The organism is Nonomuraea sp. NPDC049141 (assembly GCF_040648415.1).
Lineage (GTDB): Bacteria > Actinomycetota > Actinomycetes > Streptosporangiales > Streptosporangiaceae > Nonomuraea.
The window spans coordinates 110,910-167,009 of sequence record NZ_JBEZDR010000005.1 but is presented as its reverse complement, the minus strand read 5'-3'; the positions used below and the strand labels follow the sequence as shown (position 1 = coordinate 167,009).

The 56,100-nt window shown below is 69.8% G+C and carries 51 protein-coding genes and 2 pseudogenes (2 of these 53 running past the window's edge); 17 read left to right on the top strand and 36 right to left on the bottom strand.

Translation table 11 applies throughout. The features are described from left to right. Positions 1-183, top strand: the 3' portion of a protein-coding gene (locus AB0B91_RS16805) for a sugar phosphate isomerase/epimerase (protein WP_358319652.1). The gene continues 714 nt to the left of window position 1, outside the view; 183 of the gene's 897 nt are visible here — the last part of the coding sequence; its start codon lies beyond the left edge, outside the window; the stop codon is at positions 181-183. A 49-nt stretch (positions 184-232) separates the two neighbouring features. Here AB0B91_RS16805 and AB0B91_RS16800 read toward each other — a convergent pair whose 3' ends face one another. Next, on the bottom strand, positions 233-1,027 hold the full coding sequence (locus tag AB0B91_RS16800) for a maleylpyruvate isomerase N-terminal domain-containing protein (protein ID WP_358319649.1): 795 nt from the start codon (positions 1,025-1,027) through the stop codon (positions 233-235). Positions 1,028-1,115: 88 nt separating this feature from the next. After that, positions 1,116-1,682: a carboxymuconolactone decarboxylase family protein gene (locus AB0B91_RS16795; RefSeq protein ID WP_358319647.1), complete on the bottom strand. Its 567-nt coding sequence runs from the start codon at positions 1,680-1,682 to the stop codon at positions 1,116-1,118. A gap of 92 nt (positions 1,683-1,774) precedes the next feature. Here AB0B91_RS16795 and AB0B91_RS16790 point away from each other — a divergent pair, with 92 nt between their 5' ends. Next, on the top strand, positions 1,775-2,083 hold the full coding sequence (locus tag AB0B91_RS16790; RefSeq protein ID WP_358319644.1) for a hypothetical protein: 309 nt from the start codon (positions 1,775-1,777) through the stop codon (positions 2,081-2,083). 4 nt (positions 2,084-2,087) lie between these two features. Here AB0B91_RS16790 and AB0B91_RS16785 read toward each other — a convergent pair whose 3' ends face one another. Beyond that, positions 2,088-2,687: a hypothetical protein gene (locus tag AB0B91_RS16785; protein WP_358319642.1), complete on the bottom strand. Its 600-nt coding sequence runs from the start codon at positions 2,685-2,687 to the stop codon at positions 2,088-2,090. Further along, a complete protein-coding gene (locus AB0B91_RS16780; RefSeq protein ID WP_358319640.1) occupies positions 2,684-3,649 on the bottom strand; it encodes a PASTA domain-containing protein in 966 nt (321 codons plus the stop codon). Before AB0B91_RS16780 ends, AB0B91_RS16785 begins: the two co-directional genes overlap by 4 nt. 4 nt (positions 3,650-3,653) lie before the next feature. On the opposite strand from AB0B91_RS16780, the gene AB0B91_RS16775 reads away from it, so the two are divergent. After that, the gene (locus AB0B91_RS16775; RefSeq protein WP_358319637.1) at positions 3,654-3,899 is read left to right on the top strand and encodes a hypothetical protein; all 246 of its coding nucleotides are present in this window, start codon (positions 3,654-3,656) and stop codon (positions 3,897-3,899) included. 129 nt (positions 3,900-4,028) lie between these two features. On the opposite strand, the gene AB0B91_RS16770 is transcribed toward AB0B91_RS16775, so the two are convergent. Beyond that, positions 4,029-4,427, bottom strand: coding sequence for a hypothetical protein (locus AB0B91_RS16770; RefSeq protein WP_358319635.1), 399 nt, complete (start codon positions 4,425-4,427; stop codon positions 4,029-4,031). Then, positions 4,424-5,002, bottom strand: coding sequence for an AAA family ATPase (locus AB0B91_RS16765; RefSeq protein WP_358319632.1), 579 nt, complete (start codon positions 5,000-5,002; stop codon positions 4,424-4,426). The genes AB0B91_RS16770 and AB0B91_RS16765 overlap by 4 nt, the downstream gene beginning before the upstream one ends. 71 nt (positions 5,003-5,073) lie before the next feature. Here AB0B91_RS16765 and AB0B91_RS16760 point away from each other — a divergent pair, with 71 nt between their 5' ends. After that, entirely contained in the window at positions 5,074-5,682 is a 609-nt protein-coding gene (locus tag AB0B91_RS16760) for a flavin reductase family protein (protein WP_358319629.1), read from the top strand. A 4-nt stretch (positions 5,683-5,686) separates the two neighbouring features. On the opposite strand, the gene AB0B91_RS16755 is transcribed toward AB0B91_RS16760, so the two are convergent. Further along, positions 5,687-7,102, bottom strand: a complete 1,416-nt coding sequence (locus AB0B91_RS16755) for a non-reducing end alpha-L-arabinofuranosidase family hydrolase (protein ID WP_358319626.1) — start codon at positions 7,100-7,102, stop codon at positions 5,687-5,689. A gap of 201 nt (positions 7,103-7,303) precedes the next feature. On the opposite strand from AB0B91_RS16755, the gene AB0B91_RS16750 reads away from it, so the two are divergent. Beyond that, on the top strand, positions 7,304-8,248 hold the full coding sequence (locus AB0B91_RS16750) for an acyltransferase domain-containing protein (RefSeq protein ID WP_358319623.1): 945 nt from the start codon (positions 7,304-7,306) through the stop codon (positions 8,246-8,248). 22 nt (positions 8,249-8,270) lie between these two features. Here the strand turns inward: AB0B91_RS16750 and AB0B91_RS16745 are convergent, their stop codons facing one another. The 3 genes from AB0B91_RS16745 to AB0B91_RS16735 all read right to left on the bottom strand — a co-directional run bounded on the left by AB0B91_RS16745 (position 8,271) and on the right by AB0B91_RS16735 (position 10,868). Beyond that, complete coding sequence (locus AB0B91_RS16745) at positions 8,271-8,795, bottom strand: hypothetical protein (protein WP_358319620.1); 525 nt, start codon at positions 8,793-8,795, stop codon at positions 8,271-8,273. 94 nt (positions 8,796-8,889) lie between these two features. Continuing rightward, positions 8,890-9,615 (bottom strand): helix-turn-helix transcriptional regulator, encoded by a 726-nt coding sequence (locus AB0B91_RS16740; RefSeq protein WP_358319618.1) that lies wholly within the window; start codon positions 9,613-9,615, stop codon positions 8,890-8,892. A 95-nt stretch (positions 9,616-9,710) separates the two neighbouring features. After that, on the bottom strand, positions 9,711-10,868 hold the full coding sequence (locus AB0B91_RS16735; RefSeq protein WP_358319616.1) for a serine hydrolase domain-containing protein: 1,158 nt from the start codon (positions 10,866-10,868) through the stop codon (positions 9,711-9,713). 148 nt (positions 10,869-11,016) lie between these two features. Between AB0B91_RS16735 and AB0B91_RS16730 the strand changes: the two genes are divergently transcribed. Further along, entirely contained in the window at positions 11,017-11,454 is a 438-nt protein-coding gene (locus AB0B91_RS16730; protein WP_358319613.1) for a MarR family winged helix-turn-helix transcriptional regulator, read from the top strand. 117 nt (positions 11,455-11,571) lie between these two features. Beyond that, positions 11,572-12,045 carry a hypothetical protein gene (locus AB0B91_RS16725; RefSeq protein WP_358319610.1) on the top strand — a complete coding sequence of 158 codons (474 nt, stop codon included), beginning with the start codon at positions 11,572-11,574 and terminating at the stop codon, positions 12,043-12,045. Positions 12,046-12,047: 2 nt separating this feature from the next. Here AB0B91_RS16725 and AB0B91_RS16720 read toward each other — a convergent pair. The 8 genes and pseudogenes from AB0B91_RS16720 to AB0B91_RS16685 all read right to left on the bottom strand — a co-directional run. Continuing rightward, positions 12,048-12,206: pseudogene (locus tag AB0B91_RS16720) on the bottom strand (short-chain dehydrogenase); the annotation flags it as partial. 78 nt (positions 12,207-12,284) lie between these two features. Beyond that, positions 12,285-14,405, bottom strand: coding sequence for a carbon starvation CstA family protein (locus AB0B91_RS16715; protein ID WP_358319607.1), 2,121 nt, complete (start codon positions 14,403-14,405; stop codon positions 12,285-12,287). Beyond that, the gene (locus AB0B91_RS16710; RefSeq protein ID WP_358319604.1) at positions 14,402-14,734 is read right to left on the bottom strand and encodes a hypothetical protein; all 333 of its coding nucleotides are present in this window, start codon (positions 14,732-14,734) and stop codon (positions 14,402-14,404) included. Before AB0B91_RS16710 ends, AB0B91_RS16715 begins: the two co-directional genes overlap by 4 nt. Before the next feature lie 191 nt (positions 14,735-14,925). Further along, positions 14,926-15,837 carry a LysR family transcriptional regulator gene (locus AB0B91_RS16705; protein ID WP_358319601.1) on the bottom strand — a complete coding sequence of 304 codons (912 nt, stop codon included), beginning with the start codon at positions 15,835-15,837 and terminating at the stop codon, positions 14,926-14,928. 30 nt (positions 15,838-15,867) lie between these two features. Then, positions 15,868-16,251, bottom strand: a complete 384-nt coding sequence (locus tag AB0B91_RS16700; protein ID WP_358319598.1) for an OB-fold domain-containing protein — start codon at positions 16,249-16,251, stop codon at positions 15,868-15,870. 10 nt (positions 16,252-16,261) lie between these two features. Further along, complete coding sequence (locus AB0B91_RS16695; protein WP_358319595.1) at positions 16,262-17,422, bottom strand: thiolase family protein; 1,161 nt, start codon at positions 17,420-17,422, stop codon at positions 16,262-16,264. Continuing rightward, on the bottom strand, positions 17,419-18,207 hold the full coding sequence (locus AB0B91_RS16690; protein ID WP_358319593.1) for a crotonase/enoyl-CoA hydratase family protein: 789 nt from the start codon (positions 18,205-18,207) through the stop codon (positions 17,419-17,421). The genes AB0B91_RS16695 and AB0B91_RS16690 overlap by 4 nt, the downstream gene beginning before the upstream one ends. A gap of 2 nt (positions 18,208-18,209) precedes the next feature. After that, a complete protein-coding gene (locus tag AB0B91_RS16685) occupies positions 18,210-20,627 on the bottom strand; it encodes a CoA transferase (protein WP_358319590.1) in 2,418 nt (805 codons plus the stop codon). 302 nt (positions 20,628-20,929) lie between these two features. On the opposite strand from AB0B91_RS16685, the gene AB0B91_RS16680 reads away from it, so the two are divergent. After that, positions 20,930-21,847: a LysR family transcriptional regulator gene (locus AB0B91_RS16680; protein ID WP_358319587.1), complete on the top strand. Its 918-nt coding sequence runs from the start codon at positions 20,930-20,932 to the stop codon at positions 21,845-21,847. 198 nt (positions 21,848-22,045) lie between these two features. Beyond that, positions 22,046-23,428, top strand: a complete 1,383-nt coding sequence (locus AB0B91_RS16675) for an MFS transporter (RefSeq protein WP_358319584.1) — start codon at positions 22,046-22,048, stop codon at positions 23,426-23,428. An 875-nt stretch (positions 23,429-24,303) separates the two neighbouring features. Here AB0B91_RS16675 and AB0B91_RS16670 read toward each other — a convergent pair. The 3 genes and pseudogenes from AB0B91_RS16670 to AB0B91_RS16660 all read right to left on the bottom strand — a co-directional run. Next, a pseudogene (locus tag AB0B91_RS16670) lies at positions 24,304-24,483 on the bottom strand (three-helix bundle dimerization domain-containing protein); the annotation flags it as partial. 243 nt (positions 24,484-24,726) lie between these two features. Beyond that, positions 24,727-25,431, bottom strand: coding sequence for an alpha/beta hydrolase family protein (locus AB0B91_RS16665; protein WP_358319581.1), 705 nt, complete (start codon positions 25,429-25,431; stop codon positions 24,727-24,729). Between the two features lie 223 nt (positions 25,432-25,654). Continuing rightward, the gene (locus tag AB0B91_RS16660) at positions 25,655-26,323 is read right to left on the bottom strand and encodes a class I SAM-dependent methyltransferase (protein WP_358319578.1); all 669 of its coding nucleotides are present in this window, start codon (positions 26,321-26,323) and stop codon (positions 25,655-25,657) included. Positions 26,324-26,384: 61 nt separating this feature from the next. On the opposite strand from AB0B91_RS16660, the gene AB0B91_RS16655 reads away from it, so the two are divergent. Then, entirely contained in the window at positions 26,385-27,023 is a 639-nt protein-coding gene (locus AB0B91_RS16655; RefSeq protein WP_358319576.1) for a helix-turn-helix domain-containing protein, read from the top strand. A gap of 489 nt (positions 27,024-27,512) precedes the next feature. Here AB0B91_RS16655 and AB0B91_RS16650 read toward each other — a convergent pair whose 3' ends face one another. Further along, positions 27,513-27,980, bottom strand: coding sequence for an ATP-binding protein (locus tag AB0B91_RS16650; protein WP_358319573.1), 468 nt, complete (start codon positions 27,978-27,980; stop codon positions 27,513-27,515). A 145-nt stretch (positions 27,981-28,125) separates the two neighbouring features. Here AB0B91_RS16650 and AB0B91_RS16645 point away from each other — a divergent pair, with 145 nt between their 5' ends. Further along, positions 28,126-28,329 (top strand): DUF397 domain-containing protein, encoded by a 204-nt coding sequence (locus AB0B91_RS16645; protein ID WP_358319570.1) that lies wholly within the window; start codon positions 28,126-28,128, stop codon positions 28,327-28,329. A 64-nt stretch (positions 28,330-28,393) separates the two neighbouring features. Here the strand turns inward: AB0B91_RS16645 and AB0B91_RS16640 are convergent, their stop codons facing one another. The 3 genes from AB0B91_RS16640 to AB0B91_RS16630 are packed head-to-tail and all read right to left on the bottom strand — an operon-like array spanning position 28,394 to position 31,601. Further along, positions 28,394-29,767 carry an extracellular solute-binding protein gene (locus AB0B91_RS16640; protein ID WP_358319567.1) on the bottom strand — a complete coding sequence of 458 codons (1,374 nt, stop codon included), beginning with the start codon at positions 29,765-29,767 and terminating at the stop codon, positions 28,394-28,396. Positions 29,768-29,799: 32 nt separating this feature from the next. Beyond that, complete coding sequence (locus tag AB0B91_RS16635) at positions 29,800-30,693, bottom strand: carbohydrate ABC transporter permease (protein ID WP_358319564.1); 894 nt, start codon at positions 30,691-30,693, stop codon at positions 29,800-29,802. Continuing rightward, a complete protein-coding gene (locus tag AB0B91_RS16630) occupies positions 30,690-31,601 on the bottom strand; it encodes a sugar ABC transporter permease (RefSeq protein WP_358319561.1) in 912 nt (303 codons plus the stop codon). The genes AB0B91_RS16635 and AB0B91_RS16630 overlap by 4 nt, the downstream gene beginning before the upstream one ends. Before the next feature lie 394 nt (positions 31,602-31,995). On the opposite strand from AB0B91_RS16630, the gene AB0B91_RS16625 reads away from it, so the two are divergent. Further along, a complete protein-coding gene (locus AB0B91_RS16625; protein ID WP_358319558.1) occupies positions 31,996-32,985 on the top strand; it encodes a LacI family DNA-binding transcriptional regulator in 990 nt (329 codons plus the stop codon). Positions 32,986-33,030: 45 nt separating this feature from the next. Then, on the top strand, positions 33,031-35,118 hold the full coding sequence (locus tag AB0B91_RS16620) for a beta-galactosidase (RefSeq protein ID WP_358319555.1): 2,088 nt from the start codon (positions 33,031-33,033) through the stop codon (positions 35,116-35,118). Between the two features lie 13 nt (positions 35,119-35,131). On the opposite strand, the gene AB0B91_RS16615 is transcribed toward AB0B91_RS16620, so the two are convergent. Beyond that, on the bottom strand, positions 35,132-38,632 hold the full coding sequence (locus AB0B91_RS16615; protein ID WP_358319553.1) for a hypothetical protein: 3,501 nt from the start codon (positions 38,630-38,632) through the stop codon (positions 35,132-35,134). Positions 38,633-38,727: 95 nt separating this feature from the next. Here AB0B91_RS16615 and AB0B91_RS16610 point away from each other — a divergent pair, with 95 nt between their 5' ends. Continuing rightward, positions 38,728-39,708, top strand: a complete 981-nt coding sequence (locus tag AB0B91_RS16610) for a S66 peptidase family protein (protein WP_358320804.1) — start codon at positions 38,728-38,730, stop codon at positions 39,706-39,708. A gap of 177 nt (positions 39,709-39,885) precedes the next feature. On the opposite strand, the gene AB0B91_RS16605 is transcribed toward AB0B91_RS16610, so the two are convergent. The 6 genes from AB0B91_RS16605 to AB0B91_RS16580 form a co-directional block, all read right to left on the bottom strand. Continuing rightward, a complete protein-coding gene (locus AB0B91_RS16605; protein ID WP_358319551.1) occupies positions 39,886-40,809 on the bottom strand; it encodes an alpha/beta hydrolase in 924 nt (307 codons plus the stop codon). Positions 40,810-41,334: 525 nt separating this feature from the next. Next, entirely contained in the window at positions 41,335-45,225 is a 3,891-nt protein-coding gene (locus AB0B91_RS16600) for a beta-ketoacyl synthase N-terminal-like domain-containing protein (RefSeq protein ID WP_358319548.1), read from the bottom strand. Then, complete coding sequence (locus tag AB0B91_RS16595; RefSeq protein ID WP_358319545.1) at positions 45,225-46,283, bottom strand: ketoacyl-ACP synthase III family protein; 1,059 nt, start codon at positions 46,281-46,283, stop codon at positions 45,225-45,227. Before AB0B91_RS16595 ends, AB0B91_RS16600 begins: the two co-directional genes overlap by 1 nt. Positions 46,284-46,321: 38 nt before the next feature. After that, positions 46,322-47,371, bottom strand: a complete 1,050-nt coding sequence (locus tag AB0B91_RS16590; RefSeq protein ID WP_358319542.1) for a ketoacyl-ACP synthase III family protein — start codon at positions 47,369-47,371, stop codon at positions 46,322-46,324. Positions 47,372-47,431: 60 nt separating this feature from the next. Next, positions 47,432-48,301 (bottom strand): phytanoyl-CoA dioxygenase family protein, encoded by an 870-nt coding sequence (locus tag AB0B91_RS16585; RefSeq protein WP_358319539.1) that lies wholly within the window; start codon positions 48,299-48,301, stop codon positions 47,432-47,434. Further along, complete coding sequence (locus tag AB0B91_RS16580) at positions 48,298-49,845, bottom strand: FAD-dependent monooxygenase (RefSeq protein ID WP_358319536.1); 1,548 nt, start codon at positions 49,843-49,845, stop codon at positions 48,298-48,300. Before AB0B91_RS16580 ends, AB0B91_RS16585 begins: the two co-directional genes overlap by 4 nt. Before the next feature lie 261 nt (positions 49,846-50,106). Here AB0B91_RS16580 and AB0B91_RS16575 point away from each other — a divergent pair, with 261 nt between their 5' ends. Both AB0B91_RS16575 and AB0B91_RS16570 read left to right on the top strand, forming a co-directional pair. Continuing rightward, on the top strand, positions 50,107-51,315 hold the full coding sequence (locus AB0B91_RS16575; protein WP_358319533.1) for a cytochrome P450: 1,209 nt from the start codon (positions 50,107-50,109) through the stop codon (positions 51,313-51,315). 9 nt (positions 51,316-51,324) lie between these two features. Continuing rightward, the gene (locus tag AB0B91_RS16570) at positions 51,325-52,278 is read left to right on the top strand and encodes an aldo/keto reductase (RefSeq protein ID WP_358319524.1); all 954 of its coding nucleotides are present in this window, start codon (positions 51,325-51,327) and stop codon (positions 52,276-52,278) included. A gap of 27 nt (positions 52,279-52,305) precedes the next feature. Here the strand turns inward: AB0B91_RS16570 and AB0B91_RS16565 are convergent, their stop codons facing one another. The 3 genes from AB0B91_RS16565 to AB0B91_RS16555 form a co-directional block, all read right to left on the bottom strand. Further along, entirely contained in the window at positions 52,306-52,986 is a 681-nt protein-coding gene (locus AB0B91_RS16565) for a response regulator transcription factor (protein ID WP_358319521.1), read from the bottom strand. Beyond that, complete coding sequence (locus AB0B91_RS16560; RefSeq protein WP_358319518.1) at positions 52,983-54,218, bottom strand: sensor histidine kinase; 1,236 nt, start codon at positions 54,216-54,218, stop codon at positions 52,983-52,985. Before AB0B91_RS16560 ends, AB0B91_RS16565 begins: the two co-directional genes overlap by 4 nt. Positions 54,219-54,329: 111 nt before the next feature. Next, positions 54,330-55,517, bottom strand: coding sequence for a hypothetical protein (locus tag AB0B91_RS16555; protein WP_358319515.1), 1,188 nt, complete (start codon positions 55,515-55,517; stop codon positions 54,330-54,332). Between the two features lie 15 nt (positions 55,518-55,532). Here AB0B91_RS16555 and AB0B91_RS16550 point away from each other — a divergent pair, with 15 nt between their 5' ends. Continuing rightward, on the top strand, positions 55,533-55,769 hold the full coding sequence (locus AB0B91_RS16550) for a sensor histidine kinase (protein ID WP_358319512.1): 237 nt from the start codon (positions 55,533-55,535) through the stop codon (positions 55,767-55,769). 7 nt (positions 55,770-55,776) lie between these two features. On the opposite strand, the gene AB0B91_RS16545 is transcribed toward AB0B91_RS16550, so the two are convergent. Continuing rightward, positions 55,777-56,100, bottom strand: partial view of an MBL fold metallo-hydrolase gene (locus AB0B91_RS16545; protein ID WP_358319509.1) — the 3' end only. It continues 501 nt past the right edge of the window; only the last 324 of its 825 coding nucleotides appear in the window; its start codon lies off the right edge, out of view; it ends in the stop codon at positions 55,777-55,779.

Below are 56,100 nucleotides of genomic sequence, written 5' to 3'. Positions count from 1 at the left end.
CACGTCAAGGACCGGGACCTCAACGGTGACATGGCCGACCTCGGCACCGGGACCATCGACTTCCGGCGGATCTTCGACGCGCACCGGGTGAAGGAGTACATCGTGGAGAACGACACCCCGGACGTGACTCCCCGGCGTACCGCGGAGGTCGGCTACCGCTACCTGCGGAAGGTGCGCTTCTAGGGACCACGCCACCGAGCCCGGCGTTTGGGCCGGGCTCGGCGGGCCGGTCTCAGAAGCCGGGGAAGACCCGGCGCAGGTCGTCCAGGGTGAGGGTCTGGCTCGTGAGTGTCACGACGTCCGGCGTGTGCTCGGGGGAGTGACGGCCGGTGGTGAGCCGCAGCCACCACTCGGCCGGCGCGCTGAGAACGGCGTCGGGCTGGGCGGGCTCGTCGATGAGGCTGACCTTGTCAGCCACGTCGAGCCCGAAGGAGCGCTCGGGAGAGGTGGTTCGGATGGCCAGGCTGCCCCGGCGGCCGCCAAGGCCGTCGGCCTTGCCGATGAAGTGGATGAGCAGGCCCACCTGGTCGAGGAGCAGTTCGGTCGCGGCCGGGGCCAGGGCCGCCGCCGGGTCGAAGGCGACCTCGACGTCCCACGAGTGGTGGGCGAACTCGCTGAGCCGCAGGCCCGCCGCGGTCGCGACGTCCACGGGGACGGGCAGGAAGCCGAGCTTGATCCGCAGGTCCTGTCTCGTCTGCGCGTCGAGGCTCTCGTAGCGGCTGACCAGCGCCTCGCTGGCGGCCAGAAAGCCCTCGGCCCGCTCGGCCGGGGACATCGCGTCCCAGCGGGCCCAGACCGTCTTGTTGAAGTCCCCGTCCGGGGCGGCGGTGCCGCTCAGCGAGGCCTCCAGGTTGGCCAGGTTGATCTCCGAGCCGCTGCCCAGGTGGCTGAGCACCTGTGACACGTCCCATTCCGCCGCTCCGGACGGCCGGGTGAGGTCGTCGGGCGCGAGGCCGCGTACGAGAGCGGCCAGGTGATCGTGTCCGCTGCGCAGAGCGTCGATGATCTGGTCGGCGCGATCGGTCATGTTCGGCTCCAAAGGGAGGGTAAGAGGTGCCGTGCCGGAGATGTCGACAAGCTCAGCCGGTCGAGCCCGCCGATAATTCCCGGTCCGTTCACGCGGACGCGTCCCTGGGCTGAAGGGAGTCGAACACGGTCATTCCCGAGGCCGGGTCGAGGTCGGTCTCCGTCGCCTCGGTCAGGCGGGCCATGGTCATGTAGAAGCCGATCGCCAGGATCGCCTCGACGATCTGCCGCTCGGAGAAGTGCCCCCGAACCGCCGTGAACACGCTCTCCTCGACCCGGACGGTCTCGATCACCTGCCTGCCGAACGCGAGCAGCGCACGCTCGGCGTCGTCGAAGGCGTCGCTACCGAGATCCAGCCGTTCGATCGCGTCGATCTGCGCCTGCGGCACGCCGACTCCCAGGGCGATCGGCACATGCTGCCGCCACTCGTAGGCGCCGCCCTCGACCTGGGCCACGAGCAGGATCAGCAGTTCACGAAGCCGGTGCCCGAGGTCAAGGCTGCTGAGGATGGCCTGGCCCAGTCGAACCTGCGGGACCACGCACGACTCCGCGTGCGCCAGCATGCGGAAGATGTTGAGCTTGACCGGCAGGGCCGCGAGCGTCTTGGCCGCGTCGCCGGTCGCGTCGTCAGGGTTGATGAGGCTGAGTCTCGCCATTGGTGCCTCCGGCTGGGTGATTGGTAAGCGTCACGAAATGATCGATGAACCGGGAACAGAAGCCAAGGTCCCGACCCGATGTAACGAAAAAGGTGGATTCGGCGTACGGCGGCTACCAGATGGCGGTACGTGACCGCGTCCTGTCGATGATCTTCACGAAGACCGGTCCCCGCCAGGGCGTCGCCGCGCTGGCCGTCGACGGCCGTCCCGCCGGCGGCAAGGAGCCGATCACGACCGCGCGATACCTGATCGGCTGGCAGGGCCTGGTGCTGGGCCGTGACGCCCTGTCGCCGGTGAGCTGGGACTACCCGCGTGGCTTCCCCTTCACCGGGACGATCGATCGGGTGCGCGTCGAACTGGACGACGACATCCCGGACACCACCCACGAGACCTTCGACTGACCGGTCAGCTCGCCATCCGCGCCTCGGGGAGCAGGGGAAAACCCTCTCCGAGGTCGCGGTTGATCGGCAGTGTGACCAGTTCGAAGTCCTTTCTGGCCACCTCGACGCCGTGGATCTTGCAGGCGATGGCGGCCGTGCAGGCGCCCCCGGTCAGGCGCATCAGCCGACCGGCCCGGACACTCGCGGTCACCATCGTCAGATGCAGGATCAGGTCTATCCCGAACGTCACCCGCCCCACGGGCTGGCCGTTGACCTGCACCTCGACATAGGGCTCGTGGTGCGAGACGATCTCATGCTCGGCCAGCGGCACCATGAGCCCCATGCCCGGGTTGTCCAAGGTCTTGCGGGCCGCGGCGCGCAGACTGCGGTATTTCGCCCAGCCGCCCAGCAGCACCGAGCCCACGTCGATGCCGCCCAGCAGTGTGGCGCCCGCCTCCGCGGCCTTGTGCAGCAGCTCGCCGGGCGGCGCCTGGGCCTGCCGGGTGATCTCGTCGAGTACCCGGTGGGCGTCCACGGCCTGCGACAGCTCCTGGGCCGCTTGTCGCGGATCGGCGTAGAGCAGCAGGTCGGCGGTGCTGGGGTGGGTGGTGAAGGTAACGGTCACCGTACGATCTCCCTGATCTCCTGGCGGCCCTGGTCGTGATGGCAGACGAAGTCGAGGCTGAGCGAGGGGGCCACCAGCTCGCGGAGCTCCAGGTGGGGCGAGAGGTCGGCGTACGGCACGCAGACGACTGAGGGCGCCGGCGGTGTCGCGGACGTTGACGGCATGACGGTGGTCGCGGTCATGTCCGTCATCGCGGATGCTGCGGCCATCGCGGGCGTCCCCCGCCCGCGGCGGGCGCGGCGTAGCGCCCAGACCAGGACGGCCGCCGCCACGAGCACGACCACCAGCAAGCCGGGCAGTGGCGTGCTCGACGAGCCCGTCTTGTCGGTGTCGATGGCGCCTGCCTCCGGCGACTCGTCGGTGTCGGTCGGGGTGACCTCTGGGCTCGCGGGGTCGGTCGGCCCGGTGACCGGTGTCAGGGTGACGGTGACGGAGCTACCCCGTTCGACGCGGCTGCCCGCGGCCGGCTCCTGCTCGCTCACGTTGCCGGAGTCGCCGCTGCCGATGACGAGCGTGAGCCCTCGCTCCTGGACCCGCCGTCTCGCCGCGCTCGCGCTGAGCCCGCTCAGGTCGGGGACCGTGACTTGTTCGGGAGTCGGGGACACCGGCGTGGGGGGACGCAGGCGCAGCGTTACGGTGCTGCCTTTCGGCACCCGCGTCCCGGCGGCGGGATCCTGGGAGTCCACCACGCGCGGTTCGGCGGCCTCTCCCTGGGCCACGGAGGAGACGAGCCCTTGGTCCCGTACCTCCTGTTCCGCTTGATCGAGCGGGTCGCCGACGACGTCCGGGACCTCCACGGTCGGCGCTTCCAGGTCGATGGTCACGGTGGAGCCGCAGTTCGCGAGCTCCTCGCTCGTGGGGGTCTGGTCGGTCACCGTCCAGTCGGCCGCCGCGTCGGAAGGCGTCGCCTCCGTGTCGAAACCGGCCTGCGCCAGGGTGGCTTTCGCGTTCTCCCGCGTCATTCCCATGACGTTCGGCACGGATGCCGCGTGGGTGCCGTCATGCGTCTCGCTGTTCCACTCGTCGAGCGTCGGGCAGGACGATGAGGCCGTCGGCGTCACCGACCCGCCTACCACCGGCTCGCCTGACGGCGCCGCGGCTCCGGCCACCGCCGGGCTCGTCGGCCTGATCAGGCTCGTGGCCGTCGCCGGGCTCACCAGCCCGATCAGGATCGCGGCCATCAGCACCATCACGCTCACGGCAACCGCGTAGGCCCGCATCGCCACCTCCCTGACATCAGCCTCGACGCTAGGCACGCCGTCCGGCCAGGACATGAGTAGGTCACTACTCAATTCGGAAGAGTGACGATTTCGTTACAGGTGGTGATGGCGGCTCATTGGCTTACGGCAGAACTATAGATAAGCCCATCAGGGTCGCCTGCAGAATAATGATGCCCATGGCAGTGCGGAGCACCGCCAGTTTCCAGTCCAGTGCTTGCATCACCCGCTGCGCAACCAGTCGTTCAGGGTTTTCACGTTCGTCAAGGATCGGACTGAGCAGAGACAGTCGCGCATCCGGCCGCCGCCAGAGTCCCGCGATCAACAGGACCGCAGCGCCTACAGCGCAAGCCTGCGAGATCAGGCCCGTTGCAGTTGACAGGTAGCCGCCTGCTGCCGTGTGGCGGCTGGCCAGAAATAAAACCCCGGTTCCAATGAGCAGGATCGCGGAAACTGAATCCGCCCAGAGAATCCGACGTCGATTACGAGCAGCAGCCGAATTTGACAGGATCGACTCCGTCACACTTGGGACCGTAGCACGCGTTGCGTGCCTCTTGAGTGCCAGGCGGTCACCACGGACCGGGTGAGCGCGGTTGAAATCCCGTCACTGGTATCCACCTCGTAGTCATAGGGGCCGAACGTGTGTATGCCGTCGGTCTCCACGTGAGAGCGGCCCTCGCCGATGCGGCGGTCGCCGCGTTCGCGTTCTCTCCGGTCGATCTCCGCAAGGTCGCAATGCACGCCGACGAGGAACACGTCGAAGTCCGCCAACAGGCGAGAAAGAGATTCACGCCAGGCCCGGAATTCGATGACGTGCTCCACGATCAGGTCGTTGCCCGCGCCGGCCAGGGCGGGCAGGCATTGGTGAAAGCCCTTGAAGAAACGTGGCCGCATCTCGTTCCACCAGGAGAAGGGGCCTTCTTCGTCGCGCCGGTCGGGGAGCATTCCGCTCGCCACGAACTGGTCGGACGAGACGTACAGGAACGGCTCGTCAAGCGCCTGCCGCAGTGCTTTGGCCAGGGTCGATTTCCCGGAGCTCGATGCTCCGTTGAGGATGATGACGCGTCCGGAGCCTCTTACCGGCGGGATCGGTTCCATGTCCACACGATGACACGGCTGTGCCGCGTGGCGGTCACTACACAGCGTGAGCGGAATGGATACTGAACGGCATGCGCGTTGACTTCGACCCCGAGGCTCTGGGTGGGCCGGGTTTCTACCGGTTCATGACCTCGGTCGTCGTTCCGCGCCCGATCGCGTGGGTCTCCACCGTCACACCCGACGGAGCGGTGGACAATCTCGCGCCGCACTCCTTCTTCAGCATCGCCAGCACCGATCCGCCGATCGTGCAGTTCACCTCGATCGGTCGCAAGGACTCTCTGCGCAATGTCGAGGACACCGGAGAGTTCGTCATCAACTTCTGCTCCGAACCGAATCTGCACCTGATCCGCGACACCGCCACCGATTTCCCGCGGATCGTCAGCGAATTCGGCACCGCGGGAATCGAACGCGAACCCAGCCGTCACGTGCGCCCGCCCCGGGTGGCCAGCGCTCCCGTTGTCCTGGAGTGCCGTTCGCACACCACTCTGCGCATGGGCAACTCCACCATGGTTTTCGGCAGGATCTTCCTCGCGGCGGTGCACGAGGAGTACCTCGTCAACGGGCGCCCTGACGCCGAACTGCTGCGCCCGTTGACCAAGCTCGGCGGCGACGAGTGGGGGACGCTGGGCCAGATCATGCACCTGAGCCGCATCCCCTACGAGGAGCCGCGGGGCGAATGACTTCTCAGCAGGTCGAGTTGGTCTGGGTGAGCAGGGCCAGTCTCCAGGGCAGCGAGTTGTAGTCGCCGCCGGCGTTCGGGTCCAGGCCCTGGTACAGGTAGCGGAGTTGGCACGGGCTGATGGTCAGGGTCTGGTCGTAGCCGTCGCGGATCATCTCGCCGTGGCTGATGTCCTTGGTCCAGGCGGTGGAGTCGAAGGTGACGTTCGTACTGCGGGCGAACGGGTTGCTCTCGGTCGCGGCGAGTTGGCTCCACGGGCCGGTGATGGCGGTCGAGGTCCAGGAGCGGAAGTAGCGCCGGCCGTCGCTGCCGATGGCCTCCACCAGCAGCAGGTACTGGTTCGTGCCCTTGATCTTGTAGACGTTGGAGGCCTCGAAGAGGTTGTTCCTGTTGCTGTCCTGCATGGCGATGACGGTGTTGGTGAAGCCGTTGGGGAAGTTCGCCACGGTGGTCTGGGAGCGGTAGAGGTGGCCGTTGTCGTCGGAGGAGAACAGGTAGCAGTTGACCGTGTCGCAGATGACCCACATGTCGACCCAGTAGCCGTTGCCGATGTTCTGGCGGATGATGTCCGGCATGCTGGCGTAGAAGTTCTGCGGCGCGCTCCACGACCTCGGGTTGCTGATGTCGGTGGTGGTCGAGTACGAGGCGTTGCCGGTCTGGTAGACCAGATACCACTTGTTCTGCGGCGCGAAGTAGAACACCTGGGGCGCCGCCCGGTAGCCGGTGCCGATCGCGCTCTGGTCGAGATACGTGTGCGTGGCGGCGCCCGCCTGTGCCCAGTCGGTGAAGTTCAGGTAGACCATGTTGTAGCCGCTCGCGTTCGCGGTGCTGGCGAAGACGTGCCAGCGGCCGTTGTAGTAGACGACCGACGGGTCCTTGACGGCGGCGATGTTGTGGCTCGCGTCCGGTTTGGGGGCGATCAGCGCGGGGCTGGAGCGCCAGCGGAAGCTGCTGGGCAGCGTGCCGGTGCCGCCGGTGGGTGTGACCGTCGGGGTGGGCGTCGGGGTCGGCGTGCTGCCGGTGCAGGTGGTGCCGTTGAGCGCGAAGTCGGTCGGCGCCGGGTTGGCGGAGTTGTTCCAGGAGGCGTTGAAGCCGAACGACGTGCTGGCGCCGGTGGCCAGAGAGCCGTTGTAGGCGGCGTTGATGACGGTGACCTGGGCGGCGGACTGGGTGTAGGTGCCGTTCCAGAGCTGGGTGATGGCCTGGCCGGCGGTGAACGACCAGGTCAGATTCCAGCTGGTGAGCGGATCACCCAGATTGGTAACGCTAACACTGGCGCCATAACCGCTCTGCCATTGGCTGGTCACCGTATAGGTGATGCGGCAGCCCGGGGCGGCCTGGGCGGTGGGGGTGATGAGTGCGGCGGCGATCGCGGCCAAGGCCGCCGCGATGGCCCAGAACCGGGTGCGGTTGAGGTGCACTGCGTCCTCCGTGGGGGCGGGGCCGACGATGGCTGAGCGTCTCAGAAAGATTTCAGACCATCAAGCGAAACTTTCGAGGCGCGGCCATTCCCGCACGGTGGGGCCGTTGTGACGCTGAAACTTTCACCTCTCGGATGAGGCGTTCGCCGGTGTCCCGTCTCACTTCTGCGGGGAATTGCCGGTGATCGTAGGATCGTCCGCGTGGATCTGGACGACACCGCCGCCCGGCTCGGGGTACCCGTTGAGGATGTCGACCGTGTGCACCGGCTCGCCGGCGACCGGCCGTCGGCTCCGCTGCCCACCAAGGCCGACGCGCCCGCGATCCTCGACCGGCTCGCGGTGCGGCCGGACGACGCCGCCGAGATCATGGCGGGTTGGCCCGACCCCGACTCTCCACTGTGGACTCCGGAGCTGCGCTGGCTGCTCGACCGCTCGATCGCCCTGGTCCGCGCCGATCTCGGGGGCCACGGCTGGCTGTCGCCCGGTCCGGAGCTGCCGCGCGAACGAGGCCCCGCCTGGCGGCATCTCTACGTGTACGCGTACCTGGCCCTGGTCGACGTCGTCACGGGGTACCACCGCGACCACGGCATCGCCGATGCCGTGTCGTGGGCGACCCTCGCGGACCTGGGCCGCAACCTCGCGATCGACCGGCGGATGCACCGCGAGGGCTGGCCGGTCATGCAGAGCTGGCTGACGCTGCACGCGCGCGGCGCCATCTACGAGCTGGGCCGGCTGCAGCACCATCGCGGCGGCACCACCATCGACCTGCACATCCCCGAGTCGGGGCCGATGACCCCGGAGGCGGTCGCGGCGTCGCTCGACGAGGCCCGCGCGTTCTTCCCACGCCATTTCCCCGGCGAGCGCTACACGGCGTTCTCCTGCGGCTCGTGGCTGCTCGACCCGCAGCTACTGGAGTACCTGCCAGGGGACTCCAACATCGTCCGGTTCCAGCGGAGGTTCGAGCTGGAGCCCTACGAGGAGCCGGAAGGACAGGACGCCGACGTCGAGGTGCTGCGGTTCGTGTTCCGCACCTTGACCACGCCGCTCGACCGGCTGCCGCGCCGCACCGCGCTCCAGCGCGCGATCGTCGACCACCTGAAGGCCGGCCGCCACTGGCGCATCCGCCGCGGCCGCTTCCCGATCTAGCCGGGCCGAGACATCCAGCGACCTAGGCCGGCCGGGCCACCGCGCGCCAGCCGAAGGTGAGGGCGCCGGTCAGGAGCACCACGCCGGACAGCACACCGCTGATGAGCGGCACCCAGGCTACGGCGGCCGTCGACGCCAGAACGAGCCCGGCGGCGCCGAGCAGGGTGAGCACCACACCGGGTACGGCGATCCCCCAGTCCTTCCAGATCGGCGCCAACGCGATGAAATGGACACCGACCACGAACGCCACCCAGGCCACGTTGGTCTGTTCGGGGCGTTCCCAGGCGGCCAGCACCCGGATCCCGCCGAAGAGCAGAATCACCTCGGCGGCCACGATGATCAGGTAACCGCGGCCGAACATGTTCCGTCGCGGGCCCCCGACGGACCGCTCCTTCCTGGCGGTCATGATCCACATGGCGACAACACTCGCGGCCGCCAGGCAGGCGGCCACCCGCAGGAGGTTCGCGGTCAAGGTGTTCAGCGGGCTCTGCGCGTTGACGACGACGAAGACCGCGCCGAAGACCGCGCCAACCAGCAATCCAGTCATTCGCTGCATGACACCATTGAAGTGCGTACCGGAGTCCGTTCGCATGGGGGCTGGGGCGAGGACAAGGTAGACCTGGCACTACCCACGAGGGGCGCTACTTCGCCGTGCCGCGCAGATACGCCAGCACCGCCAGCACCCGCCGGTTGTCGTCCTCCGACGCGGGTAGCTCGAGCTTGGTGAACACGCTGGCCATGTGCTTGTTGATGGCCGCCTCGGAGACCGACAGGGCGCGGGCGACGGCGCTGTTGGTACGCCCTTCGGCGATCAGGGCGAGCACCTCACGCTCGCGCGGGCTCAGCCGGTGCGCCGGCTCGGTGACCTCCCTGGCCCTGGTCCAGGTCTGCTCGAACAGGTCGATGAGGGTGCTGATCAGACTCTGCTGCCTGATCACCAGGGCACCCGGCGAGTAGGCGACGGGGGTGATGCGGAGGAATGCCACCGTGCGGTCGAAGATGAGCAACTGCTGGATCGGCTCGTCGACGACTCGATGGAGGTCACCGGCGGCGTGCAGCTCCCTGAGCCGGGCCGCCTTGCGCGGGTCGTCCAGCACGCTCGTGTGGATGATCGTACGCATCGTCATGCCGTCCCGCAGGGCGTCGAGCACGTCGCGCCTGCTCTTCTGCTCCGCGCGCCCCTTCTCCGCCGAGCCCACCGGGTGCATGGCGCGCAGTTCGCGGGCTGAGCGCGAGGCATGCCCGATCTGCAGCCGAACGCATTCGCTGTTCTCCAGCCGTTCGACGTCGACGGGGATGCCGCGTAGCTCGCCCACCACCTCTTCCAGACGATGGGCAAGCTGGATCAACGACTCGCTCTCGTCCACACGTCTCCTTCGCCGCCCTCACGCAACGGCGGGCTCGCATCATCCGCACAATCCGAATGAGCAAACCTTAGCCGCGCGACCTGCAAGCTTGGGGGCTACTTGGCAGCGCAGAGGGCGGTGTCGAGGGCGGCGTTGACCTGCTTGGCGCCGGCCTGCGAGGTGGGAAGGGCGGTGACCGCGACGGTGGCGGCGCGGCCGTCCTCGGTGATGCCGGTACGGGTCTCGTAGCCGTCGATGTCGCCGCCGTGGCCGTAGGCGGACTCGCCACAGCTCAGCTTGATCTTGACGAGGCCGAGCCCGTACGTCCAGGTGGACGGGAGGCCGGGCGCCTTGATGGTCTGCTTCATCTGCTTGAGCTGGGCCGGCTTGAGCAGCTCACCGTCCATCAGCGCGGCCAGGAAGCGGTTGACGTCGCTCGGGGTGGCGATGAGCTGTCCGGCGGACCAGCCCCAGGACGGGTCCAGCTCGGTGATGTCCACCATCTTCTTCTTCTCGTCAGGGGTGTAGCCGTGGGGGTGGGCGCCGCGGATGGTCTGCTCGCCGATGCCCGGCCAGTAGGTGTCGCGCAGCCCGACCGGCTTGATGATCCGGTTGGTGATCTCCTCGCTGATCGGCCGGCCGGTGACCTTCTGTACGAGCAGGCCGAGCACCACGTAGCCGGTGTTGCTGTACAGCCAGCTCTTGCCGGGCGCGAAGTCCGGCTTGTGCGCCAGCCCGGTGTCGAGGAGTTCGCGAGGCTCGGTGTACTTGTGCCGGGTCTCCAGGATCGGCGGCATGTTCGCGGTGTAGCTGTGCAGGCCGCTGGTGTGCTGGAGCAGCTGCCGGACGGTGATCTTGCGGCCGTCGTTGCCGTTGCCGCGGATCAGCCTGGGCAGGTACTTCTCAATGGGGGCGTCCAGCCCGATCTTGCCCTCGCCGACCAGTTGCAGCACGACCACGGCGGTGAACATCTTGGTGTTGCTGGCGATCCGTACCCGGCCGTCGACCGGCACCTCGTCCCGCGTCTTCAGGTCGCCCACACCGGCGGTGTAGTCGCGGGTACGACCGTCGGCGTCCCGCACGGCGGCCAGCGTGCCGGGGAACCCGCCCTTGCCGACCAGACCGTCCAGGGCCTGCTGCACCGTGTCCGCGGAGTCGGCGGTCGCCGGCGCGGCGTTCAGGCTGAGGCCGCTCAGCGCGGCGATGGCCACCGCCGCCAGCGCCAGCCGGCCGCGACGCTTGGTGGAGGGGGACTTTACGGTGGCGTACGACATCGGGGGCTCCCTGCTCGGTGGCTCGTTTGCGATGTCACCAAGCATGTCGGCGGGACCCCTCCATGATCGATACCGCGCACTGGAGTCCGGAGGTACAGCCAGCGCTACCGAGGTCGTGCCGCCGGATCGGTGGGGGGAGACTGGGGAGGTGACCATCGAGAACAGCCCGCCCGCGACCAGCCCCTCCATCGTCCTGCTCACGCTGGCGCGCCGGATCGAGGCCGAGCTCGGGGCCGCTCTCGCGCCGCTCGATCTCACGGTCGGCCGGCTCGGCCTGCTCGGTCACATCGCCGGGGTGCCCGGGGTGTCGTTCAGCGATCTGGCGCGGATGTCGGGGACGACGGTCCAGAGCGTCCACACGGCGGTGAAGGTGCTCGCCGGGGCCGGGCTGGTGCGCGACAACACCGCCCGCGCGGGCTCCGCTTCGACGATCGAGCTCACGCCGGACGGCGCGCGCCTCCTGGAGGCGGCGAAGAAGGTGGTGGCGGAGGTGGACGAGCGGCTGTTCGGCCCGGCCGCGGACCCGATCCAACGGCAGGTCGCCGATGCTGTACGCGCCGCGTTCGACGGCAGCGCCCCGGCTTGACCCGCTGCGTTCGGCGGTGCCGCCACCTCCTGACCCGTCGCGAAAGGCAACCTTCAGGTTGTCTGAAGCTTCCGTGCTAGGCTTCAGGCTGCCTGAAGGTTGCCCTGGGGAGGGTCTGTGGAAAAGTTGCTGCTGTCGTTGCACGTGCTCGCGGGCATCGTGCTCGTGGGCGGCTCGGCCGTCGCGGCGAGCCTGTTTCCCCGGTACGCGCCGCTCGCCATCGGCGTTCCCGCCGGTGGCGCCCCAGGCGACGCGCCGCTTTCCGAAGAACGGAACCGGGCCGTGGCCGTCATGTTGCACCGCATCACCCGGGGCTACAGCGTCTTCGGCCTCGTCGTGCCCGTGGTCGGGATCGCCTTGGCCGTCGTCCAGGGCAGGATGGGGGAGATCTGGATCAACCTCTCCATGATTCTCACCGCCGCCGCGGGCGGCCTGCTGGCCGTGCAGATCTATCCACGCCAGCGCGACGCACTCGCCGAGCCCGGCAACGCCAAAGCGCTGCGCACGCTCTCCATGCTCGCCGGGATCTACAACCTGCTGTGGGCGGCCGTCGTCGTCATGATGATCGTCCGCCCGGGCGCCTACCGGTGAACCTACAGCTCCCAGCTATCAGGCTGGGAGCCATCGAGGTCGGTGAACCCGTACTCGTCCGCGAGCTGAGCGGAGCTGACAGACCGCTGGTTCCACCGCGCCCGGTCAGGGTCCGAGGCCAAGGCAACGACAGCACGGCCGACATATCTGGGTGACTCCGACGACGCGAACCCGTCCGGAGCGCACAACCGGAGTCTGCCCGGAATCCCGGCAATGTCCGCCATTCGGAGAGTGAGCGGCTACCCGCCTTCCGCCGTGGCCATCTGTCGGCGTTCCTCGCGGGTGGCGATGAGCCCAGCCGGCGCGAGGAGCTTGGACTCTTCGAACGGCGTCTCGGTGTTCGGCAGCGGCTCCTTGGCCTTGATCGCCTTCACCCACACCCGTATGGCGTCCACGATCACGATGATGATCAGGATGGCGAACAGCACGGCGAGGATCCCGTCGACGGTGGAATTGACCACGATCTGCCGCATCGCGTCGACGGTCTTGGCCGGAGCCAGCACCTGCCCCTGATCCAGCGCCCCCTGGAAGCGGGTGCGCTGTGCGAAGAAGCCGAGCGTCGGATCGCTGGAGAAGACCTTCTCGTAGCTCGCGGTCAGGGTGACCGCCGTGTCCCAGGCGAGTGGTATCGCGGTCACCCACGCCCATTTGAGCCGCCCGCTCTTGATCAACAGCGTGGTGGCGACGGTCAGTGCCACGGCGGCGAGCAACTGGTTGGCGATGCCGAAGAGCGGGAAGAGCTGGTTGATGCCGCCGAGCGGGTCGTTGACGCCTTGGTAGAGGAAGTATCCCCAGGCGCCCACGACCACCGCGCTGACCGCCGTCAGTCCGGGCCACCAGCTCACTCGGCCGATGGGCTTCCACAGGTTGCCCAGCGTGTCCTGGAGCATGAAGCGGCCCACCCTGGTCCCGGCGTCCACTGTGGTGAGGATGAAGAGCGCCTCGAACATGATCGCGAAGTGGTACCAGAACGCCTTCAACGCGGCTCCTCCGAGGAAGCCCGAGAAGATCTGCGAGATGCCGACGGCCAGAGTGGGCGCGCCCCCGGTCCGCGCGATCAATGTCTGTTCTTGTACGGCTTGCGCCTCCGCCTGCAACTGCTCGGGCGTGATGACGAAGCCCATGTTGCTGACCGCTTGCGAGGCGGACTGGACGGTGGCGCCGACGACCCCCGCCGGGGAGTTCATCGCGAAATACAGCCCGGGGCTCAGCAGAGAGGCCGCGGTGATGGCCATGACGGCGACGAACGACTCCATGAGCATGGCGCCGTAACCGATCATCCGGACCTGGGTCTCCTTCTGGATCATCTTGGGCGTCGTGCCGGAGGCGATCAGCGAGTGGAATCCCGACAAGGCTCCGCAGGCGATGATGATGAACACGAAGGGAAACAGCGACCCCGCGAAAACCGGCCCCTTGCCGTTGAAGGCGAACGCGGTGAACGCGGTGTTCTTCAACGGGGGCAGGGTGATGGCCACGCCGATGGCGAGCAGCACGATGGTGCCGATCTTCATGAACGTGGACAGGTAGTCACGGGGTGCCAGCAGCATCCACACGGGCAGCACCGCGGCGACGAAGCCGTAGGCGATCAGCCACAGCGCCAGCGATGACTGGCTCAGCGTGAACGTGGCCGCCCAACTCGACTCCTGGATCCAGCCGCCGGCCACGATCGCCAGAATCAGCATCCCGACGCCGATCAGGGTGGTCTCCACAACCCGGCCGGGCCGGATCGTGCGCATGTAGAACCCCATGAACAGGGCGATCGGGATGGTCATCGCGAGAGAGAAGACGCCCCAAGGGGATTTGGCCAGGGCGCCCACCACGACCAGCGCCAGCACAGCCAGCAAGATGATCATGATGGCGAAGACGGCGACGAGCGCCGCCGCACCGCCTACCGGGCCGATCTCCTCGCGAGCCATCTGCCCCAGACTCTTGCCGTCACGCCGCATGGAGAAGAACAGGATCACCATGTCCTGCACGGCCCCAGCGAAGATCACGCCGGCGACGATCCAGATGGTGCCTGGCAAGTAGCCCATCTGGGCCGCCAGTACCGGTCCCACCAGTGGCCCGGCTCCGGCGATGGCGGCGAAGTGGTGGCCGAACAGGATCCGTCGGTCCGTGGGGTGGTAGTCGATGGCGTTGTTGAGCCGCTCGGCAGGAGTGGCCCGGCGGCTGTCCGCGCCCAGCACTTTGTGCAGGATGAACCGGGCGTAGAAGCGGTAGGCGATGGCGTAGGAGCCGAGCGCCGCGGCCAACAGCCAAACCGCGTTGACGTTCTCGCCTCGGGACAGGGCGAGCACTCCCCATCCCATAGCGCCGATGGCGGCGACCAACGTCCAGATGATGATGGAACGGGCTTTCATCGGTTGCCTCCCCACACGGGCCGGCCCAGGCAGCATCGCAGTCCCGCGTCCGGTGGCAGATCGGTCGTGAAGTGTCGCCAACGCCACATCGGGCGGCAGTCGACCGTGACCAGCAGGTCGGCGAGATGTACCCAGGCGATGGGATGGGCGTAAACCAGATCCGTCTCCAGCGGCCGCGCCCGCCGGGGCAGACTGGACCGCCGCAGTGGCCGGATCGAGAACTCTCCGGCGCTCGCACAGCACAGGCCGGTGGCATGCCAGTCGAAGAAGACCACTTCATCGGTGCGCAGCGCTTCGCGGGCGGCGGTTGTGAGCGTGATCCTGGACATCCGCGGCTCCTGCATCCCAGGTATCCCGGACGCTACCCAGGCACATGTGGCCGAAACGCCGCGTCAATGTGCCAGAGCCAACCAATCAGCAGGTCAGCGTGGTAGGGCGGAGGCAACACGAACCCACGATCCACGGTCCGCCGGTCGTCGTGATGATCGTCCGCTCGGGCGCCTCATGGTGAACGCGGTGATCAGAGGAAGGTGAGCGAGTCGCCGGCGCGTTCGCGCAGGGCGGCGATGACGCTCGCGAGCGGGCCGCCGCGAGCCGCTGTGCTCGCGGGCCAGACGACGCCGAGCCGGAAGTGCAGGTCCGGGTCATCCAGCGGCACGAGGACCAGCCCGGTCTCAGCGAGGATGCGGCCCGCGATCGTGCTGGGCGTGGTCAGGGACAGGGCGCGCGAGTGGGTGACGTGCGCGGCGATCTGTACGACGTCGCTGTGCGGCAGCTCCCGGATCCGGGTGACCCCGCCCTCGCGCAGGTGATCGCGCAGTCCCTTCATCACCGTCGGGTGCACCTTGAACGAGGTGAGCAGCAACTGCCGGTCGGCCAGATCGCCGAGCGTGAGCCGGGCACGGCCGGCGAGCGGGTCGTCGGCGCGCATGGCGATGGCGAAGCGGTATTCGGCGAGGGCGAGACTGTCGAGGCCGGGGCCGTCCACGGGCAGGTGGACGACGGCGATGTCCAGCTTGTGCGTCGCCAGCAGGGCGAGCAGCCCCGCCGACGGCTCCAGGCTCACCGGCAGCTCGATCCCGGGGCTCACCTGCTCGAACGTCTCCAGCACCAAATCCAGGACCTGGGTGGGGGCGAGCGGCGTAGCCCCCACGCGCATGACGTCGGCGTCGGCGGCGGGTCCGGCCGCGACGTCCGCCAGCGCGTCGAAGCGGGCCAGCACGTCGCGGGCGGGCTCCAGGAACGCCCGTCCGAAGGCGGTCAGCTCGACCTGGTGGTAGCCGCGGTCGAACAGGTCCTTGCCGAGCTCCTTCTCCAACTCCCGGATGCGGCGGCTGAGCGGGGAGGACGTCACGTGCAGCCGTTCGGCGGCGTGGCCGAAGTGGAGCTCCTCGGCCACGGCCACGAAGTAGCGGAGCTGCTGGATGTCCATCCAGCTCAGGGTAGCGGCGGCCCCCGGCGATCAGTTCGCGGGCCGGAACACGGGGATCGCCTCACCCTCCTCGGGCCGTTCGAAGGCGACGCGCACCCGCATACCGCCGTGCACCTCCTCGGGCGCGACGCCGTTGAGCTGGACCTGCATCCACGGCTCCTCGTCCAGCTCGACGATCGCGACCACGGTGGGCGGGGCTCCCTTGGCATGCACCACGGACCAGCTCACGACCTGGCCGGTCCCGGCGGCTGGAGTCCAGGACAGGGCGGGCGAGCCGCAGTGCGGGCAGGTGCGGGCCTGCGGCGCGGCGGGGCCGCGGCACTCCTCGCAGCGCCTGATCAGCAGTTCGCCGCGCGCGGTGCCGTCGAAGAACTCGGCGGTGGCGGCGTCGCGGTGGACGGTTCCCACGGGCATCGGCGTGCTCCTATCGCGCGTGCGGGCTGAGGATGAGGGTGGAGTGATGGTCGAGGACGCCGCCGTTGCCGCTGACCAGCACCATGTCGTTGCGCGGGGCCTGCCGGTCGCCGCCCTGGCCGCGGGCCTGAATGACGGCCTCCGACAGCGGGGTCATCCCCCACATGTAGTACGAGGACAGCTGCCCGCCACCGGTGTTGACCGCGAGGCTGCCCTCCGGCCCGAGCACCCCACTGGCGACGAAGGGGCCGCCTTCGCCCTTGGCGCAGAAGCCGTAGTCCTCCAGGGAGATGAGCGCGGTGTAGGTGTAGCAGTCGTACAGCTCGGCGACGTCGATGTCGGCGATCGTGATCCCGGCCATCTTCAGCGCCGTGGGACCCGACAGGGCGGCACCGCTGACCAGCCCGAACTCGCTGTCCTTGCCCATGACGTACCCGGGGTGCGCCTGCCCCCAGCCACGGATGTGCACGGCGGGCTGGGCGAGGTCGGCGGCCCGGTCGGCGGAGGTGACGATCACCGCGACGCCGCCGTTGCTGACCAGGCAGCAGTCGAGGAGGTGGAAGGGCTCGGCGATCCACCGGGAGCTCTGATGGTCCTCAAGGGTGATCGGGGTGCGCAGCTGTGCCAGCGGGTTCCGGCCCGCCCAGGCACGTTGCGCGACGGCGATGTGTCCGAGTTGTTCGCTGGTGGTGCCGTACGTCGCCATGTGCCGGCGGGCGGCCAGCGCGTACATGCTGTTCGCGCTGTAGATGCCGGAGGCCGCGGCCATGCCCTGCCAGCCGGTCAGGGTCCGCGCGCCGGCGTAGGCGGCGCCGCCGCCCATCGACCTGTCCTTCAGCGGAGCGTCGGCGAACACGCAGGCCACGACGTCGGCCATGCCGGAGGAGACGGCCATGGCGGCGTACTGCACCATGGCCCCGGCCGACGAGCCGTACCCCTGCACCTCCGACAACAGGCGCAGGTGGCGCAGCCCGAGGTCGCGCTGGAGGGACAGGCCGACGTCGCCGGTGATGCCGGTGTTGGTCAGCAGGCCGTCCACCTGGTGCAGGTCCAGCCCGGCGTCGGCGGCGGCGCGGCGTACGGCGTCGGCGGCGAACTCGGGCGCGCTGCGGCCGTAGACCTTGCCCATCTCGGTGATGCCGAGACCGGCGATGACAGGTGCGCGGTTCATCGTCCCTCCCAAACCGGGGCGCGCTTCTCGGCGAAGGCGCGCGGCCCCTCCTTCGCGTCCGCCGACCGCATGATCGCGGCGGTCTCGGCGGCGGTCCGCTCCCAGGCGGCCTGCTCCGACGGGATCGCGCCGTCGGAGATGCCCCGCGCGATCCGCTTGCTGGCCTGCACGGACAGCGGCGCGTTCGCGCTGATCGTCTCGGCCAGGGCCAGCGCGGCCGGTACGACCTGGTCCGGCGGTACCACCCGGTTGATCAGGCCGAGCCGCAGGGCGTCGGCGGCGCTCACGGGCTCACCGGTCAGCAGGATCTCCAGGGCGGCCTTGGCGGGCAACTGCGCGGCCAGCCGGAACGCGCCGCCCGCGCCCGCGATGATGCCGCGCTTGACCTCGGGCAGCCCGAACGCGGCCGTCTCGGCGGCCACCACCAGATCGGCCCACAGGGCGATCTCGGTGCCGCCACCCAGCGCGAACCCGTTGACGGCGGCGATGACCGGCTTGGCGATGGGGTGCGTGACGCATCCGGCGAAGCCCCAGTGCGGCTTGAACCCCTCGGTGGAGAACTCGCCGCGGGCCACCGCCTTCAGGTCGGCGCCGGCGCAGAACGCCTTGTCCCCGGCTCCGGTCAGCACCACGGCGCGTACCGAGGAGTCGGCGTCGGCCTCGTCCAGAGCCTCGCCGACGGCGCGGGTCAGGTCGGCGTTGACGGCGTTGCGCACCTCGGGACGGTTCAAGGTGATCAACATGATGTGGTCGCGGCGCTCGACGAGCGCGGCGGGCTCACCCACGGTCAGTTCCTCTCGTTCTGCATGGTTGGTTCCTCCAGCACGCCCGCCTCGATGAGCGCCTGGATCTCGGACTCGGCCAGGCCGAGCAGCTTGGCGGCCAGCATCCGGGTGTGCTCCCCGGCCAGCGGCGCCGGCCGTAGCTCGGGGTCGGCGACCCCCCGGAACGTGGCCGGGGCGTTCTCCGTGCGCAACGCGTGGCCGATGGTCGGGTGATGCGTCTCGCGCAGGAATCCACGGGCCGTGAGCTGGGGATCGTCGAGGTACTCGGTGACGCGCCGCATCATCCCGGCGGGCACTCCGGCCGCCTGCAGCCGTTCCATGGCCTCGCGCGGCGGGGTGCCGGTCGTCCACGCGGTCACGGCCGCGTCCACGAGGTCGCGGTGCGCGCGCCGGCCGGCCGCGTCGCCCAGCCGGGCGTCGGCGCGCAGGTCGGCGCGGCCGATGACGGCGCACAGGCCGCGCCACTGCTCGTCGTCCTCGACGCTCACCACGCACCACTCGTCGTCGCCCGCGCACGGGTAGACGCCCTGGGGCGCGTCCCACTCGCCCCTGTTGCCGTAGGCGGTGAACGAGCCGGGCTCCAGCGACTCGCGCAGGAAGCCGGTGGACAACTGGGTGAGGATGGTCTCGGCCTGGGAGACGCTGATCGTGCCGCCCTTCCCGGTACGCCGGCGTTCGATCAGCGCGGCGGCCACGGCGACCGCGCCGACGCGGGCGGCGATGTGGTCGGGGAAGATCGTGATGGCGTCGCAGAACCCGGCCTCGACGTCGGTGTCGCGCCAGAGCCCGGTGACCCCGGTGCCGGCGCGGACGAGCGGGCCGTAGCCCATCCGCCTGCTCCACGGCCCGGTCGAGCCCAGGGCGCTGCTGTCGGCCATGATGATGCGCGGGTTCAGCTCGCTGATGACGTCGTAGCCGAGGCCGAGGGACTCCAGCGTGCCGGGCTTGAAGTTGGACAGGATGACGTCCGACTCCTTGGCGAACCGCTTGAAGAGCTCCAGGCCCTCCGGGGAGCGGAGGTTGATGCCGGCGCTGAGCTTGTTGCGGTGACCCCAGGCGAAGCCGACGCTCATGGCCTCGCCGGTCAGCGACTGGCGGCTGCCGTCCGGGTACGCCCGGCTCTCGACCTTGATGACCTCGGCGCCCTGGTCGGCGAGCAGCCGCCCCAGCTCGGCCCCGACCACGATGACACCGAGGTCGAGCACGCGGATCCCGTCAAGCGGCCGCCGCGGGCCCGCGGGTTCGGTGGGCTTGGTGATCCTCGCGCGGGGTGGCTCGGCGGACACCTCGTCGTCGTGCTCGCCCACCTCGGGAGCCCGGTGCCGGAATCCCGCGCGTACCCCGTTCACCTCGACGTACCCGGACGGCACCCGCCCGGTCAGCCCGGGGGCGACCTCGGCGTCGAGCAGCCCGCCGCGGGCCAGGAAGTGCGGGCCGGCCAGCACCTCGCCCGGATCGAGCAGCGCCGCGATCGGCACGCCCAACTCCTGGCCGCGCGCCACCAGCTCGTCCTTGGTCTGGTCCCTGAACAGCGCGCCGATCAGGGCGTGCAGCCGCTCGGTGGCGCCGAACCGGGCGGCGATCGAGTCGTACTTGGGGTCGGCGAACTCCTCGGGCTCGCCGAGCCAGCCGAACATCCCGCGCCACTGCCGCCTGGCCAGCACGCAGATCCGCACATACCCATCCGCGCAGGGGAAGATCGGGTACAGGTTGCCCGCGTCCGGGCGGCCGCGGGGCAGCTTGGTGGCCGGGACGCCGCCGGTGGCCGAGCCGCCGATGCCGAAGCCGGGGTCCAGCGCCTGGGCGGTCATCTCGTACACCGAGCAGTCGACGTGATCGCCGCGCCCGGTCTCCAACCGGTTCAGGTACGCCAGCAGGGCCGCCCACGCGGCCTGGATCGCCGCCGACTCGTAGGCCAGCGGCCCCGGCGGCATGACCGGCCGCCGGCCCGGGATGCCCGAACGCGACAGCACCCCGCCGAGCGCCAGGTGCGTCCAGTCGGTGCCGGTCCAGTCCCGGTACGGTCCCGTCTGCCCGAAATCGGTGATCGAGACGACGACCAGCGCCGGATTACGGGCGAGCAGCGTGTCCACGCCCAGGCCGAGCCGGTCGAGGGTGCCGGGCCGTTCGGTCTCGATGAGGAAGTCCGCGCCCGCCGCCAGGTCGAGCAGCCCGAAACGGCCTGCGGGGTCGCTCAGGTCCAGGGTGATGCCGCGCTTGTTGGCGTTGTGCGTGGCGAAGTAGAGGCTCACGCCGTCGTGGAGCGGTTCCCGCCGGCGGGTGGGCGCGCCCCCGGGTGGCTCGACGCGGATGACGTCGGCTCCGAGGTCGGCGAGGTACCGGCCGCACATCTCGGCCTTGCCGTCCGCCAGGTCGATGACGCGGAGGCCGGCGAGGGGAAGGCCCCTGATCGCGGGCATGGTGAATCACCCCAGTGTGTGAAGAGTGTGCGTGAATGACGCCAGACGTGGCCTGTCACGGACCTCGGAGGCGATCCGGACCGGCGGCCGACGGCTCAGGCTTGCGCGCCGGATTTGTTACCGACAGGTGTCTTATGACGGAGAATGCCACGACGATTCCTGTCTGAAAACGTCCGAAACGGCAACGTGGCACGCGTCCCGATCGGCAACGTGTGAACGGCGCTCGTTTCGGCCGGATTACCGGGCCCCCACCGTGATGCGCGGGTTGACGTGCGATGACGGTCTGTCACAGACTCCCGCTCATGGACGTACAGCAGCTGCGGTGCTTCCTCGCCGTCGCCGAGGAACTGCATTTCGGTCGTGCCGCGGAGCGGCTGCACCTGACGCCGTCGCCGGTCAGCCGCGCCGTGAAGGACCTGGAGCGAGAGCTGGGAGCCGAGCTGTTCGTCCGCCGCTACCACCAGGTCGAGCTGACCTCCGGCGGCACGGCCCTGGTCGAGCGGGTACGCGGCATCCTGGAGCAGGTGGACGGCCTGAAGGAGGCCATTCACCAGGCGTCGGCCGCAGAGAGCCGGGTGATCCGCGTGGGCGGCACGCATCTGTGCCCGCCCGCGGTGATGGACCGGTTCGTGGCGGTGGCCGAGCAGCGGTTCCCCGCGCACACCGTGGACGTGACGATGGCGCCGTCCGCCGAGCTGCTGCCCGCCCTGGAGCGGGGTGAGCTGGAGGCGGTCCTGGTGCACCTGCCGCTGGACCGGCTTGAGCTGGACAGTTTGGTGGTCGCCCGGTACATGTTCTCGGTGGTGATCCGGGCCGATGACCCGCTGGCCGGTGCTCCGGAGCTGACGTTGAAGGACTTCGCGGATCGGACGTTGACCGTCGGACCGCCCACGCCTCAGCCGGTGGCGATGAACCGGCTGCACCAGCGGCTGAAGGACGCCGGCATCACCTCGTTCCACCAGATGCCGGACAACGACTCGGTCATGCTGGCCAGCCACGTCCGTCGCAGCCACGGCCTCACCCTGACGATCGATCCGCGCAACGGCGGCAGCGCCAGCGTCTTCGACGACCCGGCCTTCGCGGTGATCCCGCTCCGCGAGGACATGGAGTTCCTGCTCGGAGTGGCTTGGCGGCGCTCCCGGGTGGAGCGGGAACCCTTGGTGAGCGACCTCGTCGCGGCCATGCGCGAAGAGTGGGCCGCACAGGCCCTGACCCTGTAGCTCTCCCCGCTCGGCGCGTCGCGATTCCGCGCACGTTGCGGTTTGGCGCATGTGCACGTGCGCCAAACCGCGATGGTCACCGCCGCCGTGACCTGCCTACCGTTCGTCGCACCGCCTCTATGTGAGCCCCGCCACAAGCCCCGCCGCTAGAGAGCGCCTCCAGCCCACGCTCCATTCGTCCCATTCCAGGAGGCCGCGATGTCTCAAATGCCCCTCGATCCGCCTGCGCCGGTGTCGGCCCGCGGCGTGGACGCCCGCATCGACGCGATGCCCAAGGTTGGGCTCAACCGGGCGGCCTGGCTCGCCCTCATGCTCTGCTTCTTCTTCGCCAACTACGACATCTCCGTCCTCGCCATCACCCTGCCGGCCATGCGCGACGAGTTCGGGCTGGCCGGGGCCGCGCTGGGGTACCCGGTCACCTGGAATCTCGTCGGCTACTGCATCGGCGCCTACCTGTTCGGGCGCGTCGCCGACCGGTACGGCCGGCAGAAAGGCCTGACGCTGACCATCGCCGCGCTCGGCGTCGGCGGGTTCCTGACGGCGTTCTCGTGGGACGTGTGGTCGCTGACGTTCTTCCGGTTCCTGACCGGCTGCGGGATGGGCGCCGTGCTCGCGCTGTGCTCGGCCTACATCGGGGAACTCGCCCCGAAGAACCAGCGCGGCGGCTACCTGTCGCGCCTGTACATGGTCGGCACCGTGCTGCTCCTGGTCATCGGGTTCGCCTCGCTGCCGGTGCTGGCGGCCTCCGCCACCGGCTGGCGCTTCCTGCTGGGCTTCGGCGGCCTGGTGCTGCTGGTGCTGCCACTGGTCAACAAGAACGCCCTGGTGGAGTCGCCACGCTGGCTGGTCGCGATGGGCCGGGCGGAGGAGGCCGACCACATCGTCCGTCAGATGGAGTCCCGCGTGGGCCTGCCGCCTGGCGGCACTCTCCTCACCGACGACCTCCTCGATGAGGAGAGTGCCCCCGCCGAGGGGGAGGTGTCCGCCCGGGCCCTGTTCAAGGCCCCGTACCTGGCCCGCATGCTCATCGTGCTGGGCTTCTGGTTCATCTTCTACGTGGCCATGTACGGCTACGCCAGCTACCTGCCGCTCATCCTCGAAGGCATCGGCATCTCGACCTCCAAGGCGATCCTGGTCACCGTGCTGGGCCGGGTCATGCCGCTGATCTCCGTCCTCGCGGCCGTACTGCTGGTGGAGCGGATGGAACGCCGCACCATGATCGTCATCGGCACCCTGGTGTTCGCCGCGTCCCTGCTGCTCATCACCCTGGACCTAGGCGAGGCGGTCGCCACCGCCGGGGCCCTGCTCAGCTCGTTCGGCATCGCCTTCATGGCCACCCCGGCCTACACCTACACCGCCGAGGTCTTCCCCACCCGCGCCCGCGGCACCGCCTCGGCCATCGCCGACGGTGTCGGCCACCTGGGCGGCGCCGTCACGCCCTTCGTGGTGCTCCCCATCCTCACGAGCTTCGGCGCGCGACCGGCGTCCTTCGTGATGGTCGGCCTGCTCGTCATCGCCGCCGCCATCATCCGCCTCGGCGTCCGAACCCGCGACCGCTCCCTGACCGACATCGCCGCCTGACTCCCATCAGGCGGTTCGCTAACCGTACGCTTTGCCGACACCCTTGAGCAGGTGCTCAAGGGTGTCATAGGACGGGATGTCGACCACGTCGATGAGGTCTTTCGCGACGGGCACGTGGTGGTCCGCGGCAACCTTGGCGAACTGGGTGGCGTCGCCCGAGCGGAACCCGTGTTCGGCGGCGAGGTGCGCGGGTCCGTCGTGGAGACCAGGATGTTCTTGCCGACGGGATAGACGGTGTTGCCCGTGAGCTGGCTCCACTTGACGTCTGTGGTGAGCAGTTCGAGGTAGCGGTCGACGTTGAAGGTCAGGACGGCACCCTGTTTCACGACGCCCGCCTTGGTCAGCAGGGCCGCGATCGGCTTGAACGTCGCGATCGCCATCGGGGAGGAGAACGGCGTGTATTTCGCGCTGACATGACGCTTGCGCTGGATCAACTCGCCCGCCGGCGCGCTTGACGGAAAGGCGAAGTCATAGCGTCCGAGGTCGATCGAGGTGGCGATCTGGCGGGAGCCGGCCGGTTCGACTTCGACCTTCACTCCCTTGGCGGCGAAGGCCTTCAGCACCTGTGGATCCTCGAAGAACGCCTTCTTCTCGGAGCCGATCACGCCGCGCACGGTAGTGAGTGGAGGCGGCGGCGTCTCTTTCTGGCTGATGTTCACGACCACCACGGCGGCGACCACGGCGACCGCGACACCCAGGAGCAGCGAGAGAAATCCCTTGCCGCGGATTCGCGATAAACGATTGCTTTCTGGAGAATGACGTCTGGGTGAATCAGGAGTGTCCGGCGCCGGGTTCGCTGAGGCCTTCGGCTGAACGTCTGCGGAGGCCTCTGATGCCGCTTCAGCGGTCGCCGCCTCTGCTGCCAATTCCCCGCGGACGATGCGTTCGACCAGGACGGGGACGAAATCCCTGACGGGATAGCCGTCGAAGCGGCGATGGACCGCTGCCATCACGTCCTTGACGTGTTCGGCGGAGTGGGTGCCGGCGAAGACCTGGACCAGGCGATCGGTCGCCCGGCGTATCGCCTGGTCTTCGCGGTGGGTATCGCCACTCACCAGTGTCTCCTCGACCTACGATTGGTCAGATATCGCGGCAAAGCTGCCGTGCCTGACCGCGCGCCGCGCACAACCTTATAGGGGTTTCGGCCGCGTAGTTAACCGAGCCAGCCGCTTATTAAAAGCCGCAGACATTGGCGACACGGTACCGCCAAGCGCTCCGGAATCGCATGTTCACAGCTCGATCACCTTCCATTTAGCAGAAGAAGCGTGGGCGTCAGAGTTTGTTCATAAAGTCGATGATCACAGTGACGTACTTGTCGCCCTAACTGGTGTTACGCATTCGCCGAGCAGTAGCGCAGCGACCGCCTCCGGGGCCTCATGCATGGCGTCATGGCCGGTTGGGAGGTCGTGGACCTGCCACTCGGGATCGGCTTGGAGTCGGGTGCGGAGTTCGGCGAACGGCGTCCGGTCTTCCCATCCCGAGCAGTAGATGAACTCCCGACGGGGGACCTGGGCGAGCGTGCCTGTGAGCCGGATCGTCTGCAGGAACGAGGCGAGGGGATGGGGACGGCGGCGGGGATCGCCGCCGTCCGGCGGTCGGACGGCGTAGCCGGTGGTCGCAGCGCCGGCCGCGAACGCTTTCCGGTAGCGCTCGGTCGTTGACGACCAGCACGACTCGCCATCGCGCGGTACGTAGGCGTCGAGATGCACCAGTCGTGAGATCCGGCCGTCAGCACGATCGGCGGCTGCGGCGATCACCATCCCGCCGTAGCTGTGGCCGACCAGCGTCGCGCTGGTGATGTGGGCGCGATCGAGGAGCCGCAACACGTCGTCGGCGTGCGTGTCGAGGTTGGCGGTCGCGACGGTCGCGTTGTCGTCGTCTGGCCGCAGACCGGTCAGGGTCAGGGCGTGAACGGCATGACCAGCACGCTCCAGCAGCGGAACCACCGCCTCAAACGACCAGGAGCCGTGCCAACCGCCGGGCACGAGGACGAACGTCGCCATGCGTTTCTCCTTCTCTCCCAAGCCGCGGCATCGGGGCACGCTGCCTCGATGCCGCGGCGTTCGGCCGGGCGCCCTGCGCGACTGAGGACCACTCCGCATGGAGGCAATGTCACCAGGTCAAGGTGTGGCTTGCTACCGGCAGGCTGCCAACTGATGCCCGATCGCCGCCAACCTTGCCGGATCGCCGGTGTGACGTCACATATAGGCCGCGACCCGGAGATTGCTAGGCGTCGCGGCGCAGCGTGAACCAGAAGGTCGGCACCGAGTTGGTGCCCGGTGTGACGTCGAGTAGTTCCCAGCCGGGGAACCTGGCGCGGAGCTCGTCGGCTGTGACGCCCGCCGCCCACGACGTGACCTCGGGGATCGGATTGCCGAGCGGCTCGGGGCCGTACCCGAACATCAGTAACCGTGCTCCGGGAGCGGCGCGGTGGGTGAGCCCGGCGGCGTAGGCGTCGCGGCGGTGCAGCGGGACCCCGCAGAAGCAGCTCAGGTCGAAGAACAGGTCGAAGGAGCCCGGTACGTCCAGCTCGTCGAGGCGGGTGGCGTCTCCGTGCAGCAGCCGTACCGCCACTCCCGCCGCCGCGGCCTTCTCCCTGGCCTGGTCGACAGCGCGGTCGATCAGGTCGACGGCCGCCACCTCCCAGCCGTGCCGTGCGAGGTAGATGGCGTTGGTCCCCGTGCCGCAGCCGAGTTCGAGGGCGCGGCCGGCCGGCAGCGCGCCGTGCCCCTCTACCAGGGCGACCAGCTCGGGCGGCGTCACGCCGGTGTCCCACGGTGGCTTGCCGGTGCGGTAGTAGCCCTCCAGTGCGCGGTGGACGGACTCCTCCTCCGGGTCTCGCTGCGTTGAGGCCAGGTCAGGTTCCGGCTTCTGGGTGGCGCTGGGCTGGTCCATCGTCTCCTCCAAGAATCTAGAGTTGAACTCTAGTGACATACTCTAGAGATATACTCGCAATATGGACAACGTCAAGCGGCCGGACAAGCGAGCCGAGCGCTCACGCCGCACCCGTGAAAAGGTCGTCGAGGCGGCTCGCGAGCTGTTCGTCGCGCAGGGTTACGGGGCGACGAGCCTGCAGGAGGTCGCGGACCGGGCGGGCGTGGCCGTCCAGACGGTCTACTTCGTCTTCCGCAACAAGCGCACGCTGTTCAAGGACGTCGTCGACACGTCCATCGCCGGGGACACCGAGCCGGTCGCCACCATGGATCGTGAGTGGTTTCGCGCCGCGTGCGCCGAGCCCACCGCAGCCGGGCAATTGCGCGCGCACGTCCACGGCACCCGCGAGATCCTGGGCCGGGTCGCCCCGATCATGCCGCTGATTGCGACTGCCGCGGCCACCGACCCTGAGATCGCCGCACAGTGGCCGGACGGCCCCGACCCGCGTTACACCGTGCAGTACGCAGCGGCCGAAGCCCTGGCCGGCAAGCCCGACACCCGTCCCGGCCTCTCCATCGAGATGGCGGCGGACCTGCTGTTCGGCCTGCTCAGCCCAGAGCTCTACCTGATCTTCGTCCGCGACCGCGGCTGGTCACCGGACGCATGGGAAGAGTGGGCCCACACCACCTTGACCTCGCAACTCTGCGCCGACCCCGGCTAAGCGGACGGACGCCACGATCGTCCTCCAGCCCGCAATACGGGTGGCCAACCACCTGGCCGGCCCTTCTGCACCGGCCGGAGCCATCCCAGCAGCCCCCACCCCAACCAGAGCGCTAGCTAGATCACCCGGCGTCTGCCGGTGGATGGCGTGACTTACCCGGCGGTATTTGGCGTCTGGTTGGTATGGCCGCACAGTGGAGGCGGCGGCGCGAACGCCACCACGGCACGCCACGCCCTACATGGGTGTCTGGTGGAGGAGGACAACGCGCCAGCCCTCAGAGGTCCGGCGGTAGACCGTCGACGCATGCCATGAGGACGTCTCATCGCCGATAGTGCTTCTCAGTTTGTAGCTGTACCCGACGTCCCTGGCAGGTACAGCTGGAGATCCTGCACTCTCTGACGGGAGAACTGACGGTGTGGCGCCGACCCGTCGAATGCGGCAACGAGGAGGCAGCCTGTGTCCGGGCTGGGGGCCTTTCCTCTCCAGGGCCTACGGGGAGGCTTGCACCCCACGGCAGGCAGAGGCACCGTCGTACCAGCCGTGGGGAGGTCTAGCGATGGGGACCAGAGCCCAGACGACCCGCTCGTTTTGGATGTTGTAGTAGTGGCCCCAACAGCCGTTGGTGATGTTCTGTACGACGTGCAGCCCACGGCCGCCCTCGATCGCCGCATCCTCATCGTCGGGGCGGGGATCGTTCACGGGTTCGCGCAGTTGGGGGAAGGTGTTCGCGTGTCCAGGATCGATCACGGCCAGGCGGAGGAAGCTTGGCTCACGCTCCAGCCTCATGCGCACCCAACGCGCCGCGGGCATGGTCCCGAGACCGTACCGGATGGCGTTGGTAACCAACTCCGTCGCGAGTGTTTGCAGGTCGAATGCTCGGGGGTGGTCGGTTCCAACCCATGACGTGATGGTGGCCCTTGCTCTCGCGGAGATCACGTGGGGATCGAGGTCTTTCATCGTGAAAGTGTGGAAATGGGCTGGAGATTGGAGCGCCGCTGGCATGACTTTTCACCAACTTTGTCTGTGTCACCGCAAATGCGCTGTCCCGGGCAGACTCGATGGCGCTGATCGAAGAGAGGCTGGACCAAGAGTGGATCTGGACTTGAGCGAGGAACTCAAGGACGCGGTGTGGCGGAAGAGTCCTCTGTCGGACGGCCAAGGGAACTGTGTGCAGGTAGCTCCCCTGTCTGCCGGACGCATCGCGGTGAGAGACAGCAAAGACCCTGAGGGGCCGGCCCTGGTGTTCACCAATTCGGAATGGAAGGCGTTCACCGGTGGCGTGAAAGACGGAGCGTTCGACCTGTAGGCGCATGCATGAAGACGGCCCGGCGGGAGAGTGTCTCCCGCCGGGCCGTCGGTCGTCGTGAAAATCAGCCGCCGCTCAGGGTGAATCCCTGCTCGGTGCCGAAGGCCGTGATCCGGTCCTGCCAGGTCTTGAGAGCCGCGGCCAGGTCGCCGCCGCCGTCGACGGCCTGGCCCACGGTGTCCTTGAAGATGCTGTTGGCGTACACCTGGAAGGGGAGGTACTGCCAGTCGGGGCGGACGGCGGCCGAGGCGTCGCCCAGGACCTGGTTGATCTTCTGTCCGCCGAAGAACTCCTGCGGTGCGTCACGGAAGGCCGGGTCGTCGAGCAGCGCCTTCGTGGCGGGGAACAGTCCGGCCTCGGTGTTCAGCGACTTGACGGCCTCCGGGTCGGAGTTGAGCCACTCCGCGAAGGCGACGGCGGCCGGGATGTTCTTGCTCTGCGGGATGACCGCCACCGAGGAGCCGCCGTTCTCGGCGTTCATCGGCTTGGCCGCGTCGTACTGGGGCATCGGGGCGACCGCCCACTTGCCCTTCGTCTTGGGAATGGAGTTGATGATGCCGTTCGGGGCCCAGGCGCCGGTCAGCCAGGCCGCGTACTTGCCGGAGCCCATGCCCTTCCACCACTCGTCCGTCCAGCCGGGCTGCGGGTCCACCAGCTTCTCGCTGAGCAGGGTGCTCCAGGTGCCGACCCACTGCTTGACGCCTGGGTCGGAGGCGAGCGTGACGCTGACCGAGCTCTCGCCCGAGGTCTTGAACGGCGCGCCACCCGCCTGCCAGATCAGGCTGTCCACACCGCCGGCGTCGCCGGGATCGATGGAGGTGAGGAAGTTGTCCGGGTTGTCGGCCTTGATCTTCTTTGCTGCCTCGGTGAACTCCGCCCACGTCGTCGGCGGCTTGATCTTCAGCTTGTCGAAGATGTCCTTCCGGTAGAACATCGCCATGGGGCCGGTGTCCTGCGGGATGCCGTAGACACCGCCGTTGATCGCCACCTGGCCCCATGCCGCGGGGGCGAACTTGTCCTTGAGCGCGGCGGCGCCATGGTCGGCGAGGTTGACCACCTGCTTGGCGAGCGCGAACTGGGGCAGCGCGAAGTATTCGATCTGTGCCACGTCGGGCGCGCCGGAGCCGGCCTTGATCGCGGTCTGCAGCTTGGTGTACTGGTCCGCGGACTGACCCGCGTTCACCACGTTGACCTTGATGTTCGGATATTTCGCCTGGAAGCGGGCGACGGTCTTCTCGATCCCCGTGACCCACGTCCAGAACGTCAGCTCGGCTGGCTTGCTCAGCGCGTCCTGGACGGCCGCCGACGCGCTCGGGGCGGCGGACGGGGCGGCTGTGGCGCCTCCACCGGTGCCGCCGCCGCACGCGGCCAGGGCCAAGGACAGGGCCGCGGCGACCCCGGTGGCTACGACACCGCGCCGCGATGGACGTGTTCTCATGACATTTCCTCATTCACAGGGAGGTTGGAGAGTTACTGCTTGACGCTTCCGGTGGCGAGGCCCGACTGCCAGAACCGCTGGAGCGCCAGGAAGGCGATGATCAACGGCACGATCGACAGCAGACTGCCGGTCAGGATGAAGGAATAGGTGGCGTCACCGGCGCCGGAGGTGCCGCTGTTGGCCTGGGCGTTCCACTGGTTGAGTCCGACGGTGAGCGGGAACCAGTCCGGCGTGTTCAGCACGATCAGCGGCAGGAAGTAGTTGTTCCACGTCGCGACCAGCGCGAAGAGCAGGACCGTGACGAATCCCGGGGCGAGCAGCCGCAGGGCGATGGTACGGAAGATCTTGAACTCGCTCGCTCCGTCGATGCGGGCCGACTCCAGGATCGAGTCGGGCACCGCGTCGGCCGCGTAGACCCGCATCAGATAGAGCCCGAACGGGCTGCACAGCGATGGGATGAGCACCGCCCAGGGGGTGTCGACGATCCCGATCTGGCTGAACAGCAGGTACGTCGGCACCGCGAGGGCCGTCCCCGGGATGGAGATCCCGCCGAGCACCACCGCGAACAGCAGCTTGCGGCCCGGGAAGTCGTACTTCGCCAGGGCGTACCCGCCGATGGTGGCCAGCAGGGCGGCCCCGCCCGCGCCCACCACGGAGTAGAGCACGGTGTTTCCGAACCAGCGCACGAAGATGCCGTTGTTGTAGCTCAGGGTCTCGCCGATGTTGGCGAACAGGTGGAAGTCCCCGCCGAACCAGAGTCCGAAGGTCGAGAACAGGTCCCCGCCGCTCTTGCTGGCATTGGCCAGCAGCCAGAACAGCGGCAGCACCGCGTACCCGAACATCACCAGCATGATCACGGTGAGGGTGGGGCTCTTCCTCCGGCGCTTCGCCTTGGAGGATCGGTGCGCGGCGGCTACGGCCGTCACAGGGTGTTCTCCCTTCTCGCCGTGAGGATCTGCACCGCGTACGCCACGACGACGGTGACCAGGCCGAGCACCACGGCGACGGTCGCCGAGTAGTTGATCTGCTGTCCGTTGAACGCGAGGCTGTAGGCGTACATGTTGGGCGTGTAGCTCGTCGTGACCACCGCGGGTGCGAGCTTCTGGAGGATGTTCGGCTCGTTGAAGAGCTGGAAGCTGCCGATGATCGAGAAGATCGTCGCCACGAGGAGCGCGGGACGCAGCGCGGGCAGCTTGACGCTCCAGGCGATGCGGATGGCTCCCGCTCCGTCCATCTCGGCGGCCTCGTAGAGCTCTTCCGGTATGGCGCGCAGCGCGGCGTACAGGATGATCATGTTGTAGCCGACGAACTCCCAGGTCACCATGTTGCCGATGGAGCCGAGCATCCAGGAGCGCGACATCAGGTTGGGTACGGCGACGCCGAGGGCGTCGCCGATCTGCCCCACCAGGCCGAACTGGTCGCCGTAGATGTAACCCCACATGAGGGCCGACACCACGGCCGGCACCGCGTACGGCATGAAGATCGTGATGCGGAACAGCGACGGCCAGCGCAGCCTGCCGCTGTCGATCGCCAGCGCGCAGCCCAGGGCGATGAGCAGCATGATGGGCACCTGCACCACCAGGAAGAGCGCGACGCGCAGCAGGCCGGCGCCGAACAGCGCGTCGCCGATGGCGCGGGTGTAGTTGGCCAGGCCGGAGAAGACCGTGCCACCGATCATGCGGTCCTGGAAGAAGCTCAGGTAGATCGCGTACGCCAGCGGCGCGACCACCGTGACCAGGAAGACCACGAAGAACGGCAGGAAGAAGGCGTAGCCGGCGACACGCAGGCGCAGGAAGGGCCGGGGGAGACCCGCGCGTACGGCGGGCGCGGTCATCTCCTGCTCCTGCCGCGCGATGTTCGCGCTGCCACGAAGACTGGCACTGAACCCTCCTTGGAGCCGCACTCCGTCCTGCGCTGCCGTGTTCCGCTCGGGGCCGGGAGATGCGGGGGATTGCGTGTTTACGTAAACATGATGGGGACGTTCCGTAGTCTGGAACGGGCCGCGAGACGTGTCAATAGGTAACCCAAAGTTAACAACGCTGCCTGATTTATCCATGTTTAGGCGCTGTGGTCGCCAAGGGCGGGTGCCATTGACGGATGGGTCGTGTTCACGTAAACATCATGCGAGAGTTTGCACGGGCAGCGGGCCGATCGGACGACCAGAGGTGACAGTGGACGGGGCGACCCAGGAATCGGCGTCAGGGCGGCGCCCGCGCAGGCGGCCGTCCATGGCGGATGTCGCCGCGATGGCCGGGGTCTCCAGTCAGACGGTCTCCCGGGTGGCCAACAACCGCAGCAACGTCGAGGAAGAGACCCGTCAGCGGGTCCTGTCGGCCATGCGGGTCCTCGGATACCGGCCCAACACGGCCGCGCGCGCTCTGGTCACCGGGCAGTTCCGCACCTTGGGCCTGATCAGCTTCGGGCTCGGCAACTTCGGCAACGCCCGCACCGTCGACGCCATCACGAGGGTGGCGCAGCGGGCCGGTTACACCGTGAACATGGTCGCCATCGAGTCGCAGACCGAGCAGGCCGTGCACGAGGCGTTCGACCAGCTCACGCTGCAGGCGGTCGACGGCATCGTGCTCATCGAGGCGCAGATCCTCGACACGCCGGCGCTCCGGCTGCCGCCGGGCGTGCCGGTCGTGATGGCCGACGGCGACGCCAGCCACCGCCATGCCATGGTCGACACCGACCAGGCCCTCGGCGCCAGGCTCGTCACCCGGCACCTGCTCGACCTCGGCCACGAAACGGTCTGGCACGTCGCCGGGCCCGAGGACTCCTATGCCGCGCGGCGCCGGGCCGAGGCCTGGCACGCCACGCTCAAGGAGGCGAAAGCCGCGGTTCCCCAGGTCCTGTTCGGTGACTGGAGCGCGGCCAGCGGGTACGCGGCGGGCCGTGTCCTGGCCGAGCGGCCCGGCGTGACGGCCGTCTTCGCCGCCAACGACCAGATGGCACTCGGGGTGATGCGCGCGATGATCAAGACGGGACGGCGCATCCCCGAGGACATCAGCATCGCCGGCTTCGACGACATCGACGAGTCGGCGTACCTCTCCCCGCCGCTCACCACCGTCCGCCAGGACTTCGACGTGGTGGCGGAGCGGATCGTCTCGCTCATGATCGGCCAGATCGAGACCGGGGCGGCCCCTTCCGCCACCGCGTTCATCACCCCCGAGCTGATCGTCAGAGAGAGCACCGGAGCCCCCGCACTACACCCATAGAAGGGAGGAGCGGCGCCCTCGCCAGCCGAGGCCGCCGCGCCGACAATGAACGCCGTACCTCGCGATGTCATGCCGGTCTCCGGGACCGCCGGCGCCCCGTCACCGGGCGACCGGTTCTGGCGCCGGCTCGGCGGCGTGGCGTTCGGCGGTGACTACAACCCGGAGCAGTGGCCGGCCGAGACCAGGGCTGAAGACCTGCGGCTCATGGCCGAAGCCCGGGTGAACCTGATGACCGTCGGGGTGTTCGCCTGGGCGCGTGTGGAGCCCGCGCGCGGAGCGTACGACTTCTCGTTCTTCGACCAGGTTCTTGATGACCTGCACGCGCACGGCATCACCGCCGACCTCGCCACCATGACGGCGTCACCGCCGCCGTGGCTGGTCCACGAGCACCCGGAGATCCTGCCGGTCACCGCGGACGGGACCGTACTGGGTCCCGGCGGGCGGCAGCACTTCTGCCCGTCCAGCCCGGTCTACCGGGAACGGGCCGCGCTGCTGGTGGAGCGGCTGGCCACGCACTACCGCGACCATCCGGCCCTCGGGCTGTGGCACGTCGGCAACGAGTACGGCTGCCACATCGCGGCCTGCTACTGCGAGGTGTCGGCGGACGATTTCCGCCGCTGGCTGCGGGAGCGGTACGCCGACGACGTCGAGGCGCTGAACGACGCCTGGTCGACGGACTTCTGGTCGCAGCGCTACGCCTCCTTCGACCACATCCGGCCGCCCCGCACGGCTCCGACGTACCCCAACCCGGCCCAGCAGCTCGACTACCTGCGCTTCAGCAACGAGGCGCTGCGCGACTGCTTCGACCTGGAGGCCGGCATCCTGCGGCGGGTCACCCCCGAGGTGCCCGTCACCACGAACTTCCTGGGCGGCCTGAAGGCCGTGGACGTCTTCGACTGGGCGCCGAGGCTGGACATCGCCGCGGTCGACTCCTACCCCGACCCCCAGGACGAGCAGCCGTATCTCGCCCCCGGCCTGGTGTACGACACGATGCGCGGCGCCAAGGGCGGCGATCCCTGGATCCTGATGGAACAGGCGCCGAGCGCGGTGAACTGGCGGTCCAGGAACCCGATCAAGCAGCCCGGCCAGATGCGGCTGTGGAGCTGGCAGGCGGTCGCGCACGGCGCCGACGCGATCCTGTACTTCCAGTGGCGGCAGTCACGAGGCGGCGCCGAGAAGTTCCACTCGGGCATGGTGCCGCACGCGGGGGCCGACAGCCGGGTCTTCCGCGAGATCGTGGCGCTCGGCAGGGAACTCGCCTCGGTGCCCGACCTGGCCGGCACCCGGGTCCATAACCAGGTGGCGATCCTGCTCGACTGGAACAGTTGGTGGGCGCTCGAACTCGACTCCCACCCCTCGGACGGGGTGCGCCAGCAGGACCGCCTGCTGGACCACTACGGTCCCCTGTTCGACCTGGGCGTCGGCGTGGACGTGGTGCCGCCCTCAGCCGATCTGACCGGCTACGCCCTCGTGGTCGTACCGAACCTGTACCTTCTGTCGAGCGAGGACGCGCGGCGCGTCTCGGCGTACGTCTCCGGCGGCGGCGCGCTCGTCGTCTCCTTCTTCAGCGGGATCGTGGACGAGCACGACCGAGTCCACCTGGGCGGCTATCCCGCGCCGCTCCGCGAGGTGCTCGGGGTGCGGGTGGAGGAGTTCTGCCCGGCGTCGGAGCACGAGAGCTTCCCGGTCCGTGGCCGCGGGGCGCTTTCGCACCTCGAAGGGGTCGCCGACCTGTGGCGAGAGGACCTGCGACTCAACGGCGCCGAGGCCGAGGTCACCTTCGACGCCCACGACTGGGCCGGCCGCCCGGCCGTGACCAGGCACGAGTTCGGTGAGGGGACGGCCCGCTACCTCTCGACCCGCCTCGACCCGCCCAGCATGCGGGCGATCCTCGGCCTCGCGCTCGCCGAGGCGGGAGTGACCCCCGTCGTCGAGAGCCTGCCTTCCGGGACCCAGGCGAGCGTCCGCACCGGAGACGGCCGCCGCTTCTTGATCCTGCTGAACCACACCGGCGACAAACACGACATCACCCTCACGGGCGAGTGGGCCGACGCCCTCGACCCGACGGACGAGACCGTCGGAACCGTCATCCTGCCCCCCTTCGGCGTCGCGGTGCTCCGCGCCGCCGGCTAGAACAGTCCCACGATCAGTCGATGACGGAGGTGTCCCAGGCTTGCTGGCGCACCTCCAGGTGCGGCGAGTCGCGTAGGTCACGGAGGATTTCCCGCCACGGGGGCGCCCAGTCGGTGCGTCTCCCGCCGGCCTGGGTGAGAGAGAGGGCGAACAAGGCCCCGGCCAGGTCACCCCGGTCCGCCAACCGCCGAGCCGAGGGCAGCGCGGCCGAGATCGGCATCGCCTGCCGTCTGCGGTAGTCGCTGAACAGCTCCGAGATCTCCCCGTAGGCCGTCCGGGCCGCGAGAACCGGCCGGTCCCGGAGCAGATCGGCCAGCGCGCACAAGGCGTCGCCGAACCCCGCAGGCTCGCCATCTCCGTCCGTGTCCGTCGGGAGCAGGGCCACGGCGAGCCGGACCACATGAGGCAGCAGGAGCGGTTGAACGGCGAGCACGCCCATCGCGTCACGGGCGAGCCGCCGTTGCCATGGCTCCGCCTCGTCCTGCATCACGGCCAGGCTCGCGGTGATGGCCGCCACCCGCCCCCGCGCCGGCGTCCGAAAGTCCTCGCCGGGTACGGCGGCGGCCAGCCGGGCGAGGACGTCGAGCGTCTGGAACCGGATCGCCCCGGTCCGCAGCAGCGCCAGGAACACCTCCATGACCTGTTCGTTCGCCCCTGGGTCAGCCGCGGCCTCGATGATCTCTTCGAAGCCGCCGCGGTACCAGGGCGCCCACAAGCCGAACGCCTTCGACCCTCGGAAGCGCACCCCGGGCAGGTCGGCGGCCATGAGCAGCCGCCGTACCAGGTCCGCGTACCGAGGACGGACGCCGGGGGCGTACTCCGTCGGGTGGGCCTGAAACAGCGTGCGCAGCATCAGCTCGTCGGTGTGCCGGCCCACGGCCTCCCCGAGCGCGTCCAGGGTCCGCGGGTCCTCGGGCATTCCGCGCAGCACCGAGGCCACGGCCACCCGTACGTCCTGGTGCAGCCCGGGGTCCGCCCACGCCCGCAGCAGCACGTCCACCGCGCCCGGCGGGCGGTTGTGGCCCAACTGGCGAGCGGCCAGCTTACGCAGGGTCACCTTGCTGCCGGGAGCGGTCAGCGCTTGCTCCAGGAGCGGGCCGAGCTGGGACGGGGAGACCGCCCGGCAGCGTCGGGCCAGCGCCGCCACCGCGACACGAGAGGCCTGGCCGCCGGCCTGGTCCAGGAGCACGGCCACCGCCTGGCCAGGCATACCGGCCTTCGCCATGGCGGCGATGGCGGCTTCGGCCAGCACCGTCTCCTCCCGGTTCGCCCAGGCGGTCAGGAGGTCCAGCCCGTCGCTGATTCGTCCGGTCGCCTGGATGGCGGCTACTCGGGTGGCGATGGCCAGCTGCTCGTCCTGGACGGTGGCGGCGAGCCTGGCGTGTATCCGGTCGCGCTGGTCGGGGGTCCATCGGCCGGCGTCGCCGCCGCCGATCGGCGGCACCCAGGCGAGGTCGGCGAACCGGCCGCCGTGGTTGCCGTCCAGCAGCGGCAGGAGGAGGTCGGTGCGGTGGCGGGCCACCGTACGCCAGACGGCGGGCAGCGTGACGGCGGACGGATCCTCGCGCACGAGCTCGACGACCCGCTCCGTCCGCTCAACCTGCTCCGCCCGCTCGGCTGCCGCATTCGCCGGGCGGCGGTTGTGCGGGCGGGTCAGCCAGAGGTCGGCGGCCTCGCGGGCGAGTGGCTCGGGCGCCGTGCGGATGGCGGCGCGCAGGTCGTCCTGGAGCTCGGCCAACGCCCACGAGCGGCGGCCGAGCGCGTGCGCGAGGGCCACGGCCAGGGTGAAATCCGCCCGCTCACGCGCGGCGCGAAGGTGCGGGCGCAGCACCGCGAGCAGGTCGTGCTCCTGACCGGCGCGCAGCACCCGGTCCAGACGGTGCGGCTCAACGGGCGCGTCGGGGGCGTAACGACGGTGGTAGGCGGGAGAGGACTGCAACGTCCGCGAGGGCAGCCCATCCGCGCCATGCCGGGCCACCAGCTTTCCGTACGCGCCCAGCGCCCACGCGGTCAGCGCGGGTGCGATGGCCGGGTCATGGTGCCGCAGGATCCGTCCGGCCAGGTTCCGGAGCGCTTCCTGCGTGGCGGGAGAGGAATCCGGGGCATCGACCGCATCCGTGGCGATGCGGTCCAGCGTCTCGGCGCAGGAGTCGTCGAACAGCACCGGCGAGATGTCCCCCAGAGCGGTCAGCAGGTCCCGGCGGAGCGGGTCCTGTTCGTTGACGGTGCGCAGGGCCAGGTCGGCCAGCAGCCCATGGAGCGCCGCCCGGTCCCGGGTGCGGGCCGTGCACCGCACCAGCAGCGTCCTGGCCAGCCCGCGCCGCCGCGGGTCCCCACCTACGGCGGCCTCGCGTAGCGGGCCGACGGCCTCCTCGTACGGCAGGTAGGAGGTGAGCTTCAACGGGATGTCCGGATCATCCAGGCGGGAGCGGGCCGAATGCCACACCGAGTCGTGCCAGGCGAGCATGCGCCTGGCCTCGGCCCCCGCCGACTCGGCAGGCAGCCATCTGAGCAGCCGCATCGCCCACAACCCGGTGGAACCGCCTCTCTGCTCGGCGGCAGCCTCGAAGATCGCGCCCCGGCGGGCAGGCGGCAGCCACCGCAACACCAGCCCGAGCCCGAGCCCGTCATCGGCCGAGGCGAGGCGCAGGATCTCCGCGTCCGAGCCTGACCGCAGGTGGCGAAGCAGCGCTTTCGGCGGGCCTGCCCAGCTGGTCGTCGAGGCGTCGATGAGCAACCTCCTGGTACGTGCGGAGTCAGCCCTGAACAGCGCGTTCAGGACCGTACCGGGAAACCTGAGGAGGTTGTGGCGCAGGTCGTGCCGTTCCAGCAGGGCCAGCAGACGTGCTGGCTCGGCGAGCGAGGCGAGTTCCACGCCCGCGCCGCGGCGGCGCCACCAAGTCCACGCGGGAACGCCCGTGGACAGCTCCTCCTCGGCCACCGACATGATCGCCCCCGCGTGCCGTTTGGCCAATGCCGTCCAGGACGTCACCGCGTGGGCGAGCTCGGGCAGCCATCGCGCGACGATTCTGACGCCGCAGGCCGGCAGCAGCGCGGCGGCCTCCCGGTCCCCCCACCGGGCATGGACGTCCGGCAGCAGGGACTCGGCCAGCACCTGCCGGCGGCTCTGCGCCAGCGTTCGGTACAGCGCGAGCCGCAGCTCGGTGGGCGCGTCCTGAAGCGCGGCGGCCACCGCCGGATCCGGCACGGAAAGGGTACGCACCGCGCGCAGGGCCGCGCGTCGCAGCCCCATGTCGGGTCCGGCGAGAACCTCCTGGATGAAATCGAGGTCACGGGCCGCCATGGCCACGTGCAGTGCCGTGCGCCGGGCGTACTGGTCCTGCGCGGACAGCTCGTCCAGGAGAATGCGCAGTTGGGAGGTGCCGGCCAGGCGGCGGGCGTGGAGTGCCAGCGCCCGCATGCGCCGTGGGTACGGCAGAGGTTCGAGACGCGCCAGCAAAGCGGCGGCGGAGATGTCGGAGACCGGCTCCTCGGCCGGCTCCATGGGCCTCAACGGCCTGGGCGTAGGACGCCCTTTCCACTAGTCATGCCGACGATGGTGACCGATCATCCCCTTGCCGCGCAAGTCGCGGTTAGGCTTCGGCGGTGATGTTTCCTCCGAAGCTGAACGCGGGCGACGTCGTACGAGTGGTGGCGCCGTCCAGGTCCCGCGCGATGGTGATGGAGCACGACCACACCGACATCATCAGGTCTCGGTTCGCCGAGCTGGGCCTGACGCTCTCGTACGGCAGCCATGTCGATGAGCGAGACGCGTTCGACTCCTCCAGCATCGCCTCCCGGGTCACCGATCTGCACGAGGCCTTCGCGGACCCGTCGGTGGCCGCGATCCTGACGGTCATCGGCGGCTACAACTGCAACGAGCTCCTGCCGTTCCTGGACTGGGAGCTGATCCGGGCCAATCCGAAGATCTTGTGCGGATACTCCGACATCACCGCCCTGCAGAACGCCATCCTCGCCCGGACCGGGCTGGTCACCTACTCCGGTCCCCACTGGTCGACGTTCGGGATGCGCGACCATTTCGAGCAGACCCTGCGCTGGTTCACCTCGGTGATGTTCGATACCGCTCCGATCAGCCTGGCCCCGGCGGCGCACTGGAGCGACGATCTCTGGTTCCTCGACCAGGACGAACGCGACCTGACCCCCAACGACGGATGGTGGCCGATCCGGCCCGGCACCGCTGAGGGACGCATCGTCGGCGGCAACCTCTGCACGCTGAACCTGCTGCAGGGCACCGCCTCGATGCCTTCCCTCGACGGGGCGCTCCTGATCCTGGAGGACGACCTCGAGTCGCACCCGGCGACCTTCGCCCGCGACCTGACCTCACTGCTGCAGCTGCCAGACGCTCCGGGAGTCCGCGGGCTGGCGATCGGCCGGTTCCAGCAGGCCAGTCGCATGACCCGTCCACTGCTTGAACAGATCATCGACGCCCAACCGGCATTGACCGGCGTCCCAGTCCTGGCCAACGTCGACGTCGGCCACACCTACCCGTTGGCCACCTTCCCGATCGGCGGCCAAGGCCGACTCACCATCACCGACACTGAGACAAGCCTGACGCTGCTCCACCACTGACCCATCGCACTCCCGCCGGCGAGGCGTTCCGCGATCGCCCGCAGGACACCGTCACGAGAGTGCGGGATGCCGCACAGGCTGTCAGGGCCGCCGCAGCCGGGCGCGATGACGCCCACCACGAGCGGACCCGGCACGAAGCGGCGCGGTACGCGCGTGAACACGGCCGGCTGTAAGCAGTCATCCACCGTTCGCTTGGCGTGCGACCTGCGAGGTGACGCGCTCGATCGCCTGGACGGCGACGTCGGGCTGGTCGACGTAGATGTAGTGCCCGCTGTTCGCGGCGGTGCTCAGCTTGCCGCTGCTGGAAAGCGCGAGCCACTCGCGCTGGCCCGCGGACCACGCCTGCTCCAGGCGCGGCCCGTACGTGGGGAGGGCCGCGAGGTACTGCTTGCCGTGCTTGATCACCTCCACCGGGGTGTTTCCGGCTGAACTGACTTTCCCGTCGGTGATGGCGAGCTGCTCCGGGTTCTTTCCGTGGAATATCGCGAGGTTCTGGGCGCGCACCGCGGCCGCCGGGCCTTTGGCGGACGCGGGGATCGCCTTGCTGATGTCGGCGACCATGGTCGGTGGGGTGGCGTCCATCAGGACCAGCCCCTTGACCCTGTCCTGGTGGTCGGGGGCGTACCTGGCGGCGATCAGGCCGCCCAGCGAGTGCCCAGCCAGGACTACCGGGCTGTCGCCGGCGATCTGGCCGAGCACTCCGGTCAGGATCTTGCCGGTACTGGCGAAGTCCTGCGGGCCGTCCGGCTGGTCACTCTTGCCCGCGCCGAGCCGGTCGTAGGAACAGACCCGGTTCTTCGTGCTCAGCGTCTTCTGGAGGGCGGCCATCTTGTCCAGCCCGTCACCGCCGCCGTGCATCAGGACGATGACCGGCTTGCCCTTCGCCGGGTCGCCCGAACAGGACACGTTCACCGACCTGCCCGCGACATTGATCTTCTTGGTTCCGGTGATCAGGCCGGCATCGGCTTTGCGCGTTGTGGGGGCGAACGGGTCCCAGTTCTCTACCGAGTCGCTGTCGCAGCCGGCGAGCCCCGCACCGACCACGGTGCAGCACAGCGCGGCCAGAGCGGATGCCTTGATTTTGCGGAGCAAGATGTCCATGTAGTAACGCTATGGAATCGACTGGTCAGGAATCGTCACCGCACGGTGGACATTCGCCTGTAGCTCGCACGGGGGACAAGTACGCCGCGACCGGGCTGGCACGATCAAGGACGGGAGCGCTAACGCCAGTTGTGTGGTGCGCGTTTGAGGGTATAGGCCGCCTCCGGTAGGTCGTCCCGGACGCGGATCATCCAGCGGGCGAGATCGGTGGCACATAGCTCACCGACGTCTTCCAGGAACAGAACGGCATCTATCGCTTCGACCGTACGAGCAAGCTGGACGTCTCGCGGATCCGCGAGGCCCAGTCGCGTCCGGCCGCCATCGAGCGGGCCCGGCCCGGATCGGCGGCCGAGTGAAGCGGCGAAGGTCCGCCCGTCTCGAAGGCCGCAGCGACTCCGGCTGAGAGGGGCAAGGCGGACGGGGCCGCGGCGATGGTGATCGCCCCGGCCTCATCCGTCGACATCATTGCCGGTGGTGTTCGCCTCCTACGCACTCACCGCGCGAGCGGGTGAGGCAGCCATTTCCTCACCTCGCGTCACCGTTCCCGTTACCGTTACCGTTACCGTTCGAGGCGGACACCAGACCGGCGATGAAGTCGGAGACCGCGGCGACGGTCGGTTGCCGCCACAGCAGGGTCGTCGGCAGCGAGCAGCGGAACCGTTTCTCCAGCCGCCGCCGGACGACCACCGTCAGCACCGAGTCCAGCCCCTGCTCGACCAGCGGCCGGTGCGGCGACAGGTCGGCGGGGGCCAGCCGCATCTCCTGGGCGATCTGCGCGCTGACCTCCTCGAGCAGGAACGCCCGCAGTTCCTCGGGCCCCAGGGCAGCGATCGATTCGGCGGGCCGTACGCCCTCGGCGCCGTTCTCCGCGGGGGCCGGCACGTCGATCACCGGGTACCGCAGTCCCGACAGCCAGCCGACCACGGCGCCGGCGTCGTCGGTCACCCGAACCTGCACCGTGTCGGCGTGTTCGGGGTCGAGCCACACCTCGATGTCCACCGTGTCCGGTGGCTCTCCGATCGTGACCAGCCGGTCGACGTGCGTCACCATGCGGAGCAGCGGGTCACCGGGGAACGCGCTCGGCGCCACCGACATCGCCGCGTCCAGCACGGGTGCCCAGGTGACGGCCGGCCCGCACCGTACCCGGGCGCGCAGTGCGCCGTGGCCGCGCAGCAGTTCCTTGACCGTCCAGTCGAACCCGGTTTCGGGTACACCGACGGCGGCGAGCCGCTGCATGACCAGGTCCGGCTCCGCCGACGTGAGCGGCAGCGCCGGGGAAGTCGGCGCCTCGCCCGGTTCGGCGAGCGCCGTGGCGGTGGCGATCATCTGCCAGGCGGCGTCCGCCTCGCCCGCGGGACGGGCGGCCAGCCGCAGCCCGGTTCCCTGCCGTACGACCTGGACCTCGCGGCGGTCGGCGGTCAGCAGCGGCGCCGACATCGTCACCTCGCCGAGCACCTGACCTCCGGCGGCGGCGAAGAAGGTCGCCGCGAGCACCGCGGCCGGTACGATCTCCACGCCCTCGATGGCATGGCTGCCGGGATAGGGCCGGGTCTGGTCGTCCACGCCGGTCCGCCAGAGCCGTACGTTGGTGCCCGCCAGATCGAGGCCGTCGCCGAGCAGCGTGTGCGTGTCGGGATCGTGGCCGCGACCGGCGGTGTCCGGGGCGGACGGCGTACGCCAGTGCCTGCGGTGCTGCCAGGGGTATGAGGGGAGCACGACCGGGCCGCCGGTCGGCTGCAGCCGATGCCAGTCCACCTCGACGCCGGCGCAGTGCGCGGCGGCCACACTGGTCAGCAGGGCGGCCCTCGTGGGACGGTTCCGCCGCAACGACGCGCCGACGAAGATCTCCTCGTGCCCGCCCATGCTCAGCGTCTCCAGCACCGAGTGGGTGACCACCGGGTGCGGGGAGAGCTCGACGAACGCTCGGTATCCGTCGGCCGCGGCCGCCGCGATCGCGTCGGCCAGGCGTACCGGCCGGCGCAGGTTGATCGCCCAGTACGCGCCGTCGAAGCCGGGGCTCGCCCGTGGGTCGTCCAGCGCCGTTGAGTAGACGCGGACGTCGGGGACACCGACCTTGAGATCGGCCGTGGCGGCGGTCAGGTCAGCCAGGAGCGGATCCATCTGCGGCCCGTGGAACGCCACGTCCGAGGCGACCCGGCGGGCCGGGATGCCCTCCTCGATCCAGCCGGTCAGTACGTCGGCCACGGCGTCCGGATGGCCGGAGACGACCGTCGAGCCGGGTGACGACGCGATCGCGGCGACCACGTCGGTACGGTCCCCCAGCAGCCGCGCCGCCTCGGCGAACGGCAGCTGCACCATGGCCATCGCACCGTGGCCGGCGACCCGCCGCAGCAGCCGGGACCTGCGGCAGATCAACCGGGCGCCGTCCAGACGGCTCAACGCCCCGGCCGTCACGGCGGCGGCGATCTCGCCGACCGAATGGCCGATGACCGCGTGCGGACGGACCCCGTACGCGCGCCACAGCTCGACGAGACCGAGCTGCATCGCGAAGATCATGGTCTGGATCCGGTCCACCTCGGTCAGCTCATCCTCGCTGAGCACCTCCCGGGGCGAGAAGCCGATCTCGGCGGCGAACACCGGCTCCAGCTCGTCGATCACCGCGGCGAACGCCGGCTCCGTCGCCAGCAGCTCCCGGCCCATGCCGGCCCACTGCGAGCCATGTCCGGAGAACACGAACACCGGGCCGGGACCGGGATCGACGAGCACCCGCCCGGTGGTCACCGCGTCGTGCGGGGCGCCGGTCGACAGGGCGCGCAACCGGTCGGCCAGCGCGGCCGGGTTCTCCGCCGCGACCACCGCCCGGTGCGGCAGGTGGGCTCGGCGCAGCGCGAGCGTGTGCCCGGCATCGGCCGCGGACAGACCGCCGACGACGCCGGCGAGGTTCCCGGCGGCCTGCCGCAACGCCGCCCGCGACGCGGCGGACACCGGATACAGCCGACGCGCGGTCCCCTCGGCGGACGCCGGATGCGGCTGGCCCGCGGTCCCCTCGCCGGACACCGGATACAACCGGCCCGCCGTTTCCTCGGTGGACGCCGGATGCGGCTGGCCCGCGGTCCCCTCGCCGGACACCGGATACAGCCGGTCCGCGCTCCTGTCGGCCAGTGGCGCCTGTTCGAGGACGACGTGGGCGACGGTGCCGCCGTAGCCGAAGGCGGAGACCGCGGCCCGGCGCGGATGCGTGGAGGCCGGCCACGGCGTCGGCGCGTCGACCACCCGCAGCCCGGCGCCCTTCCAGTCGATGGTCGGAGTGGGCGTGTCGAGCCGGCTCGGCGGGAGCTCACCGCGTTCGAGCGCCAGCACGGCCTTGACCAGCCCGGCGATGCCGGCGGCACCTTCGAGGTGACCGATGTTGGACTTGGCCGACCCGATCAGGCACGGCTCCTCCGCCGGCCGATCCGCGCCGTACACGGCTCCCAGCGCGCCGGCTTCGAGGGGGTCGCCGACCGCGGTGCCGGTGCCGTGCGCCTCGACGTAACCGACCGTGCCCGGCTCGACGCCCGCCTGCCGCAGCGCGCGCCGCATGACGTGCTCCTGCGCCTGTCCGCACGGCGCCATGATGCCCGCGGTGCGGCCGTCCTGGTTGACCGCGCTGCCGCGGATGGTGGCGAGGATCCGGTCCCCATCCCGTACGGCGTCGGCGAGCCGCTTGAGCACCACGACCGCCGCGCCCTCACCCCGCCCGTACCCGTCGGCGGCGGCGTCGAACGACTTGCTCCGCCCGTCCGGTGCCAGCGTGCCCGCGGCGTCCAGGGTCAGCGTCTCGCCGGGAGACAGGATGAGGTTGACCCCACCGGCCAGCGCCACGTCGGTCTCGCCGGTGCGCAGGGCCTGCACGGCCAGGTGGACGGCGACCAGCGACGCCGAGCACGCCGTGTCCACCGCCAGGCTCGGGCCGCGCAGGTCGAGCGCGTACGACACCCGGTTGGCGACCGCGCAGGCGGCGGCGCCGATCCCGGTCCACGCCTCGATGTCAGGCAGGTCTTCCAGCAGGCGATGCCCGTAGTCGCCGGTGCAGACGCCCACGTACACGCCCGCGTCCGTGCCGGCCAGCGCGTCCGGCGACACCCCGGCGTGCTCCAGCGCCTCCCACGCGGTCTCCATCACGAGGCGCTGCTGCGGGTCCATCAGCTCCGCCTCGCGCGGCGAGAGCCCGAAGAACTCCGCGTCGAAGTCGGCCGCCCCGTCCAGGAAGCTCCCGTACGAGAGGGTGCGGCGTAGCGCCGCCGCGTACGACGGGCCGCGATCGGCGTAGTCGCTCCAGCGGTCGGCGGGTGCCGGTCCGCTGGCGTCGCGGCCCTCGCATAACAGGTTCCAGTACTCGTCCGCCGAGCCGACGCCGCCAGGCAGACGGCAGCCGATCCCGATCAGCGCGATCATCTCGACCGGTCGATCCATCACAAATCTCCTCCCCGCATCCGCGCCCACATGGGCGACTCGAGAATCTCCACCACGGCGGCCGAGATGGTCACGCCGGGTCCGAAGCCGAACATCAGCAGGTGGTCGCCGGGTCCCAGAGCATCGCCGCGAATCAGGTGCTCCAGCGCGAGGATCTGGTCACTGGCCCCGCAATGGCCGATCGTCCGGCCGAAATCCCAGACCGACCGGGACGCCGGAATGCCCAGCCGGTGCTCGCAGATCTGGTCGGCGATCTCCTGGGAGGTGTTCATGCACGCCACCCGGGTCACGTCATCGGCCTTGATCCCGGCCTCCGACAGGGCTTGGTCGATCACGTCGACCATCCGCTCGTCCAGCGTCACCAGCACCTTGGTCCCGTCGCCTTCGACCACCGCGCGCCGCCGGAACACGTCGTTGTGCGCCGCGAAGTCCACCGTGCGACCCTCGGTGACGCCGGGCGGGAACAACGGCTCGGCGCAGCGGTGCATCTCCTCGGCCTGCGACACCGACATCGTGCACACCGACGCCAGCCGGGCGAATCCCGGTTCGGTGTCGAGCACGAGGGCGCTGCCCGCGTCACCGGCGACGGCCCCGGGCAGCATGCGCCACCGGTCGACGAGCGGGGTGCCGTAGTTGTCGGCGGCGACCAGCAGCGCCGCCTGGCGGCCGGGCGCGCGCAGGTAGCTCGCGGCCAGCTCCAGCGCGGTGAACATGCCGTTGCAGCCCTGCTTGAGCTGAGTCGACAGGACACCGTCGCCGACCAGATGGCGTTGCACGTACGCCTGCGGTGGCCAGCCCTCCGGACCCTGATGCCAGGTCGAGACGTACAGCAGCAGGTCCAGATCGGTGGGGGAGCGCCCGCTGCGGGCCACGGCGCTCCGCGCCGCGCGCAACGCCATCTCCGGCGGCGGGATGTCACCGGCCACCGCGACCGCGGCGAGCCGGTGCAGCTCGACCTCCTCGGCGGTGTACCAGCCCGCCGCCACGGCGTGCTCCACGCTCACCGTGGCGGGCAGGTACGACCCGACTCCGCTGATGTACATGTCCGCCGTCTCCATGCCGCCTCCACAGTCGATCGTCGATGCGCAACGCGCGCTCAGCCGGGCCCGCCGGAGGCGTACTCCTGGGGGAGGTCGAGGATCCGCAGCACGGCGCAGGCCATGGTGGTGCCGGCGCCCAGCCCGATGAGCAGCACGTAGTCCCCGCGGGCGAGCGCCCCGTCGGCCAGCAGGTGGTCGAGGGCGACGAACTGGTCACTGACCCCGAGGTGGCCGATGCCGGCGCCGTACTCCCAGGTGGTGTCGGCCAACGTCAGCCCGAACCAGTTCACCCCCCGGTGCTCCAGGTCGTCCCAGCGCCCGTGGGGGAAGGCGACGCGGGCCACCTCGTCGAGGGTGATCCCCGCCTCTTTGAGCGTGCGGTCGACCAGCTCCATCAGCGTCGTCTGGATCGCCAGCATGATCTCGGATCCGTCGCGGTCGAAGAGCCGCTTGCGGAACTCACGGTTGCGGGCGGCGAAGTCGAGCGGCCGGCCCACGGTGGCGTCCGGCGGGAACATCGGCACGCCGCCGTCGTTGACCGACTCGGCCTCCGGCAGCACGACCACGTTGACCGACAGCACCTGCGCGAAGCCCGTGTCCGTGGTGAGCAGCAGCGCGCACCCGGCGTCGCCCATGACGTTGCCCTCGATCATGCGCCACCGGTCGACCAGCGGAGTGCCGTGGTTGTCGGCGCCGACCAGCAGCGCGGTGCCGCCCGGCCGCAGATAGCCGGAGGCGAGCTGCAGCGCGCTGAACAGCCCGCAGCACCCGTGCCGCACCTCGATCCCCAGGACGTCGCCGCCGACCAGGTGCTGCTGCAGGTAATACTGCGGTTGCCAGCCCTCCGGCCCCTGATGCCAGACATCGGCGTACAGCATGAGATCCAGCTCGCGCGGCGACATCCCGCCCGAGCGCTCGAACGCGTGCCGGGCCGCACGGAGCGCGAGCTCCGGAGCCGGTACGTCGCCCGCTATCGCCGCACCGCCGAGGCGGAAGTACTCCATCTCGTCGGCCGGATAGCGGCCCTCGGCGACGGCCGTCTCGATGCTGACCACCGGCGGCAGATGGACGCCGATACTGCGCAGGTAAATGTCAGATGTGCGCATCCGTCCTCCTTGCTGAAGCAGCGCGGCGCGGGGCGTGGGGGAACGAGAGGTCGTCGGATCTCACTGGCTGTCGGCCATCGTGGGGTTCTCCGCCCCGTCGCGGAGCAGCAGCATCGGATCGCTCAGCTCGTACAGGCCGCACATGGGCGGGCAGGCTTCGTAGCCGAGCAGCCGCTGGATGTCCTCGGGGTAGCCGCGGACCGTGTCCAGTGGCAGGGACAGGTAATGGTTCTCCTCCTGGCGGAGGTTGCCGAGGTCGTAGGCGTACGACAGGCCGGTGCGCGGCGCGTCGGAGGCGTTGACACCGGCGCCGTGGTACGTGCTGCCGAGCCACAGCAACGCGGAACCGGCCCGCATCTCGGCGGGGATCGCCTCGTCATCGCGGGGCGCCCGCTCGTCGTCCCACAGGTGGCTGCCCGGGATCAGGCGGGTGGCGCCGTTGCGCGCGGTGAACTCGCTCGCGGCGATCATGATCTGCACCCGGCTCTCCGGACCCGGGTGGCTACGGAGGTGGGCCGTGTCGTCCCGGTGCAGTCCCTGGATCGGCACGCCGGGCCGGATCTGGATCGCCCGCGAGATGCCGAGCTGGATCGTCGGGACCAGCTCCACCCGCTGCTCGCCGAGCCAGGCCCGCACCGGGCGCTGCAGGAAGTGCCGCGCGCTGCCCAGGAAGTGCGGCTGCCGCATGATCGTGATCGAGTGCTCGCTCCGGCGTATCAGCCCGGGCAGGATCCGGGTCTTCACCCCGACCAGCCGCCCGTCGCCGTCCTCCTGGCGTTCCAGGTCCGGGCCCAGGTCGTCCCACAGGCCGCGGAGCGTACCGGCGTCGATGAAGTCCTCGATGATCACTGTTCCGTCACGCTCGACCACCTCGATCGCCTCGTCGACCGGGGCCGACGCGGGCAGGGTGGTCAGCTTGCGATCACTCATTCCGGCCTCCGAAGGCGGTCAGGCGGTCCGGGCGGGCCGAACCATCGGGTGAGGGCGGCCCGCAGCGACGCCGGGTCGGCGGGCGTGCTCCAGGCGACGAAGCCGTCCGGCCGGATCAGCAGCGCGTCCGCCGGGGGCTCGGCGCATTCGGCCGTGACCACGTCGACCCGGTCGGCCCAGGGTTCGGCGAGCGCGCGCAGCTCGGGATCGGCGGCCAGGTCGAGCAGCAGCGGCCGCCCGGTGCGTTGCAGCTCCGCGACCCGTACGGTGCCGTCGGCGCACCGTAGCCGCAGGTCCGGGCTGTAGCGCCCGACCAGCGGACCGGTCAGCGACGGGTCGCCCATGTCGTAGCTGATGTGCAGGTCGTCGATCAGGGCGGTGAGCTGCCGGTTCGCCTCGTCGCGAAGCAGCAGCTCCGTGAGCAGCCGGCGCAACGCGTCGACGTGCTGTCCGGGCCGCATCAGCGCGATCGAGGCCCGCTGGACCTCCAGCGTCTGCTCGCCGATCGGGTGCCGCTCGGAGGTGTAGGTGTCGAGCAGTTCTTCGCCGCACCAACCGCGCGCGACCGCGGCGAGCTTCCAGCCGACGTTGAGGGCGTCTCCCATGCCGAGCCGCAACCCCGGGCCGCTCCAATGCGAGTGGACGTGTGCCGCGTCGCCGACGAGCAGCACCCGTCCGCTGCGGTACGTCTCGGCCTGCCGCGCGTTGTCGGTGAACCGGGTGATCTTCTTGACCTCGGTGACCGTCACCTTGGTGCCGCTGAGCCGGCGCAGTGCCTCCTGGAACTCCTCCAGCGTGATGGCCGCGTCCCGGTTCGCCGGTGCGCCGTCGAACTCCAACGTGATGAACCGGGCCGGCCCCTCCTCGTACACGAGGAGCCCACCGTCCTTGCGGAACCAGCCGGGGAGATGGAATTCGGGGTCGTCGATCTCGGCGAAGGCCCGGTATCCGGTCGTGATGCCGTCCGTTCCGGGAAAGCCGATGCCGGACAGCTTCCGGATCAGGCTCCGGCCGCCGTCGCAGCCGGCCAGCCATTCCGCCTCCATCCGGTACGGCCCGTCCGGACCCTCGACGTCAAGACGCACCCGGTCGTCGTCCTGGCTGAAACCGATTACGGTATGGCCGCGCCGAACCTCGATGCCGAGCTCCGCCGCGCGCCGCGCCAGGTCCTCCTCCAGGAGTTGCTGGGGCACCAGCAGGTCGGGAGACTCCGGCCGGAGCAGGAACATGCTGGCGAAGTGCCGCGCGCCGGGGAACGCCTTGGGGAGCAGGCTGTCCGGCCGTTGCTCACCCGCGGCGATGCGTGCCTGCTGCTCGGCCGTCGGTGGCGTGGCAGGGGCCTCGGTGACGCCGATCATGAGACCGCGACGGTCCATGATGTCGATCGCCCGTCCGGTGATGCCTTCCGCCTTCGGGCGCCACTCGATCGCGGGTAATCGTTCGAGCACCACCACCGGGACCCCGTGGAGAGCCAACTCGCACGCGAGTATGAGCCCCACGGGACCCCCACCGACAACCGCGACCTGTGCCTCCGGGTACGCCATTAACACCTCTGCTGGGGAGAGAAAATGCCTGCTGGAAAAGCTGTCGGGTTGCTGATCACAGACCGGCGATGTGTACGGCGGTCTCGCAACCTGAGTGTTGACAGATGTGTCCGGGGCGGTCAGCGCCGATGCTAATCGGATGATCCATATATGACTAGTGGTGTCATTTTTCGGACCAACCATGCATAATCTTCAACGCTGATGATCAACGGCGTGCCGGGTCGGGCTTCCTGCCCCGGGTGCCCATGCGGGAGGCTGCGGATGAGCGCTGGCGCCCAGCCATTGGAGACCGACCGGCCCACCCCCTTCGACCCACCGATCGACCTGCGGAATCGACCACTGCTCAGCCGGCTCGCCTATCCCGACGGGCACCTCGGCTGGGTGGCGACCGGCTACACCGTCACCCGCGCCATCCTGGCGGATCCACGCTTCAGCACCCGGCGTGAGCTGCTGCACCAGCCGGTCGGCGGCGAGCGCGCGCACCAGCGGCCGACACCCGCGGAGCCGGGCATCTTCCCGCACATGGACCCGCCCGACCACACTCGGTACCGCCGCTTGCTGAGTCGTCACTTCGGTCCACGTCGCGTCACCGAGCTGACGCCCGCGATCCGGCGGTACACCGCGCAGGTGCTCGACGCGATGGCGGACGGTGGATCGCCCGCCGACCTCGTGACGTCGTTCGCCATGCCCGTTCCGGCGCTGGTCATCTGCGAGTTGCTCGGTGTCCCCGCACAGGACCGGCACGTGATCCAGGCGGCGACCGCGGTGATGAACAACCTGGACTCCACACCGGAACAGACCGCCGGCGCCGTGCTGTCGATCATCGAGACGGTACGCGGCCTCCTCGCGCGCCTGCGCGCCGAATCCGGTCCATCGGACGAGGGGCTGCTGGCGCACGCCATGGCGACCGGTGACCTGACCGACGACGAACTCACCAACCTCGGGATGGTGCTGCTGGCCACCGGCCATCTGCCCACGTCGAGCATGCTCGCGCTCGGGACGTTCGCGCTGCTGACCGACCCGGCCCAACGGGCCCGTCTGACCACGGACCCGGAACTCGCCGGACCGGCGGTCGAGGAGTTGCTGCGGTACCTGTCGATCCTCCAGTTCGACGTACGACGCACCGCGCTGGCCGATGTCGAGATCGGTGGCCAGGTCATCGCGGCCGGCGAGACCGTGGTGCTGGCCCTGCCGGTCGCGAACCGGGACCCGGAACACTTCCCCGACCCGGACCAGCTGGACCTGGACCGGTCCGCGACCGGGCACCTGGCGTTCGGGCACGGCATCCACCAGTGTCTCGGGCAGCATCTCGCGCGGGCCGAGCTCCGTATCGCGCTGACCGCGCTCTTCGAGCGCTTCCCCGACCTGCGGCTGGCCGTTCCGGCGGCCGAGGTGCCGACCCGTGACCGCATGGCGGTGTACGGAGTGGACCGGCTGCCGGTCGCCTGGGGCCGTTCTAGCGGAAGGTAGCTTTGGATCATGCGTTACAGGACCTTGGGCGACTCGGGCCTCCGGGTGTCAGTGATCGGGCTGGGCTGCAACAACATCGGTTCGCGTATCGACGCGGCCCGCACCAGGGAGGTGGTGGACGCGGCGATCGAGGAGGGCGTGACGCTCTTCGACACCGCAGAGTCGTACGGCGCGGTGCCGGGCGCCTCCGAGGAGATACTCGGCGAGGTGCTGGCCGGCCGGCGGGACCAGGTGGTGCTGGCCACCAAGTTCGGCAGCCAGGGCAACCGCCCCGACTACGGGCAGGGCCAGGCACGCGGAACGCTGGGCGGCCGGTCGTACATCCGGCGCGCGGTGGAGGGGTCGCTGCGCCGCCTGCGTACCGACTACATCGACCTCTACCAGTACCACTTCCCCGACGGCGTCACCCCGATCGAGGAGACACTGGACGCGCTGACCGAGCTGGTGCGTGAGGGCAAGGTCCGATACATCGGCAGCTCCAACTTCGCCGGCTGGCAGATCGCCGAGGCCGCGCACGTGTCCCGCGAGCGAGGATGCGCGTCGTTCGTGTCGGCGCAGAACCACTGGTCGTTGCTGGAGCGCGGCGCGGAGCGCGAGGTGGTGCCGGCGGCCTCGCACTACAAGGTCGGCGTACTGCCGTACTTCCCGCTGGCCCACGGGCTGCTGACCGGGAAGGTACGACGCGGGCAGGAGCCGCCGGCCGGGACCCGGCTCGCGGCGCGTCCCCACCTGGTCACACCGGACAGGCTGGACCGGGTGGAGGTGCTGCGGACCTGGGCCGACAAGCACGACCGCTCCCTCCTGGACGTGGCCATCGGCGCGCTGGCCGCACTGCCCGGCTGCGGTTCGGTGATCGCCGGTGCGACCGGCCCGGAGCAGATCCGGGCCAACGCGGCGGCCGGCGACTGGGAACCGACCGCCGCCGAACTGGCCGAGATCACTGAGCTGATGCCGCTCTCCTGAACGGTGAGACCGCGCGGCGTCAGTGGATCACGCTGAGGGGATGCCCTGGCCGGGGGTGACGAGGCCGGACTCGTACGCCAGCGACACCGCCTGGGCACGGCTGCTGACGCCGAGTTTCGCCATGGCGCGGTTGAGGTGGGTTTTGACGGTGGCCTCGCTGACGCACAGGCGAGCGGCGATCTCGGCATTGGACAGGGCGTGCCCGACCAGTTTGAGCACCTCGCTCTCGCGGGCGGTGAGAGAGGCCAGCGCGGGGGAGGGCGAGGCGGCGGGCTGGTCGCTCTGGCGGGTGTAGGCCTCGATCAGGCGCCGGGTGACGCTGGGCGCGAAGAGCATGTCGCCGGAGGCGATGGTCTGGATGGCGGCGATGAGCCGTTCGGGCGGGGTGTCCTTGAGCAGGAAGCCCGACGCCCCGGCGCGTAAGGCGTTGTAGACGTACTTGTCGAGGTCGAAGGTGGTCAGGATGAGCACCCTGGGCCGATGGTCGCTGTCCGCGGACAGGATGCGCTCGGTCGCCGTGACGCCGTTCATGCCCGGCATCCTGATGTCCATGAGGATCACGTCGGGACGGACGGCCGCTGCCAGGGCGATGGCCTCCTCACCACCGGCCGCCTCGCCGACGACGTCGAGATCGGGTACGGCACGAAGCAGCGCCGTCAGCCCGGCACGGACGAGAATCTGGTCGTCGACGACGATTACCTTGATCATGCGTTCGGTTCACCGTGTTGCAGAGGAGCGTCCGGTTTGATGGGCGACAGCGGCAGAGTGACCACGACCTCGAATCCGCCGGAAGACTTCGCTTGGGCTGTGACCGTTCCCTTGTAGAGCTTGACGCGTTCGCGCATGCCGATCAAGCCGTGACCGTCCTCCTTGGGGGCCGCCGCCACCCCGCGCCCGTCGTCGGTGACGCGCAGCTCCAGCGTGGTGCCGTGGTACGCGACCGTGACCCACGCCGTGGCCGGACCGGCGTGTTTGAGGACGTTGGTGAGGCACTCCTGGATGACCCGGTAGGTGCACAGGTCGATTCCGGGTGGCAGCGGGCGCGCCGAGCCGTTGATCTTCACGTGCACCGGCACGCCCGCCGAGCGCACCCGTTCCACCAGTGGTTCGAGCCGCTGCAGGCCGGGCGCCGGATCGTAGCCGTCGCTCTCGTCGTCGACGTCGATGCGCAGGACGGACAGCAGCCGTCTCATCTCGCCCATGGCCTCGCTGCCGGTGTCGGCGATGGTGGTCAGCGCGCCGCGCGCGGTCCCGGGGTCGGAATCGAAGACGTAGCGGGCGAGCCCCGCTTGGATGATGATGACCGACATGTGGTGGGCGACCACGTCGTGCAGTTCGCGGGCGATGCGCACCCGTTCCTCGGTGACGGCGCGGCGCGCGTTGTCGTCTTGCTCACGATGCAGTCGTTCGGTGAGATGGGCGAGCCGCCTGTTGCGCTCGACCAGCAGCCGGGTGCCGTTGCCGAACGTCCAGGCCACGGCCATCATGATGCTGCCCTGAAGGATGTTGAGACCGGTGAATTCGTGCGGGGCCAGGAATGCCGACTGCCACCAGGAGACGGCGACGGGCAGCACGCACGGGACGGACACGGCCGGCGGCAGCCGGCTGGCCACGGTGTAGAGCGACAGAAGGGTCGCCGCCAGGTTGATCCTGGTGTCGTAGCCGGCCGCGTGCAGGATGATCGCGGTGGCGCAGCAGATCCCCAGCACGGTGAGCGGCGCACGCCGCCGCCAGGCCAGCGCGAGGTTGGCCGCCAGCGTCAGCCCGACGCCGCAGACGTCCAGGGGGCGCTGCGCGTAACCCTGATCGGCCGAGCTGCCGCCCATGGCGAATCCGAACGCCAGCGTGATGCCGGCGATGACGAGGCCGAACACCAGGTCGGTGAGGAAAGGGTTCGCGACGGCGAGCCGTCTGAGGGACGACAGCACCTTTGCCCGCATCAGCGCATGCTAACCGCGGCCATCAAGGATCCTCATCATCCGCAGGGTGCAGCTCCCCTCCGCCATCGGCGGTATACACGCGGGCGGCCATACCGCAGCCGGTTGACCGGGTCAGGGGAGAGGGCCGAGGCTGAGATGCCGGCCGTCGAGCTCGGATTCGATGGTGCCGGCTATGGCATTGGGCTGGATCAGCACGTTGTTCGCCGTGAGATGTCCGCTGTGCCGTCCGGATACCGCGAGGTCGGCGCTGTAGCGGGAGGGTGCCCCGTAGAGGCCTGGCTTTCCGTGGTGGCTCCGCTCGACGCCATTGAGCACGAATCCCGGCTCGTCGGAGTAGTTCGTGTAGGTCACCTCCAGCAGGGACTCGAACGGCGGCAGCGGCGAGGACCGGCGCGTGATGTCGATGCTCCCGGAGATCTTCCCGGCGTGGTGCGCCACGGGCCGGGGGTCGGGTGGGACGTGGCCGGCGACCGGTGGCGCCCAGGACGGGGTGGGTGCCGGGCGGGCGGGTCCGCGCTGGGCGGGCGTGCGTTCCGGAAGGTGGGCGACGACGACCCTGGTCCGCGTGCCACGTACCTGCTGCTGCCAGAACAGCACGGCCGTGCCGTCGGGCTTCCACCTGAAGTTGGGTTTGGCGTCCCAGCCTGCGGCGATCGCGCCGGGGGCGAGCGGCTGTCCGGTGTACGAGCCGCGGGTGTCATGCTCGTCGACGAGCCACGGTTCGGCGATCTCCGGGTTGCGGGCGGTGAACGCCGCGAACGGCAGCGCGGGGACGCCCTCTTCGATGAACGGCGGGCGGCGAATCTGCGAGAAGGTTTCGAGCAGCCCGGTCGTACGGGCGCTGCCGACGACCATCCATCGCCGTCCCTTGTGGGGGGTGGGTGAGAAGTCGACATCCTCATCCCAGTCCAACGCCGAGGTCAACCGGCTCTCGCGCCCTGAGCGCAGGTCGACCTCCACGACGTCTGGATTGCCCGCCTCGAACGCGTTGAGGAATCGCGCGAACGTCACGGCCTGCCCGTCGGGGGTGAAGCCCTTGAGTTCGCCGTCCGTCGCGACCACTCGGGCGTCCTCCACGTGGTAGGCGTCGCCGTGGCGAGCCAGCCTGCCGACGATGCCCACTCCGGTGGGCCGTCCCGACGCCGTGCGGCGGACCTGGCTGAGCGCCACATGCCGGCCGTCCGGCGCCAGCCGGAACTCCCGCTGATCCTGCTCGACGTTCGGATCCCCGGCGGCCGGGGGCACGATGGGCACGACGGTCGCCCGGCGGCAGTCGATCACCGATGGGGCGCATTCCACGACGCCGTCCCCCGCATGCGACTCGTGGTGACCGACGAGGGCCCCGGAATCGCCCCCAGCCTGCGCCCGCACCTCTTCGAGCGGTTCTCTCAGGGCGATCCGGTACGTCGTCAGGGCAGCGGGCTCGGCCTCTCCATCGCACGCGCGATCGCCGAGGCACACCAGGGAACCATCGAACTATCCCCTGGCACTGGCAGCGAGTTCGTCGTCACCCTCCCCGCCCGCCTTTCGCCGAATGCCGACTCAGCCTGAGCGGCTTTCATGGGGCGGCCATTTCCGCGGCGACCGGGTCGGCGCCGAGGCTCAGCAGCCAGTCCAGCGGCGCGTCCGGGGCGTAGCGCACCATGAGGCCGGTCAGCTCCCGCTTCCGTTCCTCGTCGAGGGAAGCTCCTCCGGCGGCCAGGCGAGCCACGGCCTCCCGGTACATCAGCAGGTACTTGCGCTGGTCGTCGAACAGACCGACCCCGCCCGCGGGCCCGTGCCCCGGATACAGCCGTGTCCCCGCCAGTTCGCCGGCGAGCCGGTCCAGCGCGGTCAGCCACGTCCCGGTGTGACCGTCGGACAGGTAGGAATGCGTCCCGGC

Bases quoted from the DNA above. Each gene is read 5' to 3' on its own strand.
- AB0B91_RS16800 (WP_358319649.1), bottom strand. From the start codon at position 1,027: ATGACCGATCGCGCCGACCAGATCATCGACGCTCTGCGCAGCGGACAC.
- AB0B91_RS16795 (WP_358319647.1), bottom strand. From the start codon at position 1,682: ATGGCGAGACTCAGCCTCATCAACCCTGACGACGCGACCGGCGACGCG.
- AB0B91_RS16780 (WP_358319640.1), bottom strand. From the start codon at position 3,649: ATGACGCGGGAGAACGCGAAAGCCACCCTGGCGCAGGCCGGTTTCGAC.
- AB0B91_RS16775 (WP_358319637.1), top strand. From the start codon at position 3,654: ATGACGTTCGGCACGGATGCCGCGTGGGTGCCGTCATGCGTCTCGCTG.
- AB0B91_RS16765 (WP_358319632.1), bottom strand. From the start codon at position 5,002: ATGGAACCGATCCCGCCGGTAAGAGGCTCCGGACGCGTCATCATCCTC.
- AB0B91_RS16760 (WP_358319629.1), top strand. From the start codon at position 5,074: ATGCGCGTTGACTTCGACCCCGAGGCTCTGGGTGGGCCGGGTTTCTAC.
- AB0B91_RS16745 (WP_358319620.1), bottom strand. From the start codon at position 8,795: ATGACTGGATTGCTGGTTGGCGCGGTCTTCGGCGCGGTCTTCGTCGTC.
- AB0B91_RS16735 (WP_358319616.1), bottom strand. From the start codon at position 10,868: ATGTCGTACGCCACCGTAAAGTCCCCCTCCACCAAGCGTCGCGGCCGG.
- AB0B91_RS16715 (WP_358319607.1), bottom strand. From the start codon at position 14,405: ATGAAAGCCCGTTCCATCATCATCTGGACGTTGGTCGCCGCCATCGGC.
- AB0B91_RS16710 (WP_358319604.1), bottom strand. From the start codon at position 14,734: ATGTCCAGGATCACGCTCACAACCGCCGCCCGCGAAGCGCTGCGCACC.
- AB0B91_RS16705 (WP_358319601.1), bottom strand. From the start codon at position 15,837: ATGGACATCCAGCAGCTCCGCTACTTCGTGGCCGTGGCCGAGGAGCTC.
- AB0B91_RS16700 (WP_358319598.1), bottom strand. From the start codon at position 16,251: ATGCCCGTGGGAACCGTCCACCGCGACGCCGCCACCGCCGAGTTCTTC.
- AB0B91_RS16695 (WP_358319595.1), bottom strand. From the start codon at position 17,422: ATGAACCGCGCACCTGTCATCGCCGGTCTCGGCATCACCGAGATGGGC.
- AB0B91_RS16685 (WP_358319590.1), bottom strand. From the start codon at position 20,627: ATGCCCGCGATCAGGGGCCTTCCCCTCGCCGGCCTCCGCGTCATCGAC.
- AB0B91_RS16680 (WP_358319587.1), top strand. From the start codon at position 20,930: ATGGACGTACAGCAGCTGCGGTGCTTCCTCGCCGTCGCCGAGGAACTG.
- AB0B91_RS16675 (WP_358319584.1), top strand. From the start codon at position 22,046: ATGTCTCAAATGCCCCTCGATCCGCCTGCGCCGGTGTCGGCCCGCGGC.
- AB0B91_RS16665 (WP_358319581.1), bottom strand. From the start codon at position 25,431: ATGGCGACGTTCGTCCTCGTGCCCGGCGGTTGGCACGGCTCCTGGTCG.
- AB0B91_RS16660 (WP_358319578.1), bottom strand. From the start codon at position 26,323: ATGGACCAGCCCAGCGCCACCCAGAAGCCGGAACCTGACCTGGCCTCA.
- AB0B91_RS16655 (WP_358319576.1), top strand. From the start codon at position 26,385: ATGGACAACGTCAAGCGGCCGGACAAGCGAGCCGAGCGCTCACGCCGC.
- AB0B91_RS16650 (WP_358319573.1), bottom strand. From the start codon at position 27,980: ATGAAAGACCTCGATCCCCACGTGATCTCCGCGAGAGCAAGGGCCACC.
- AB0B91_RS16640 (WP_358319567.1), bottom strand. From the start codon at position 29,767: ATGAGAACACGTCCATCGCGGCGCGGTGTCGTAGCCACCGGGGTCGCC.
- AB0B91_RS16630 (WP_358319561.1), bottom strand. From the start codon at position 31,601: ATGACCGCGCCCGCCGTACGCGCGGGTCTCCCCCGGCCCTTCCTGCGC.
- AB0B91_RS16625 (WP_358319558.1), top strand. From the start codon at position 31,996: ATGGCGGATGTCGCCGCGATGGCCGGGGTCTCCAGTCAGACGGTCTCC.
- AB0B91_RS16620 (WP_358319555.1), top strand. From the start codon at position 33,031: ATGAACGCCGTACCTCGCGATGTCATGCCGGTCTCCGGGACCGCCGGC.
- AB0B91_RS16610 (WP_358320804.1), top strand. From the start codon at position 38,728: ATGTTTCCTCCGAAGCTGAACGCGGGCGACGTCGTACGAGTGGTGGCG.
- AB0B91_RS16605 (WP_358319551.1), bottom strand. From the start codon at position 40,809: ATGGACATCTTGCTCCGCAAAATCAAGGCATCCGCTCTGGCCGCGCTG.
- AB0B91_RS16600 (WP_358319548.1), bottom strand. From the start codon at position 45,225: ATGGATCGACCGGTCGAGATGATCGCGCTGATCGGGATCGGCTGCCGT.
- AB0B91_RS16595 (WP_358319545.1), bottom strand. From the start codon at position 46,283: ATGGAGACGGCGGACATGTACATCAGCGGAGTCGGGTCGTACCTGCCC.
- AB0B91_RS16590 (WP_358319542.1), bottom strand. From the start codon at position 47,371: ATGCGCACATCTGACATTTACCTGCGCAGTATCGGCGTCCATCTGCCG.
- AB0B91_RS16585 (WP_358319539.1), bottom strand. From the start codon at position 48,301: ATGAGTGATCGCAAGCTGACCACCCTGCCCGCGTCGGCCCCGGTCGAC.
- AB0B91_RS16580 (WP_358319536.1), bottom strand. From the start codon at position 49,845: ATGGCGTACCCGGAGGCACAGGTCGCGGTTGTCGGTGGGGGTCCCGTG.
- AB0B91_RS16575 (WP_358319533.1), top strand. From the start codon at position 50,107: ATGAGCGCTGGCGCCCAGCCATTGGAGACCGACCGGCCCACCCCCTTC.
- AB0B91_RS16570 (WP_358319524.1), top strand. From the start codon at position 51,325: ATGCGTTACAGGACCTTGGGCGACTCGGGCCTCCGGGTGTCAGTGATC.
- AB0B91_RS16565 (WP_358319521.1), bottom strand. From the start codon at position 52,986: ATGATCAAGGTAATCGTCGTCGACGACCAGATTCTCGTCCGTGCCGGG.
- AB0B91_RS16560 (WP_358319518.1), bottom strand. From the start codon at position 54,218: ATGCGGGCAAAGGTGCTGTCGTCCCTCAGACGGCTCGCCGTCGCGAAC.
- AB0B91_RS16550 (WP_358319512.1), top strand. From the start codon at position 55,533: ATGCGACTCGTGGTGACCGACGAGGGCCCCGGAATCGCCCCCAGCCTG.